This window comes from Agrobacterium genomosp. 13 str. CFBP 6927 (assembly GCA_900012615.1).
Lineage (GTDB): Bacteria > Pseudomonadota > Alphaproteobacteria > Rhizobiales > Rhizobiaceae > Agrobacterium.
In genome coordinates this window covers 2,549,466-2,607,136 of record LT009756.1, presented here as the reverse complement: position 1 = coordinate 2,607,136, position 57,671 = coordinate 2,549,466, and the positions used below count along the sequence as shown (strand labels likewise).

The 57,671-nt window shown below is 59.1% G+C and carries 48 protein-coding genes and 1 riboswitch (1 of these 49 only partly in view); of the genes, 19 read left to right on the top strand and 29 right to left on the bottom strand.

Going from position 1 to position 57,671, the window contains the following annotated elements; all coding sequences use genetic code 11:
• The first annotated feature begins 5 nt into the window (after nt 1-5).
• From AGR13A_RS12925 to AGR13A_RS12900, 6 genes are all read left to right on the top strand, one after another.
• Nucleotides 6-869 carry a MurR/RpiR family transcriptional regulator gene (locus AGR13A_RS12925; protein WP_035221572.1) on the top strand — a complete coding sequence of 288 codons (864 nt, stop codon included), beginning with the start codon at nt 6-8 and terminating at the stop codon, nt 867-869.
• Nucleotides 870-951: 82 nt separating this feature from the next.
• On the top strand, nt 952-1,734 hold the full coding sequence (locus tag AGR13A_RS12920) for an SDR family oxidoreductase (RefSeq protein WP_080836053.1): 783 nt from the start codon (nt 952-954) through the stop codon (nt 1,732-1,734).
• A gap of 44 nt (nt 1,735-1,778) precedes the next feature.
• Entirely contained in the window at nt 1,779-3,698 is a 1,920-nt protein-coding gene (locus AGR13A_RS12915; protein WP_080836051.1) for a beta-N-acetylhexosaminidase, read from the top strand.
• 12 nt (nt 3,699-3,710) lie between these two features.
• Nucleotides 3,711-5,144, top strand: coding sequence for a M81 family metallopeptidase (locus AGR13A_RS12910; RefSeq protein ID WP_080836049.1), 1,434 nt, complete (start codon nt 3,711-3,713; stop codon nt 5,142-5,144).
• Nucleotides 5,145-5,206: 62 nt separating this feature from the next.
• Nucleotides 5,207-6,412 (top strand): MFS transporter, encoded by a 1,206-nt coding sequence (locus AGR13A_RS12905; protein WP_035221560.1) that lies wholly within the window; start codon nt 5,207-5,209, stop codon nt 6,410-6,412.
• A gap of 79 nt (nt 6,413-6,491) precedes the next feature.
• Nucleotides 6,492-7,232: a copper homeostasis protein CutC gene (locus AGR13A_RS12900; protein ID WP_035221558.1), complete on the top strand. Its 741-nt coding sequence runs from the start codon at nt 6,492-6,494 to the stop codon at nt 7,230-7,232.
• Here the strand turns inward: AGR13A_RS12900 and AGR13A_RS12895 are convergent.
• The 7 genes from AGR13A_RS12895 to AGR13A_RS12865 all read right to left on the bottom strand — a co-directional run bounded on the left by AGR13A_RS12895 (nt 7,198) and on the right by AGR13A_RS12865 (nt 16,880).
• Nucleotides 7,198-8,349, bottom strand: coding sequence for a glycosyltransferase family protein (locus AGR13A_RS12895; RefSeq protein ID WP_080836047.1), 1,152 nt, complete (start codon nt 8,347-8,349; stop codon nt 7,198-7,200). The two genes, AGR13A_RS12900 and AGR13A_RS12895, sit on opposite strands and share 35 nt — an antisense overlap.
• Nucleotides 8,346-9,593, bottom strand: a complete 1,248-nt coding sequence (locus AGR13A_RS12890) for a glycosyltransferase (protein ID WP_167377494.1) — start codon at nt 9,591-9,593, stop codon at nt 8,346-8,348. Before AGR13A_RS12890 ends, AGR13A_RS12895 begins: the two co-directional genes overlap by 4 nt.
• 43 nt (nt 9,594-9,636) lie before the next feature.
• Complete coding sequence (locus AGR13A_RS12885) at nt 9,637-10,845, bottom strand: glycosyltransferase family protein (RefSeq protein WP_035222072.1); 1,209 nt, start codon at nt 10,843-10,845, stop codon at nt 9,637-9,639.
• Nucleotides 10,846-10,917: 72 nt separating this feature from the next.
• Nucleotides 10,918-12,093: an ABC transporter permease gene (locus tag AGR13A_RS12880; RefSeq protein ID WP_003492297.1), complete on the bottom strand. Its 1,176-nt coding sequence runs from the start codon at nt 12,091-12,093 to the stop codon at nt 10,918-10,920.
• Nucleotides 12,090-13,088 (bottom strand): ABC transporter permease, encoded by a 999-nt coding sequence (locus AGR13A_RS12875; protein WP_035221552.1) that lies wholly within the window; start codon nt 13,086-13,088, stop codon nt 12,090-12,092. Before AGR13A_RS12875 ends, AGR13A_RS12880 begins: the two co-directional genes overlap by 4 nt.
• 1 nt (nt 13,089) lies before the next feature.
• Nucleotides 13,090-14,991, bottom strand: a complete 1,902-nt coding sequence (locus AGR13A_RS12870) for an ABC transporter substrate-binding protein (protein WP_080836044.1) — start codon at nt 14,989-14,991, stop codon at nt 13,090-13,092.
• Entirely contained in the window at nt 14,988-16,880 is a 1,893-nt protein-coding gene (locus AGR13A_RS12865; RefSeq protein ID WP_080836041.1) for an ABC transporter ATP-binding protein, read from the bottom strand. The genes AGR13A_RS12870 and AGR13A_RS12865 overlap by 4 nt, the downstream gene beginning before the upstream one ends.
• A gap of 211 nt (nt 16,881-17,091) precedes the next feature.
• Between AGR13A_RS12865 and AGR13A_RS12860 the strand changes: the two genes are divergently transcribed.
• Entirely contained in the window at nt 17,092-18,054 is a 963-nt protein-coding gene (locus AGR13A_RS12860) for a glycosyltransferase family 32 protein (RefSeq protein WP_167377493.1), read from the top strand.
• Here AGR13A_RS12860 and AGR13A_RS12855 read toward each other — a convergent pair.
• Both AGR13A_RS12855 and AGR13A_RS12850 read right to left on the bottom strand, forming a co-directional pair.
• Complete coding sequence (locus AGR13A_RS12855; protein WP_080836038.1) at nt 18,046-18,789, bottom strand: polysaccharide deacetylase family protein; 744 nt, start codon at nt 18,787-18,789, stop codon at nt 18,046-18,048. The genes AGR13A_RS12860 and AGR13A_RS12855 overlap by 9 nt on opposite strands.
• Nucleotides 18,786-19,883 carry a glycosyltransferase family 4 protein gene (locus AGR13A_RS12850; protein ID WP_080836035.1) on the bottom strand — a complete coding sequence of 366 codons (1,098 nt, stop codon included), beginning with the start codon at nt 19,881-19,883 and terminating at the stop codon, nt 18,786-18,788. The genes AGR13A_RS12855 and AGR13A_RS12850 overlap by 4 nt, the downstream gene beginning before the upstream one ends.
• A gap of 127 nt (nt 19,884-20,010) precedes the next feature.
• Here AGR13A_RS12850 and AGR13A_RS12845 point away from each other — a divergent pair, with 127 nt between their 5' ends.
• Nucleotides 20,011-21,351 carry a nucleotide sugar dehydrogenase gene (locus AGR13A_RS12845; RefSeq protein WP_167377492.1) on the top strand — a complete coding sequence of 447 codons (1,341 nt, stop codon included), beginning with the start codon at nt 20,011-20,013 and terminating at the stop codon, nt 21,349-21,351.
• A gap of 78 nt (nt 21,352-21,429) precedes the next feature.
• Complete coding sequence (locus tag AGR13A_RS12840) at nt 21,430-21,912, top strand: class I SAM-dependent methyltransferase (RefSeq protein WP_080836033.1); 483 nt, start codon at nt 21,430-21,432, stop codon at nt 21,910-21,912.
• A 36-nt stretch (nt 21,913-21,948) separates the two neighbouring features.
• Here the strand turns inward: AGR13A_RS12840 and AGR13A_RS12835 are convergent, their stop codons facing one another.
• The 4 genes from AGR13A_RS12835 to AGR13A_RS12820 form a co-directional block, all read right to left on the bottom strand.
• Nucleotides 21,949-23,643: an adenylate/guanylate cyclase domain-containing protein gene (locus AGR13A_RS12835; protein ID WP_080836031.1), complete on the bottom strand. Its 1,695-nt coding sequence runs from the start codon at nt 23,641-23,643 to the stop codon at nt 21,949-21,951.
• Nucleotides 23,644-23,858: 215 nt separating this feature from the next.
• Complete coding sequence (locus AGR13A_RS12830) at nt 23,859-24,719, bottom strand: MBL fold metallo-hydrolase (protein WP_051796084.1); 861 nt, start codon at nt 24,717-24,719, stop codon at nt 23,859-23,861.
• 190 nt (nt 24,720-24,909) lie between these two features.
• A complete protein-coding gene (locus tag AGR13A_RS12825; protein WP_035222069.1) occupies nt 24,910-25,365 on the bottom strand; it encodes a cyclic nucleotide-binding domain-containing protein in 456 nt (151 codons plus the stop codon).
• Nucleotides 25,366-25,407: 42 nt separating this feature from the next.
• Nucleotides 25,408-28,125, bottom strand: coding sequence for an ABC transporter ATP-binding protein (locus AGR13A_RS12820; RefSeq protein ID WP_080836029.1), 2,718 nt, complete (start codon nt 28,123-28,125; stop codon nt 25,408-25,410).
• Nucleotides 28,126-28,468: 343 nt separating this feature from the next.
• On the opposite strand from AGR13A_RS12820, the gene AGR13A_RS12815 reads away from it, so the two are divergent.
• Nucleotides 28,469-30,280, top strand: a complete 1,812-nt coding sequence (locus AGR13A_RS12815) for a serine aminopeptidase domain-containing protein (RefSeq protein ID WP_208612396.1) — start codon at nt 28,469-28,471, stop codon at nt 30,278-30,280.
• Here AGR13A_RS12815 and AGR13A_RS12810 read toward each other — a convergent pair.
• The 5 genes from AGR13A_RS12810 to AGR13A_RS12790 are packed head-to-tail and all read right to left on the bottom strand — an operon-like array spanning nt 30,257 to nt 36,045.
• Nucleotides 30,257-32,713 (bottom strand): glycoside hydrolase family 2 protein, encoded by a 2,457-nt coding sequence (locus tag AGR13A_RS12810; protein ID WP_080836025.1) that lies wholly within the window; start codon nt 32,711-32,713, stop codon nt 30,257-30,259. The two genes, AGR13A_RS12815 and AGR13A_RS12810, sit on opposite strands and share 24 nt — an antisense overlap.
• Nucleotides 32,710-33,693 carry a DUF1839 family protein gene (locus AGR13A_RS12805; protein ID WP_080836023.1) on the bottom strand — a complete coding sequence of 328 codons (984 nt, stop codon included), beginning with the start codon at nt 33,691-33,693 and terminating at the stop codon, nt 32,710-32,712. Before AGR13A_RS12805 ends, AGR13A_RS12810 begins: the two co-directional genes overlap by 4 nt.
• 6 nt (nt 33,694-33,699) lie before the next feature.
• The gene (locus tag AGR13A_RS12800) at nt 33,700-34,608 is read right to left on the bottom strand and encodes an amino acid--[acyl-carrier-protein] ligase (RefSeq protein WP_035221510.1); all 909 of its coding nucleotides are present in this window, start codon (nt 34,606-34,608) and stop codon (nt 33,700-33,702) included.
• Between the two features lie 4 nt (nt 34,609-34,612).
• Entirely contained in the window at nt 34,613-35,794 is a 1,182-nt protein-coding gene (locus AGR13A_RS12795; protein WP_035221507.1) for an acyl-CoA dehydrogenase family protein, read from the bottom strand.
• Nucleotides 35,794-36,045 carry an acyl carrier protein gene (locus AGR13A_RS12790; protein WP_035221504.1) on the bottom strand — a complete coding sequence of 84 codons (252 nt, stop codon included), beginning with the start codon at nt 36,043-36,045 and terminating at the stop codon, nt 35,794-35,796. The genes AGR13A_RS12795 and AGR13A_RS12790 overlap by 1 nt, the downstream gene beginning before the upstream one ends.
• Nucleotides 36,046-36,228: 183 nt before the next feature.
• Nucleotides 36,229-36,340, top strand: a riboswitch (TPP riboswitch).
• 95 nt (nt 36,341-36,435) lie between these two features.
• Here AGR13A_RS12790 and thiC point away from each other — a divergent pair.
• The 6 genes from thiC (at nt 36,436) to AGR13A_RS12760 (ending at nt 41,701) form a co-directional block, all read left to right on the top strand.
• A complete protein-coding gene (thiC, locus tag AGR13A_RS12785; RefSeq protein ID WP_080836845.1) occupies nt 36,436-38,259 on the top strand; it encodes a phosphomethylpyrimidine synthase ThiC in 1,824 nt (607 codons plus the stop codon).
• Nucleotide 38,260: 1 nt separating this feature from the next.
• Nucleotides 38,261-39,265, top strand: coding sequence for a glycine oxidase ThiO (gene thiO / locus AGR13A_RS12780; RefSeq protein WP_080836021.1), 1,005 nt, complete (start codon nt 38,261-38,263; stop codon nt 39,263-39,265).
• Nucleotides 39,234-39,431 carry a sulfur carrier protein ThiS gene (gene thiS / locus AGR13A_RS12775; protein WP_080836019.1) on the top strand — a complete coding sequence of 66 codons (198 nt, stop codon included), beginning with the start codon at nt 39,234-39,236 and terminating at the stop codon, nt 39,429-39,431. The genes thiO and thiS overlap by 32 nt, the downstream gene beginning before the upstream one ends.
• Before the next feature lie 4 nt (nt 39,432-39,435).
• Complete coding sequence (locus AGR13A_RS12770; RefSeq protein ID WP_080836017.1) at nt 39,436-40,209, top strand: thiazole synthase; 774 nt, start codon at nt 39,436-39,438, stop codon at nt 40,207-40,209.
• Between the two features lie 88 nt (nt 40,210-40,297).
• Nucleotides 40,298-41,302 (top strand): P1 family peptidase, encoded by a 1,005-nt coding sequence (locus tag AGR13A_RS12765; RefSeq protein WP_080836015.1) that lies wholly within the window; start codon nt 40,298-40,300, stop codon nt 41,300-41,302.
• 3 nt (nt 41,303-41,305) lie between these two features.
• Nucleotides 41,306-41,701, top strand: a complete 396-nt coding sequence (locus tag AGR13A_RS12760; RefSeq protein ID WP_080836013.1) for a winged helix-turn-helix domain-containing protein — start codon at nt 41,306-41,308, stop codon at nt 41,699-41,701.
• On the opposite strand, the gene modC is transcribed toward AGR13A_RS12760, so the two are convergent.
• From modC to AGR13A_RS12740, 4 genes are all read right to left on the bottom strand, one after another.
• Nucleotides 41,670-42,746, bottom strand: coding sequence for a molybdenum ABC transporter ATP-binding protein (gene modC / locus AGR13A_RS12755; RefSeq protein ID WP_080836011.1), 1,077 nt, complete (start codon nt 42,744-42,746; stop codon nt 41,670-41,672). The two genes, AGR13A_RS12760 and modC, sit on opposite strands and share 32 nt — an antisense overlap.
• Nucleotides 42,743-43,450, bottom strand: coding sequence for a molybdate ABC transporter permease subunit (gene modB / locus AGR13A_RS12750; RefSeq protein WP_080836009.1), 708 nt, complete (start codon nt 43,448-43,450; stop codon nt 42,743-42,745). The genes modC and modB overlap by 4 nt, the downstream gene beginning before the upstream one ends.
• 53 nt (nt 43,451-43,503) lie before the next feature.
• The gene (gene modA, locus AGR13A_RS12745; protein ID WP_080836007.1) at nt 43,504-44,295 is read right to left on the bottom strand and encodes a molybdate ABC transporter substrate-binding protein; all 792 of its coding nucleotides are present in this window, start codon (nt 44,293-44,295) and stop codon (nt 43,504-43,506) included.
• A 130-nt stretch (nt 44,296-44,425) separates the two neighbouring features.
• Nucleotides 44,426-45,709: an NAD(P)/FAD-dependent oxidoreductase gene (locus tag AGR13A_RS12740; protein WP_080836005.1), complete on the bottom strand. Its 1,284-nt coding sequence runs from the start codon at nt 45,707-45,709 to the stop codon at nt 44,426-44,428.
• A gap of 130 nt (nt 45,710-45,839) precedes the next feature.
• Here AGR13A_RS12740 and AGR13A_RS12735 point away from each other — a divergent pair, with 130 nt between their 5' ends.
• Entirely contained in the window at nt 45,840-46,751 is a 912-nt protein-coding gene (locus AGR13A_RS12735) for a LysR family transcriptional regulator (RefSeq protein ID WP_080836003.1), read from the top strand.
• Between the two features lie 118 nt (nt 46,752-46,869).
• On the top strand, nt 46,870-47,106 hold the full coding sequence (locus AGR13A_RS12730; protein ID WP_035222062.1) for an Lrp/AsnC ligand binding domain-containing protein: 237 nt from the start codon (nt 46,870-46,872) through the stop codon (nt 47,104-47,106).
• 374 nt (nt 47,107-47,480) lie between these two features.
• On the opposite strand, the gene AGR13A_RS12725 is transcribed toward AGR13A_RS12730, so the two are convergent.
• The 3 genes from AGR13A_RS12725 to epmA all read right to left on the bottom strand — a co-directional run bounded on the left by AGR13A_RS12725 (nt 47,481) and on the right by epmA (nt 50,176).
• Nucleotides 47,481-47,672, bottom strand: coding sequence for a hypothetical protein (locus AGR13A_RS12725; protein ID WP_003492264.1), 192 nt, complete (start codon nt 47,670-47,672; stop codon nt 47,481-47,483).
• Between the two features lie 378 nt (nt 47,673-48,050).
• Nucleotides 48,051-49,115, bottom strand: a complete 1,065-nt coding sequence (locus AGR13A_RS12720; protein WP_080836000.1) for a lysine-2,3-aminomutase-like protein — start codon at nt 49,113-49,115, stop codon at nt 48,051-48,053.
• Nucleotides 49,112-50,176 carry an EF-P lysine aminoacylase EpmA gene (gene epmA, locus AGR13A_RS12715; protein WP_080835996.1) on the bottom strand — a complete coding sequence of 355 codons (1,065 nt, stop codon included), beginning with the start codon at nt 50,174-50,176 and terminating at the stop codon, nt 49,112-49,114. The genes AGR13A_RS12720 and epmA overlap by 4 nt, the downstream gene beginning before the upstream one ends.
• A 251-nt stretch (nt 50,177-50,427) precedes the next feature.
• On the opposite strand from epmA, the gene efp reads away from it, so the two are divergent.
• The gene (efp, locus tag AGR13A_RS12710) at nt 50,428-50,997 is read left to right on the top strand and encodes an elongation factor P (protein WP_003492258.1); all 570 of its coding nucleotides are present in this window, start codon (nt 50,428-50,430) and stop codon (nt 50,995-50,997) included.
• A 116-nt stretch (nt 50,998-51,113) separates the two neighbouring features.
• On the opposite strand, the gene AGR13A_RS12705 is transcribed toward efp, so the two are convergent.
• The 4 genes from AGR13A_RS12705 to AGR13A_RS12690 form a co-directional block, all read right to left on the bottom strand.
• Entirely contained in the window at nt 51,114-52,556 is a 1,443-nt protein-coding gene (locus AGR13A_RS12705; protein ID WP_080835994.1) for an efflux transporter outer membrane subunit, read from the bottom strand.
• 149 nt (nt 52,557-52,705) lie between these two features.
• Complete coding sequence (locus AGR13A_RS12700; protein WP_035221469.1) at nt 52,706-55,795, bottom strand: efflux RND transporter permease subunit; 3,090 nt, start codon at nt 55,793-55,795, stop codon at nt 52,706-52,708.
• 53 nt (nt 55,796-55,848) lie between these two features.
• Nucleotides 55,849-57,051, bottom strand: coding sequence for an efflux RND transporter periplasmic adaptor subunit (locus AGR13A_RS12695; RefSeq protein WP_080835992.1), 1,203 nt, complete (start codon nt 57,049-57,051; stop codon nt 55,849-55,851).
• A 199-nt stretch (nt 57,052-57,250) separates the two neighbouring features.
• Nucleotides 57,251-57,671 carry the 3' portion of a TetR family transcriptional regulator gene (locus tag AGR13A_RS12690; protein ID WP_080835991.1) on the bottom strand. It continues 239 nt past the right edge of the window, so 421 of the gene's 660 nt are visible here — the last part of the coding sequence; its start codon lies beyond the right edge, outside the window — the gene reads right to left on this strand; it ends in the stop codon at nt 57,251-57,253.

Genomic DNA, 57,671 nt, shown 5'->3' with positions numbered 1-57,671 from the left:
TGAGCATGGATATTTTCGCAAGGATTCAGGAAGACAAGGGGCAGTTCTCGCAATCGGAGCGACGGATCGCCGAGATTCTGGTTTCGGACTTCGAATTCGCCGTCAATGCGTCGATCATCGAGCTGGCCGCGCGTGCAGAAGTTTCCCCGCCAACGGTGACGCGTTTCTGCCGCCGTCTCGGCTGCCAGAGCTTTTCGGATTTCAAGGTCAGCCTTGCCAAGACCGCCTATGTGGGCATTCGCTATCTCACTTCCGAGCCCACCAGCACCGGCCCGTCGGATGTCGCCGAGGAGGTGCTTGCCAAGGCGCAGGAGGCACTCTTCCTGTTGCACAAGACGCTTGATCCCGCCCTTGCCGGTGAAGCGGCGATCAAGATCGCCAATAGCGGCATGATCTACGCCTTCGGTGCGGGCGGGAACTCTTCGATGATCGCGTCAGAAATCCAGAACCGGCTGTTTCGCCTGGGCCTGCGTGTTTCGACCAGCGCCGACCACAGCATGCAATTGATGATGACGGCTGCCGCGCGAAAGGAGGACGTCATCATCGGCTCCTCCTTTTCCGGCCGCAACATGGAGCTGGTAAAATGCTTCAGGCTGGCACGGGAAATGGGTGTGGCCACCATCGCGCTGACCCAGAGCGACACGCCCGTCGCCATGGCCGCCGATATGGTGGTGGCCGTCAACGTACCTGAGGGAAACAATATCTTCCGCCCGACCTCGTCGCGTTACGCCTATCTGGCTGCCGTCGATATTCTGGCGACCCTTGCTGCCTATCACCATCGGCAAAGGTCGATGGTGACCCTGCGTCACATCAAGCAGCAACTCGTGGAACATCGCGATCCGGATGACCGGCAATTGCTGGGTGACTGAAAGCGGGATGGGAAAAGTGTGAGCGGTTTACCTGAAATTCCGCTCTGGAACTGGTCGGAAAGCTTTAAAGGAGTGGCATGAGATGCAGGACAGGAAAGACCGGGTCGCCGTCGTAACGGGGGCGGCAGGTGACATAGGCCGGGCAATTGCCGTGGCGCTTTCTGAAAGCCATGAAAAGGTGGTGTTGGTTGATATCGATGCCGACGCCCTTTCCAATGCGCTTTTCCTGCTTTCCGGTTCCGCCTTCGTTTCGAAAACCTGCGATGTGACCGATCCGCAGGACCTCGCGAGACTGGCCCTGGAGGTCGCGGAGTTGGGTGATGTCGCGACCCTGGTCAACAATGCGGGCGCTGCAAGGGCGGTCAGCCTGCACGACACGACCGCCGAGATATGGCGCAAGGACAATACCCTCAACCTGGAAGCACCGTTTCTCTGCTTCAGGGCTTTCGAAGAGGCGCTGAAACGGACGCAGGGATCTGTCACCAATATCACCTCCGTCAACGGCATGTCGGTGTTTGGCCATCCGGCCTATAGCGCCGCGAAGGCGGGGCTGATCCATCTGACGAAGCTGATCGCCGTCGAATACGGTAAATTCGGCATCCGTTCCAATGCCGTTGCGCCGGGAACCGTGCGCACGCAGGCGTGGGAGGCGCGGGCGGCGGTCAATCCTCAGGTCTTTGAGGAAGCCAAGCACTGGTATCCGTTGCAACGCATCGTGAGACCCGAAGATGTGGCCAACGCCGTCGCCTTTCTGGCCGGCCCACAGGCGGCCGCCATCAGCGGCGTGTGCCTGCCCGTGGACTGCGGGCTGACGGCGGGGCAGGCGCCGCTTGCCCGTACTTTCTCGCAATCCGAACACTACTGACCGAGACCCTCTTACGGGTTCAATGCGCAATAAAGGGGAGCATTATGGCGCTCGCACATTATCGTCTTGAAAATTCATGGCATCCGCTCGCAGAGTCCGCATCCGGCGGCTTTACGTTCACGCTGGTCAATCTTTCCCGCGAGCCGCTGAAGGACTTTCGCATCGTCTACACATCCCTTACCCGGACGGTGGACAAGCCGGTTTGCGGCAATGCCGTTTATCTGCGCCGCAATGCCAATTTCCACGAATTTGCGCCGCCGCCCGGTTTCGTGCTCGAGGCCGGTAAATCCTGGCGTTTCACCGTCGATGGCTTGCTGAGGCCAGCCCGCCACCGCACGGATGGTGCGAAATCCGCCTATATCAGTCTTGCCGACGGCACGCATCGTGCGGTCGATGTCGGTGACCTGATGCTGGATGGGCGTCACAGCGAGCCGGCACCGGTTCTGCTTCCGGAAGGAAAGCTCGACCTGCCCTTCGCCATCCAGCCCTGGCCTGCTGAAATTGATGCCGAACCGGGCGAGGGCTTTCCCGTCGCGCTTTACCCGGCGGATAATGCGAAGGCTGAGGAAGTGCTTGCGGTGGAAACCGTGCTTTCGCTGTTCCGCAGGCTTTTTGCCGTGGGACACGTGCCTTTCAGCCTTGCGCCGGTTCATGAGGGAAAACCGCTTCGTTTCAAGCAGCATAGCGGGCTGGAAGCGGAAGGCTATCGCCTGTCTTTCTCGGATGAGGCCGTCGTCGTGGAATATTCGGCCGCTGCCGGTCTGCAATATGGCCTGACGGTTCTGGCGCAATTGCTGCATGGTGCGCGTGTCGATCCCAAATTCCGTTTCCCGGCTTCCGGCAGCATCAGCGATGCGCCGCGTTACAGCTGGCGCGGCTGCCATCTGGATGTCTCGCGTCAATTCTATCCGACTGGCGATGTCGTACGGCTTATCGATATACTCGCATGGCTGCGCATGAACCGGTTCCATTGGCACCTCACGGATGACGAGGCGTGGCGGCTTGAAATCAAGGCCTATCCGCTGCTGACCACCGTGGGCGCGACACGCGGGCCGGATGGGCCGCTCCTGCCGCAGCTCGGCAACGGCGCCGAACCGGTATCCGGTTATTACAGCCAGGAGGATGTACGCAAGGTCGTTGCCCATGCGGCGGCTTTGAATGTCGAAATCGTTCCGGAGGTCGATATACCCGGCCACAGCACGGCGGCTCTCGTCGCCTATCCGGATCTGACGGACGGGCAGGAAGCGCCGGACAGCTACCGCTCGGTGCAGGGCTATCCCAATAATGCACTCAATCCTGCCATCGAGCCGACCTATGAGTTCCTCGGCAAGATATTCGACGAGATGGTGGAGCTGTTCCCCTCGCGGCTGATCCACATCGGTGGCGACGAGGTCGCGGATGGCTCCTGGCTTGCCTCGCCGCTTGCCAAAACGTTGATTGAAAAGGAAGGGCTCGACGGCACCTTCGGCATCCAGTCCTATTTCATGAAGCGCATCCAGGGGATGCTGCATGAGCGTGGCCGCCAGCTTGCCGGCTGGGACGAGGTTTCGCATGGCGGCGGTGTGGATCCGTCGGGAACATTGCTGATGGCCTGGCAGAAGCCGGAAGTTGGCCTTGAGCTTGCAAAGCAGGGTTATGACGTGGTGATGACGCCGGGACAGGCATACTATCTCGACATGGTGCAGGATGAGGCCTGGCAGGAGCCTGGCGCAAGCTGGGCCGGCACCGTTCCGCCTTCGCACACCTATGCCTATGAGGCGGTCGGCGATTTTCCAGAGGAATTGAAGGAGCGGATGAAGGGCGTTCAGGCCTGCATCTGGTCTGAACATTTCCTCAACCGCGCCTATTTCAACCATCTTGTTTTCCCAAGATTGCCGGCCATCGCCGAGGCGGCATGGACGCCGAAAGCGCAGAAAGACTGGCTGAGGTTTTCCGCCATCGTTCCCCTCAATCCGGTTTATTGAGGAGAAGGTGTGATGCGTATTGCCGTTGGTGGTGTTCATACCGAATGCAGCACCTACTCGCCGGTGCTGATGCGCCAGGAGGACTTTCGCGTTTTTCGCGGCGCGGAGCTGCTGGAAGCCGAGTATTTCAATTTTCTGGGCGGGAGCGGGGCGGAGGTATTGCCGCTTCTGCATGCGCGGGCGGTGCCGGGCGGCCCCGTGTCGCGTGTGGCCTATGAGGCGTTCAAGGCGGAGTTTCTCGAACGCTTGAAGGCCTCGTTGCCGCTTGACGGGCTTTATCTCGCGATGCACGGTGCGATGAATGTCGAAGGTATGGACGATGCCGAGGGCGACTGGATTTCCAGCGCCCGCGCCGTGGTCGGGCCGGATGTGATTATTTCCGCGAGCTACGACCTGCATGGCAATGTCAGCCAGACGATCATCGACCAGCTCGATATTTTCGCCGGCTACCGAACTGCGCCGCATATCGATGTGCGCGAGACGATGGTGCGGGCGTGGACGATGCTGCTCAAGGCGCTGAAAACGGGCGAGAAGCCTGGTGTGGCCTGGGCGAAAATCCCCGTTCTGCTGCCGGGTGAAAAGACATCCACGGAAGATGAACCCACAAAAAGCCTCTATGCCGTTCTGCCGGATCATGATGCCCGGCCCGGCATATGGGATGCGAATTTCATGATCGGCTACGTCTGGGCCGACGAACCAAGGGCGACGTCCTGTGCGGTGGTGACGGGGACGGACAGGGAGGCCGCGCAGGCGGTTGCCAGTGAGATCGCGCAATCCTACTGGAATGCCCGGCAGGATTTCCGTTTCGGGCCGGTGACTGAGCCGCTCGACGCCATTCTCGATATTGCGGCAAAAACGACCACCGGTCCGATCATTCTCGCGGATTCGGGCGACAATCCGACCGGAGGCGGGGTGGGCGATCGCGCCGATGTTCTGGCGGCGCTGATTGCGCGCAACTGGCAGGGCGCGTTGCTGGGCGGCATCACCGACGGGCCAGCGGTCGAAGCCTGTTTTGCGGCGGGCGAGGATGCGACGCTTTCCCTGAAAATCGGCGGCAGTCTCGATCCCGAGAGCCCATCCGTCACCGCCGAAGCCAGGGTCCTGAAACTGGACGATCCAGGTGCTGCGGATCAGCGGCAGGCGGTGGTCGGCATCGGTGGCATTACCGTTATTCTGGCCGCCAGGCGCAGGCCCTATCACATGATTTCGGATTTCACCCGTCTGGGCTTCGATCCGAAGACGGTGAGGCTGCTGGTCGTCAAGTCAGGTTATCTTTCGCCGGAGCTTGCGCCGATCGCCAATCCCAATCTGATGGCGCTGACGGAGGGGGTTATCAATCAGGATATCGAAAATCTTCCCAATCGCCGCCGGGACGGCGATTTTTACCCATGGAAGCCGCATTTCGACTATATCCCGAAACCCATCCTTTCTGCCCGCTGGCGATGACGGCGGTTCGATAGGTTTTATCAAGCGATCCGGCGATGCCGGATCATCTCAGGCGAATATCCATGCCGTCGGCTCTTTCCATCGTTATCAATAATCCGTCGATCCGCATCGGGGCGCTCGCTATTCTGTTTTTCGGGTTTTCGAATGCGGCGACCGCTCCCTATCAGGCGGTCATCGGCATTCGCGAAATCGGGCTCAGCAACACCGTCTATTCCCTGCTGATGCTGTTTGCTGCTGTCATCAATGTCAGCGCCAGCGTGCTGATGGGCATCGTCGCCGACAGGCTGGGCGAATATCGCAAGCCCATGCTGTTCATCGCACTCTTCGGCGTCAGCGGCTATATGCTGGTCTATCTCGTCGGCAACGCCACGGCTTTCGTGAGCGCCAAGCTCGTTCTTCTGCCGATCTTCGGGGCGATGAATTCGCTGATTTTTGCGCATGTGCGTGCCGATGCACGTAATCTTTCCACGGGCGACATGATCGCCGTGAATTCGATCATGCGGGCAACGATTTCTCTCTCCTGGGTATTGGTGCCGGGCATCGTCGGTATCTTTCTGGTGAATTCCGGCAATATGCTGCTGGCTTTCCTTTTCTCGGGTATTTGTGCGCTTATCTGCTTTCTGCTCGTGGCCTTTTGCCTGCCGCGCGCCGCCACGCCGGCGACCGTGAACACCGAGGCGCGGTTCGGTTTCCGCGCTTCGCTTGCGGAAGTCGGGTCGCGGCGGGTGCTGCTGCGGATCATCGCCATAGCCCTGATCTGCTCGATGCTGCATCTCAATGATTCCATACGTTCGCTGATCATAACGGGTCAGGCGCAGGGCACGGTCGCGGATATCGGCATCGTGGCGGGCATCGTCGCGGCGCTGGAAATCGTTTTCATTCTCCTGTGGGGCTGGATCGAAAAAAAGGTGCCGCAAACGCTGACGCTGGCGGCGGGAGCGGTGCTTTATGCCATCTATCTCATCCTGCAGGGGCTCGCTTCCGCGCCATGGCACATTTACGCACAAACCGTCATCAGCGCGCTGGGCGCGGCGGCCATCATCAGTATCCCGATTACCTATCTGCAGGAACTGATCGCGGATCGGCCAGGGCTTGGAAGCTCGCTGATCGCCGTCAATATCTTCCTTGGTGCCGGTCTGGGTGCGCTGATTTTCGCCCTGGGCACATTTGTCACAAGCTATTCGGGAACCTCCATTCTGGGAGCAGTTGTGGGTCTCGGCGGCGTTTACATGCTCTATGCGCTTGATGGGACGGGGCGCCGCAGGTAGAGCGTCGGGCCGAAAAGTGTGGGCGGCTTTCGGATAACCCGGTGCGTGAACAGAGCACGTTCGAATGAAAGAGGTTACGATGATTCTCGAGATTTGCGTGGACGATGTGGCCGGGCTGGAAGCGGCGGTCAGGGGCGGTGCCGATCGTATCGAGCTCTGCGCGGCATTGTCCGGTGGCGGCGTTACACCGTCTGCGGGTTTCATGCAGCGGGCGGCGGCCTATGGATTGCCGGTCAGTGTGATGATCAGACCGCGCGCCGGTGATTTCGTGTTCACGCGTGACGAAGCCGATGTGATGAAACGCGATATTGATGCGGCGCGTGCTGCGGGGCTTTCCGGCGTGGTGCTCGGCGCGTCGCTTGGCGACGGATCGCTTGATATTCCATTGCTCGAGGAATTGCGCCGCCACGCCGATGGGCTGGATTTGACGCTGCACCGGGCGATCGATGTCGTTCCCGACATGGATGAGGCTTTGGAGGCCGCCATCGCGCTCGGTTTCCCGAGAATTCTGACCTCCGGCGGCGCACGTTCGGCGCTTGAGGGCATGGAGACGCTGGCGCGATTATCCGAGAAGGCCGCTGGCCGGATCGTCATCATGCCAGGTGCGGGCGTGCGTCCGCAGATCGTGCAGACATTGCTGGACCGCTTTCCGATCACGGAAATCCACGCATCCTGTTCCGCCGTTCCGTTTTATGATCCGGAAAGCAAGGTGGCGAAGCTCGGTTTTACCGGCGATGGGCGCAAGGGAACGGACGAAGCGGCGGTTCGCGAGTTAAAGGCGATCCTCACCGCTCATCAAAAAGGCGGCGCAAGGCTCTAGCCGTTCCGGCAGCGCCGTCGAGATCGAGTTTGATCTTATCCGGGGCCGGCAGAGCCAATGCGGCCCTGATGGCATCGGCCATGGAGTGCGCAGAGATATCTTTCTCCTCCAGAACCTGCGCCAGTCCCAGCCGCGCCAGTCGTTCGGCGCGGGCGCTCTGTTCCGTTTCGCCACCGGCTGCGAAGGGGATCAGGAGCGAACGGCATTTTGCCTGAAGAATATCGCAGACGGTGTTGTAACCGGCCTGTGAAACGGAAAGCCGCGCGCCGGCAAGAAGGCTTGCGAAATCCTTGCGGAAACGAAAGACGGATACATTGTCCGCCGCCTCAGCCGAGATCGCATCGAAATCCGCTTGAGGCATATTGGGGCCGGTGACGAGGCACCAGCTTTTGATGCCGTCCAGCAGCGGGGCGGCCTCAAGTGCCGCTCGCACGAGCGTTGCTCCCACCGCGCCACCGCCTGCGGAAACGACGATATCGAATTTCTCCACCGGTTCGGGGGGCGGTAGCGGTGCAACAAGGCCCGTATAGATGATGCGCTGGCTGATTTCGCCGGCAAGAGGAAAGGTATCCTCCAGTCGCACAAATTCCGGATCGCCATGGACCAGCACCGCATCGAAATGTTTCTTCACCAGCGACACGGTTTCTTCGTCCCGGCCGGGTTTGGTTTTTTCCTGCAGAATGTCACGCAGCGACGTCATGACGAGCGGGCGCGGTTCGCTATCCTCGATCTCATCCAGAAGCGGCAGCAATTCGAAACGCACCTGCCTGCGGCCGAAGGGGAAAGCCTCGATGATGACGATGTCCGGTTTTGCGCCATGGTAAGCGCCGATCAGCATGTCTGTTCGAAGCTTTTTGAAGTCGTCATCCACCGGTTTGCCGGAACTGTCGACAAGGCCGGAAAAGCTGCCGTCGCTGACGGCGATGGGCGGCAATTCGACGTGACGGATACCATCGCCCGGAAAGCCCGGAACCGGAGTGCCGCCTGTGACCAGAACGACATCGAAACCATCCGCCTGCAGGGCATTGGCAATGCGACTGGCACGGGCGATATGGCCGATGCCCAGAAGATGCTGGACATAAAAGAAGACTGAAGGGCGCTTTTCCGTATCACTCATGGCGTCTTTTCCCACTCGGTTTCGAACAGGGCCTTCAGTTCGGCAATGCTGGTGCGATGATCGAAAGCGGTTCGAACGCGGTTTTCGGCGGCAGCACCCAGACGCTGGCGCAATTGCGGATCGGTGATGGCCGCACGCAGTGCTTCAGTGAAAGCGGCCGGATTTTCCGGCTCGGTCAGCAGTCCGTTTTCACCGTCGACGAAGAATTCCGGAATGCCTGAGATTTTGGTGGAGATGCAGGTCAGCGCCTGGCTCGCGGCCTCGACCAGCACATTGGGAAGGCCGTCACGATCGCCATCGCTGGTAATGCGGCAGGCAAGGGCGAAGAGATCCGCCTCCCGGTAATTCTCCAGCACCTGCTTCTGGTCCATGGCCCCGGTCCAGACGATCCTGTCGGCGAGGCCAAGCTCGTCCGCGAGTTTTTTCAGCGCGACCAGTTCATCACCGCCGCCGATATGGGTGAAACGCCAATGGATATCCTGCGGGAGTGAAGCCAGCGCGCGCAGGAGAATATCGATGCCCTTTTTCTTGACCGCCCGGCCGACGCTTAAAATCCTGACCGGGTCACCGGCATCTGAACCGTCTCTCGCCGGGCGTGGCGTTTCGAAATGCGGGAAGCGGGTGAGATCGAGGCCATGATAACTCAGATGCACATTCTGCCTGGCCCCGGAAAGGGTCTGCAGATGCTGGAAGCCGCCGGCAGTGCAGGTCACGGCCCAGCGGGCGCTTTGCAGCTTGGCGGCAAGGTCACGGTCGTTTGAGGTCCAGATGTCCTTCGCGTGCGCCGAAATCGTCCACGGTGTGCCAGTAATGAGATGGGTATAGGCAGCGACCGAGGCGGGTGTGTGGATGAAATGGACATGCAGCCATTCGGCATCCGCCGGCCATTCATGCGAAAGGACGGCGGCCTGCCCGAAACGGCGGAACCGGTTGCGGCTGAGATCATGCGGCAGATCGCTGAAAAAACGGCGGAGCGCCCTGGTGAAGCCCGGCTTTTTGCGGCACGCCCACAATGCCTTTAGAACGCGCAGCGGTTCTTCATGCAGATATTCCGGCAGGTAGGTGACGGGTGCGCGAATTTCATCATGAACGGGGTGGCGTTTTTTATCCGTCGGCCGGCGCATGGACATGAGTTCGAGTTGCAGCCCGGCTTTCTCCAGCCCCAGAAGTTCCTGGGCGATGAAAGTCTCCGACAGGCGCGGATAGCCCTTGAGGAGCACCACGATTTTTTTTGTATCGGTCACGTTGCGCGTGTCTCTTTTAAAGTGGTGGTTATCGGGGAGCAAGTCACGCGGTCAGCGGGATTGGCGCCTTTTCGCCCTCGGGCGGCAGCCACTCGGCGATCCGTTTCGATATGTTTTCCAGACCGTCGAGTTTCAACTCCCGCGAATTGACGGAGGGCGGTGCACGGTTCGGCAGCGCCTTGAGAGCCGCCGCCATCTTGGCGGGGTTCTCGGCATCTTCCGGCAGAAGCATGTCGAAAAGACCGAGTTCGGACGCGCGACTGGCGCGGATAAGCTGCTCTTCCCGCGGCACCGTGCGCGGCACGACAAGGGCGGGCTTGTCGAAGGACAATATCTCGCAGACGGTATTATAACCGCCCATCGATACAACGGCCTGTGCACCGGCGACGAGATCTTCCATGCGATTGTCGAATTCGATGATCTCTATATGCGGAATATCGGCAACGCTGCTCATGAAGCGCTGGCGCTGATCGGCCGGCATATAGGGGCCGAGCACCACAAGTGCCTTGTGCGTCAGTTCGCTGTCATGGCGGTAGGCGTTGATGACGTCGTCGATCAATTCGCTGCCATCGCCGCCGCCGCCGGTGGTGATGAGAAGATAGTCCCCCTCCGGACGATGCGCCACGGTTTCCGCCTGGGTTTTCGAGCGCTGCAGGAAGCCGACGAAATCCATCTTGTCGCGCACGGTCTCGGGAACATCCAGTCCCGTCAGCGGGTCGTGGAAATCCGGCGGGCCATAGACCCAGACATGGTCATAAAACTGGCCGATCTTGGTCATAACGTTATTGCGCTTCCACTCCGCTTCAAGCAGTTGCGGCGCATCCATGACATCGCGCAGGCCGATGACGAGCTTGGTTCCCTGACCCTTGAGATAGGCAAGCGTTTCCTCCACCTCACCGCGAAGGCCCATGGGCTCCTTGTCGACGATGAAGATATCCGGCTGAAAGCTTTCGGCGGTATGATAGATGATGGAACGGCGCATCTTCAGCGTTTCCTGAAGATCGATATGCCTGTCCATCGAGGTATATTCGCCATTGCGCAGCTTGATGACGCTCGGGATTTTCACGAAATCCACGCGGGCGCGATAATCGAAGGCGCCGGCAATCGTCGCGCCGGAAATGATGAGAACGTTGAGGCCGCGATAATCCTCCACCAGCGCATGTGCAATCGTGCGACACCGCCGCAGATGCCCGAGGCCGAAGGAATCGTGGCTGTACATGAGGATACGCGCGTCGTTCAAACGGGAGGTCAAAGGCCACACCTCTTTTTGCCTTTCAGAAAAAAGGCGATGGCGGAAGAGCAGTTTATCAAAGGGTGTTCCATTTTATCTGAAGGGATCCGCAGCATCACGTAGTCCGTCACCGAAGAAATTAAAGGCCAGAATGACGAGAACGACCGGGATCGTCGGTAGCAGAAGCCACGGATATAGCGCAATGACGCTGACGCTGCGCGCCTCCGTGAGCAGAATTCCCCAACTTGTGATCGGTGGCCTGAGGCCGAGACCGAGGAAGCTCAGCGCGGTTTCGCCAAGAATCATGCCCGGTATCGTCAGTGTGGCCGAGGCTATGAGGTGCGACATGAAACCGGGAATAAGGTGCCTGCCAATGATGCGCGGCGTGCCTGCACCCATCAATTGCGCAGCCAAAACATAGTCTTCCTCGCGAAGCGCCAGCAATTTAGAGCGCACGGCGCGCGCCAGTCCCGTCCAGTCCAGCATCCCGAGAATGATGGTGATACCGAGATAAACGAGAATAGGGCTCCAGGTCACGGGCATGATCGCCGCAAGCGCCAGCCACAGCGGAATGCTTGGGATGGATTGCAGGACCTCGATGATGCGCTGAACGATCAGATCAAAGGTGCCGCCGCGATAGCCAGCTAAACCGCCGATCACAATGCCGAGAACAAAGCTCATGGCGACGCCAAGAAGGCCGATGGTCAGCGAGATGCGTGCGCCATAGATGATGCGCGACAGCACATCGCGTCCCAGCCGGTCGGTGCCGAGCAGGAACATTTCGCCGCCTTCGGCGGGGCATACGAGGTGGGTTCTGCCTTCGAACATGCCCCAGAAACGGTAGGTATCGCCCTTGCAGAAGAAGCGCAGCGGCTGGATATCCGTCGGTACATCACGGTAGACGCGCCTCAGATTGTCCATGTCGAGCGTCATCTCCCGGCCATAGACAAAAGGGCCGACAAATTTGCCGTCATTGAAGAGATGAATAGCCTGCGGCGGAGCGTAGATATGCTCGATATTGCGGGTGTGGAGATTATACGGCGCCAGGAACTCGCTAATCAGGATCGAGAGATAAAGCACCACGAGAAAAGCGCCGGACCACACCGCGATCTTGTGCTGGCGGAACTGCCACCACATGAGCCGCAATTGCGATGCCTTGCTGAAGGCCGCCATTCCGGACGTGTTGGGTTCGATGAGCGACGGGTCGAATGGCGCTGTCGAGACGTAATGGGGCAGCGCTTCGCCCGAGTTCGGGATGGATGAAGTCATTTGACGTTACCACCTCCAAAGCGAATTCTCGGGTCGAGTACGGCAAGGGCGATATCCGAGACCAGAACGCCGATCACCGTCAGGAAGGCAAGGAACATCAGGAACGAACCGGCCAGATACATGTCCTGGCTCTGCAAAGCCCTGATGAGCATCGGACCGGTGGTTTCGAGCGACAGCACGACGGCGGTAATTTCCGCGCCGGAAATAATGGCAGGCAGGATCGAGCCGATGTCCGAAATGAAGAAATTCAACGCCATGCGCAGAGGATATTTGATCAGCACCTTGAAGGGGTGAAGCCCCTTCGCACGCGCCGTTACGACATATTGCTTCTGCAATTCGTCCAGGAGGTTGGCGCGCAGGCGGCGGATCATGCCGGCCGTGCCTGCCGTTCCGATAATGAGGACGGGTATCCAGATATGTTCGAGGATCGACTTGAACTTCGCCCAGCTCATTGCCTGGTTCAGATATTCCCGGTCCATCAGATGGCCGATGGAGATTCCGAACCAGATATTGGCAAAATACATCAGGATCAGCGCCAGCATGAAATTGGGAATGGCGATGCCGAGCAGGCCGAGGAAGGTGAGCCCGTAATCACCCCAGCTATATTTATGCGTGGCGGAATAGATGCCGATCGGGAAGGCGAGGAGCCATGTGACGATGATGGTGACGAAGGATACCAGCACCGTCAGCCACAGGCGGTCTCCCACCACGTCGCTGACGGGCAGCTGATATTCGAAGGAATAACCGAAATCGCCGACCAGCATGCCGGTTGCCCAGCGGAAGTAGCGGATCGGTGCAGGCTGATCGAAGCCATAGCGGGTACGCAGCTCCTCGATTTCGGCAAGGTTCGCCGTCTCGCCCATGGCGCGCAGTTCGGCGACATAACTTTCGAAATAATCGCCCGGCGGCAGTTCGATGATGGTGAAAACCAGCATCGAGATCAGAATCAGCGTGGGGATCATGACGAGGATGCGCTTCAAAATATACCGCAGCATATCAGGCGTCTCCGTCGTACCAGAAGGCATCCGGCAGGTAGACGCCGAGATACGATGTGGGTTCATAACCGAAAAGCGCCTTTTCCGGCACATTTCGCATGCGTTTGACATGGACGACGGGCTGAAGTGCGCCGTTGACGATGCCGATGGAAAAGACCTGCTGTGTATATATTCCCAGCATCTCCAGCCAGATGGCTTCGCGTTCTTCCTCGGTGACGCTTCGGCGCCATTTCTTCAGGAGATCGAGCAGATGCGCCGCCTCTGGCAGATCGGGTTCCTTGCCTTCACGTCCGCCGGACAGATAATGGATGCCCCAGACCGGCCATTGCAACTGGTCGTCGCCGGTGGGGGCAAGGCCGGATGGCAGCATATCCGGGGTCGGTACGCCATTGTCCATGCCCATCCATACCGACATCAGCACCTCGCCGCCCATGGCGCGCTTGCGGAAGACATCGCGTTGGGTGGGGCGAACGGAAACCGCAATACCGATATGCCGCCAGTGATCCGTCACCAGTTCCATCACGTCGGTCTCGAGCGTGCTTTCGCCTGTTGTTTCGACGATAATATAGGCCGGGCGTCCATCCGGCAGGAGCCTTATGCCGGCGTTGTCGCGCTTGTCGAGACCCACTTCATCGAGCAGCCTGTTGGCTGCCGCACGGTCGAAGGCGCTCCAGGCTTCGGCGAATTCGGGTCGGTAAAGCGGGCTTTCCGGCAGAACCGTGTCGGCGCTTTCCTTCGCCAGCCCGTAGAAGCAGACCATGTTGATTTCATGCCGGTTGATCGCGAGCGACAAGGCCCGGCGCACGCGCACATCCTGGAAATAGCCACGCCAGACAGGATCGGCGCAATTCAGATTGGGCAGAAGCGCGATGCGTGATCCCTGGGAGCGCTTGTAGAGGTTCACCTTCAGGGGAAAGCGCTTTTCGGCATCTTTCAGAAAGGTGTAATCGGCGAAGTCGAGGCCGAAATATTGCAGGTCGCTGTCGCCTGACGCGGTCTTCGCCGAGATGATATCGGACGAGGTGACGTTCAGCAGGAACCGGTCGAGATAAGGCAGCTGCAGGCCATTTTCGTCGACGCGGTGATAATAGGGATTGCGTTCGAACACGAATTGTTCGGCCGGCGGCGAAGTCGTGTTTCGCCATGCGTCGAGCGTCGGCAAAGCGGGATTTTCCGGCCGGACCTGTCTCGACATCTTGATATGCAGCCCGCTCCAGTCATCCGCCTTGTTCTTCTTGATGAGCTTGGCGAGATTTTCCGCCGTCTGATATTTGACGTGGAACTGCTTCATATAAGCGGCGGGGAGGAACAGCCGCGCTGGCGAGGCGGCCGCGAGCTTCGCCAGAAAATCCGGATTGGGGCCTTCCCAGGTATAACGCACGGTTAACCGATCGATGACCTCGATCAGGGGTGGCTTATTGTTGACCAGAAGTTCGATCGGCGGACCGCCCTTGTGGATTTCCTTGTTGAGGGCGACATCCTCCCAGAAATAACGGAAATCCTCGGAGGTTAAATCGCTGCCATCGGACCATTTGTGGCCCTCGCGCAGCTTGAAGGTGAAGATGCGTTCTTCCTCGACATCGTAGCTTTCCAGAATGTCCGGGTGCAGCTCGAATTTTTCGTCATAACCGACAAGGCGGGCATAGTTGCTGATCGGCATAAGCCTGATATCGCGCTGGCCGCCAATCAGCATCCGCACGGAGCCACCGTGTTTTCCAGGCTCGCGGCCAAGCGCTTTCATATCGATGACGCGCGGGTTCTTCGGCAGACGTTCCGCCACATCAGGCAATTCGCCCTTCTCCCGCTTTTCCTTGAAGTAGTCGGGATCGGTATATGCGGCGCGTGCGTAGGTCGGCAAAAAGACGGATGCGAGCAGGGCAAGGGTGGTGCGGCGCGTGATCAAGGGCGAAGCTCCCGGATGTCGGCATTGCCGTTGGCAAGAACGAAATGGCCTTCGCCCAGATCGGCGGAGATCATCGCACCATCACCCTCGTCGCGGAATTGCCTGCCCCAGTCGAACTTGCCCGTCGCGCTGATCTTGCCGATGGTGCGGAAATCGAGTGGACGATCGAGATCGGGAAAGGGCACAGCCGCCAGCAGCGATTTGGTATAGGGATGTACGGGGGAGCGCATCAGGACTTCCCGTGGTGCCAACTCGACGATGCGGCCCTCGCACATCACTGCCACGCGGTCGGCCATATAATCCACGACCGCCAGATTATGCGAGATGAAGAGGTAAGTGAGGCCGAGGTCCTTTTGCAAATCCTTGAGCAGGTTGAGAATTTGCGCCTGCACGGAGACATCGAGGGCGGAAACGGGTTCATCACAGATCAGCAATTCAGGACCGAGCGCCAGCGCTCTCGCAATGCCAATGCGCTGCCGCTGGCCGCCGGAGAAACTGTGCGGGTAGCGGTTCAGGGCGCTTTCGCCAAGACCGATGGCCTTCAGGAGATTGCGGACTTTTTCAGCGCGATATTTCGCGTCGCCGCGTCCATGGATTTCAAGCGGTTCACTCAGGATGTTGCCCACGGTCATGCGCGGAGAAAGCGACGAGATAGGGTCCTGAAAGACCATCTGTATCTTCGAACGCAATTCCTTGAGATCGCCGTCCCTGGCATTGAGGACGTCGATATCGCCCTGCGGCCGGTGGAAGGTTACAGAACCTTCGTCGGGGCGGACGGCGCGCATGAGGATCTTGCTGACGGTGGTTTTGCCGCTGCCGCTTTCTCCCACCAGCCCAAGGCATTCGCCCCGGCGGATTTCAAAACTGACGCTGTTGACCGCCTTGGTGGCGTGTGCGTCGCCTTTGCGGAACCAGCTGGATTTGCGGGTGGTGAAGGTCTTGCTGATGTTGTCCACGGTCAGAAGCGGTCCGGGCGTCTTGTTCACCGCGGCGGTTTTTTTGCCGACAAGGCTTTCATGATCAACCGTGATTTCGCGCAGTGCCTTCAGTCTCTCGCCGGGCTTCATATCGAAATGCGGCACGGCGGCCATCAGGCCCTTGAGATAGGGATGGCCCGGCGACTTGAAGATGTCGTCGACGGTGCCTGCCTCCATGATCTCGCCCTGATAGATCACGGCAACCTCATCGGCGATGTTCGCCACCACGCCGAGATCGTGGGTGATGAGCAGCATGCTCATGTTCAGCCGGCTCTGCAGATCGCGCAGGAGCTTGAGGATCTGCGCCTGTATGGTCACATCAAGCGCCGTCGTCGGTTCGTCAGCGATCAGAAGGGCCGGGCGACAGATCAGCGCCATGGCGATCATGGCGCGCTGGCGCATGCCGCCCGATAATTCGAAGGGATACATGTTCACGACCTTCTTCGGGTTGGAAAACCCTACAAGATCGAGCGTTTCATGCATTTTTTCCGCGCGCTCGGCCGGCGACAGGATGCTGTGGATTCGCAGCGCCTCGTCGATCTGGTTGCCGATGGTGTGCAGCGGTGAAAAAGATGTCATCGGCTCCTGAAAAATCAGCCCGATGCGATTTCCGCGGATGGCCCGTATTTCCCGGCCGTCCTTCGGCAGTTGCAGCAGATTGACGGGGCCGGCGGCGGTATTTTGGGGATCGGTGAAGAGCACGCGGCCATTCACGCGCGCCGTCTTGGGATGGATGCCCATGATCGTCTGGCCGATGACGGATTTTCCCGAGCCGGACTCTCCGACCAGCGCGGTTACTTTTCCCGGAAGAATGCGAAGGCTGGCGCCCCTCACGGCATCAATCGTACCACCCATAAGAGAAAACGAGACCCGCAGGTTTTCAATACGGAGCAAATCTGCGCCTGCGCTCATGCCAAAGGGTTCCTTGCCGTCTCTTTATCGTTGCCTTGTGACAACTTGCTCAGGAGGGCTTAAATTCACGTTATCGCAGGGTTTGTTGTCTGTCTATGCTTCTGAAACATCGAATTGTTTAGCAAATTCAAAGCCGGCTTCTGAAACCTGACGGCTTGCGCGACGGCTTCTGTTTGACGATATGTTAACGAGCGTTTCTGGATGAGGATCCATGTCCGACAAGAAATATTACGATGCCCAGCTGGACAGAGCCCGGCAGTTGCAAAATGAAGGGCAATATGCGGAAGCGAATGCGCTTCTCTTATCGCTGGTTGCAGTAAAAGACAGGCATCTCATGGGCGAGGAAACAGTGCTCGGCCTGCCGCGTCGGCTGCACGCGGCGCGGCTGCGTCTCGCCAAGGCTGAAGGCGATTTGGTCGCGAAAATCGGCTATCAATATACGCTGGTTCCGCCACCACGGGCGCTGGCAAAATATGCACAATTTTCTCCGGACGAACGCCGCACGATCAACCTGAAAAACAGGGAGGAGGTGCCGAGGCTCGTTCACCAGATATGGATCGGGGGAAAAGCCCCGCCGGTATCGATTGAGGCCTGGGCTTCCCATGCCGCCTCACACCGTTACGAGTATCGCCTCTGGCGCGAGGCCGATCTTGAGCGGGAAGGCGTGCTTGCAAACGATGTCTTCAGAACGATGTTGGACCAGGGCGATTATCCGGGCGCGGTGGATGTGGCCCGTTACATTCTGCTGGAACGTTTCGGCGGTATCTATCTCGATTGTGACTGGTATCCGGCCAGGGACGATCTGAGTTTCGACGCTTTCCTGCCCTTGACGGGGCTGACGGCGTTCGATGAAAAAACGCCGCGTGATACCGGGCAGGGCAGCATGCTTCTCGCCAATTCCTTCATTGCCGCTCCGGCCGGCCATCCCGTCTTTCGAAGAATGCTGGAGGCTTTTCCCGGGATCATGGCCGATATGCCGCGCGCGCCGGCCTGGTGGTCGACGGGCCCGCTGATCTTCACCGTCATCGCCCGGGCGGGAAGCATCAGCCTTGCGCCTGCATCCTTTGTTGCCGCCTCTCTTCCCGATCGTGCGCCGTTTGAGGCGGTGGAGGCACTCAGGCGCGAACAAGCTGCCGGGGTGGACGGATTGCTGATTGCCTGGAAGTCATGGTGAGATTTCGTTGACGAGGTCTGCCGAGGAACGCCAGCGGGCGGCGGGATGGTTGGCGGTTACCTCGAAAAGCCGTCTCAGGAAGCGCCAGACATTGTCGTCATGAACGAGATGATGGGTGAGGATGCCTGTAGAGCCGCCATGGTCCGCGGCCCAGAGCATACGGGTGGCCGTTTCGGCGAAAAGACTGTCGTCTTCGCGGCCGCCACGGCTGCCGTGCCAGTCTATCACGTCGACATGGGTATTCAGGCAGGGCGGGACGGTGTTTTTCTCCGGGCCAAAAACGGACAATGCACGATAACCGAGGCCGGTCAGTCCCTCCACGACACCGGCATCGATACGGTTCCACGGTGGCACCAGCATCGGTACCAGACGCTCGCCATGCAGATCGTGCAGTTTTTCCAGCCCGGATTGCAACTCGTCGAGAACGATGGACAGATCGCGGTGCAATCCGAGTTCCCGTTTCTTTTCTTTCTCACCGGCATAATTGGTGTGCGACCAGCCATGGACGGCGACATGGGCAATGTCGGCTTTGTCCAGATATTGCGCGAGCCTGCCCGTCGTCATCTCGGGTATAACCGCAAGGGTGACCGGAACGGAAAAGCTGCCACAAAGAGCGAGCAGCGTGTCGAGCGCCGGCGTCGGCTCCACCGCGTCGTCGTCTCTCAGCCAGAGATCGGCGGTTATGCCGCGCTGCGCGCATTCGTCCAATGCCGTTACGAGTTTTTCCAGACTCATGGTGTTCGTGCCTTTGCTCGCAACAGAATATGGTTCAGCTCTTTCGCGGCGTTTTGCAGAGACCGTTCATCCTTGACGAATTGCCGGGCCGCCTTTGCCAGTTCTTCACGCCGCCTGTCATTGCCGAGCAGGGTTTCAATTGCACCGGCATAGGCGGCTGTATCATTTTCCGGTGTCAGTAATCCGGTGGTGCCGGATTTTACCACTTCGGGAACGCCTGCCACCTCTTCGGCCACCACGGGCAGCCCGGCGGCCTGTGCTTCGAGATAGGCAAGACCATAGGCCTCGCCATGCCCCGGCCAGACATAAAGGGATGCGCGGGACAGAAGAGCGGCGATCTTGGCTGCGGTTTTTTCCCCGTGCCAGACGAGGCGGTTTCCGGGAAAAGAGCCGAACATGGCTTGAACGGTCGCGCGTTCCGGCCCGTCGCCGACGATATCCAATGTCCAGTCCAGATCTTGCGGCAGGAGGGCAAGTGCCTGGGAAAGCGCGCGATAGCTGCCAAGCTTGTCGCCCGCCCGCATCATGGCGACGGTGATCAGCCTTGCCGGCGTCGGGCGAGGCTCGTTTTCGAGAAAGGCGCCGGCGTCGATAAAGGGCTGCAAGGTCGCATGGCGGATGGCGGGAGAGGCACGCAGAAGCCCATCGCGATCCCGCGCGGTGAAGCAGATATTGACCGCGGCGGCCGTCAATGAGGCCAGCAGGTCGTCCTGAACGGCCTGCCAGCCCATGCCGTTGCGCTTGGGTGAATAGGAGGCCTCGGCGGTGACATAGGGGATATCGAAACGCCTGCTGAGTTCCGGCCCGAGCAGATCCGGGGCCTTGTAGTAGGGGTGGTAGCAAAACCAGAGGTCCGGCACGCCCTGCCGCCGCCAAAGCTCTGCAATTGTTTCGGTCTCGTGTTCGGCGGCATCGGTGAGAGAGGCGCGCGCCGGATCATCCGCCTGTTTCAGAAAGCTGCGCAACTCGGAGGCGACGCAAACCTCATGGCCGCCCATGGTCATCGCCGTCATCAGCAGACGGGCCATCAGCCGATCGCCGGAGGGAACGGGATGGTTGGGCGATTTGAGCGGCGAATAAAAGGCGATCTTCATGCCGATGGTTGTGCGTTGGTCGCGGCTGCGGCGTCAACCGGAATTTGAAAGGGCGCAGTCTTGACAGCCCGGCCATTCTTGCCCAACTGAAAGGCATCTTTTGCACATGCGCGGAGCGTGACACGCTTTGACTTCCCCAGACATTTCCCAAAACCTGCTTTCCAGCATCGAAAACAAAAGCGCCAAAGCGGGCGTGATCGGCCTTGGCTACGTGGGCCTGCCGCTTGCCATGACGATCGCCAGGGCCGGTTTCAAGGTTGTCGGTTTCGATATAGACCCCGGCAAAATTACCGCGATCGAAGTGGGCCGCAGCTATATTGAGGCTGTGTCGGATGAGGTGCTTTCAGACGTCAGGCGTGATGACGGCTTTGTTGCCACCTGCGATTTTTCCCGACTGGCAGAATGCGATGTGATCGCCATCTGCGTGCCGACGCCCTTGACGAAATATCGCGAGCCGGACCTTTCCTATGTCGAAAAGACCTGCCGGGATATTGCCGCCCATCTTCGCAAGGGGCAGCTCGTCGTTCTGGAATCGACTACCTATCCCGGTACGACCGATGGGGTGGTAAAGACCATTCTGGAAAGCACCGGGCTTGTCTCCGGCGTTGATTTCTTCATCGGCTTTTCGCCCGAGCGGGAAGATCCAGGCAATCGCGATTTCGAGACCTCGACCATTCCAAAGGTTGTTGCCGGTGATGGCGAGGCTGCCGGAAAACTGATGGCCGCCTTCTACGGTGCGGTGGTGAAGAAGATCGTTCCGGTCTCGACAAACGCCACGGCCGAGGCTGTGAAGATCACCGAAAACGTCTTTCGTGCGGTCAATATCGCGCTCGTCAATGAACTCAAGGTCGTCTACGAGGCCATGGGCATCGACATATGGGAGGTGATCGACGCGGCGAAAACCAAGCCTTTCGGTTTCATGCCGTTTTATCCCGGCCCGGGCCTCGGCGGCCATTGCATACCGATCGACCCTTTCTACCTCACCTGGAAATCGCGGGAATATGAGTTGCCGACGCGGTTCATCGAGCTTGCCGGCGAAATCAACACCGGCATGCCGCGCCATGTCATCGGGCGCGTCGCGGAAGCGCTCGACATTCATTCCGGCAAGGCGCTGAGCCGCTCGAAGGTGCTAGTCGTTGGTCTCGCCTATAAGAAAAATGTGCCCGATATTCGCGAAAGCCCCTCGCTGAAGCTCATCGAGCTCATCCAGGAGCGCGGCGGTGAAGCGGCCTATTTCGATCCTCATGTGGCGGAAATCCCCAAAACCCGGGAATATAGCCACTTGATGGGCATGAAATCCGTTGCATGGGACAAGCAGACGGTCGGCACCTTCGATGCCGTTCTCGTGGCGACCGATCACGACAATGTGGACTACGCCGCTCTCTGCGAATGGGCACCGCTGATCATCGACACGCGAAATGTCTTTGCACGCCGGGATATAGCCGCAAAACACATCATCAAGGCCTGATCGGCTTCATCAGGCATTTCCAGCAAAATCGCTGCATGCTTTTACTGGAAATGCCCGGCATTCATGAATGGACGGACTATGAGCAGATTGGACAGTTTCATTCGCCGGTTGACCGCGCAGCGGGATATCCTCAACCATGTCGAGGCCGATCTCGATCTCCCGAATGAAGGCGCGATTATGGAAATCGGGCTTGGAAACGGCCGCACGTTCAATCATTTGCGGGAACTGTTTCCGGAACGCCGTATCGTCGCCTTTGACAGGGCCATGGGCGCACATGCCTCGTCCGTCCCGCCGGAAGAAGATCTCGTAATCGGCGAAATATCGCAAACCGCTCCCGCCTTCATCGGCGCCGAAGCGGCTCTGGTCCATGCCGATATCGGTACCGGCTACCCTGAGAAGGATGCGATCACCTTGACGTGGCTGCCTGATCTTGCCGCGGCTATGCTGGCGAAAGGCGGCGTTGCGGTCAGTGGTCTGCCACTGGATCATCCCATGCTGAAACCGTTGCCGGTGCCGGAAAGCGTGCCGACCGACCGCTATTTTCTCTATCGCAAGATTTGAGGCCGCGCCGCCCGGCAGCGAGCGCGCCCGATTGTCCTATAGATAGCGCTCGCTCTCTTCCTTCGACAGCAGGAAGACCCTCATTTGCGAGTTTCGCCCGCGAATGGCGATTTTTTCGCTTCGCAGATCGGCAATCTCCTGCCCCGCCTGGAGAATGGCGGGCTCGGAAACGACAATGGCGGCGCCAAATTCCTTGGCCTTGGACTCCAGCCTGCTTGCCACGTTCACGGTGTCGCCGATAGCCGTCAGGGTTTTTGCGGCGCCATAGCCCATGACGCCGACGATGGTTGGGCCGGCATGGATGCCGACCACCACATCCAGCCGGACGGCAAACTGCTTTTCCAGACCCTCGTTCAGGATCGAAAGTTCCCGCAGGATGATCGCGGCCGCCTTCATGGCATTGCGGCAGGCATTTTCCGCGTTATCGCCAAGTCCGAAGAGAGCCATGGCACCGTCGCCGATAAATTTGTCGAGATGGCCGCCAGCCTGTTCGACGGCCTGACCGACGATGGTGAAGTAGCGGTTCAGGAGAAATACGACGTCATAGGGCAGCTTGGCTTCGGAAAGCGTGGTGAAATTGCGCAGATCGCAAAAGAGGATGGCGATCTCCTCTTCCGTGCCGGGTCGGGCGGGTTGGGCATCCGGCGGCAGGTCGCTTTGCTGCGGCGGCGATACGAGAAGCGCCACCCCAAGATCGTGGGTGGGCCGCAACTGGCAGCCGAGGCGCACATCCGAATCGGCGTGGATACGTCTCAACGTGGTTTGCTCAATATCTCCGGGAGGCGGAAGCGGGCCCTTGCTGCCGACAACTCTGACACGGCAGGTCGAGCAGCGTCCTTTGCCGCCGCAAACGGAATAATGCGGGATGCCCGCAAGCCGGCTGGCTTCCAGAATGCTGAGCCCTGCCGGCACACGCGCCTGTGCGCCATGTTCGTAGCGGATTTCGATGGCCGTCAGCCGTTGCCGGAAGCTGCGCACACCGCGCAACACGAATACCAGCATCACCGCGCCGGCGAACAGGGTCTCCGTCGCGCCGGTGATGAAGCGGATCCGCGTCTCCATTTCCCGTTGCAGCGGCAGTTCGTCTTTCTGAATTGTATTGTCGGTCAGCCCGGGAGGAAGGGCGTATTTTTCATCAATCTCCGCCAGCCAGCGACCGGCATCGCTAAAGCCCAGGAGTGCCAGAAGCGGCAGCATCACCGCTACCGTCATGAACAGACCGGCTATGCGTGGATACCAGTCCCGGTATCGCAGCCAGAAATAGAGGCCGATGCATCCGTGGACCCAGATCACGATCAGTGCGAGGCTCTGCCACATGCCCTGTATAGGGTTGTTGATCCATAGCCGGCGGATGACCGAGTAGTAGCCGACATCAATGCCATAAAGCATATGCGATACACGGATATTGACGGCATGGCCGATGATCAGAAATGGGATGGACAGGCCGAATATGACCTGGAGCGCTTCACGAAGCGGCATGCGCAGGGTTCGACGCTGATAAAGCGAGCGCAGAACAAGACAGACATGCACCACAACCGAGCCATAAAAAAGCAGGCTGCTGACGGGATTGAGCCAGATCAGGCTGAACCATTTTCGCGCCCGCTCGGCGGTATCGATGGAGATGAGTGCAAGGGAATGGTTGAAAAGATGGGAAAAGACGAAAGCAAATATGATGAGGCCGGATAAAATCCGGGCGCGTCTCAAATTGGTCTCCGAAAAGAAACGGATCATGCAAATCCCATCAGATGGTCATTCGGCGTAGAATCATCATGTAATATGTGGTGGCAATCCCCTTAGTGCAGGCCGTCTCGTGGCAATATCGTGGAGCAATTGATCCGGACCGGTCAATTGTGCGTGTTCGAATGCCCGCCGCATGGCGAAGGATGTTGATCAGGATTTCGAAAAACCGTCGGGCAGATCAGGCCGCAGGCGACGTCAAATCATGCTCAAAGCTGGATGATCTGGCCGTCCATGGCCGCGAACGCGCCGCTGAACAGGGCTTTTGCCTGTTTTTCGATATCGTCCAGCTCCTCGTCGCTGCGGCTTGGGGCATGGTGGATGAAGCCGACATTCTTTGCGCCCGCGAGCTTCGCGAGGCGGATCGCCTCCTGCCAGGATGAGTGACCATAGCCGCGATAAAGGCCCATTTCCTCATCGGTGAACATGGCGTCGTAGAGAAATAGATCGACGTCCCTGATAAGGTCGAGGACATTGTTGTCGGTGCTGCCCGGCTCATGTTCGGTGTCGGTGATGATGGCGAAGGATTTTCCTTCCCAATCCAGGCGGTAGCCGATGGCGTTGCCGGGATGATTGAGCATTCCGGTTCTGATCGAGAGTCCCGGATGCACATCCAGAGCGTCGCCCGGCATGAAGTCCCGCGTCGCCATTTTTGCACAGCAAACCTCCAGCGGCACGGGAAACCACGGCGGACTCATGAATTCCCTGAGCATTTGCCGTGTTGTCATGGCACCTGCGAGGTGGCCAGACCAGATGGCGACATCGTTGCAGCTGTTATAAAACGGCTTGAAATAGGGAAAGCCGACAATATGGTCGTAATGACAGTGTGAGAAGAACAGGTTGACGTCGGTCACACCTTCCGCCCGCAAGGCCAGACCGGCGGGATGCAGCCCCGATCCTGCGTCGAACAAAAGAACGTGATCTCCGCATCGTACCTCGATGCAGATGGTATTTCCGCCGTATTTTCGGAAGTTTTCACCTGAAACAGGAAGCGTTCCCCGCGCACCCCAGATCTTTACCCGAAAATTTCTATTACTTTCCCGACTTGCTGTGTCGGAATCGAACGCCATGACACACCCCAATAACAACGGAATCTTGCACGCTTTCCTCCCATGAAGCCCGTTGTCTCTAAAGATTCTTATATCCGCCCTTTTTTGGCGGATGCCTTTACCCCTTATTCAGTCAGCATTTCATTTATATTGCAATGGTGCGACATTTATTTTTCCAATATCGCCCGTCACGGTAGCAAGGAATTGCTGCTCATGTTCTGGCGTTTGCGCGCGCTTTGCTCAGTTCCGTCGTCGTCTGGGTGAGGCGTTCGGCAAGAACGCGCATGACCTTGATGGTAATGTCAGGGAAATCCGACATGAGCTTGAAGAACTGCTCCTTGCCGATCCGCAGGGCTTCCACATCGGTCGAAGCGCGGATGGTTGCCGTTCTGACGCTGTCGCAGAGGATGGCGATTTCGCCGACGATGGCATTGCCCGTCATTTCGGCCACTTTCAGCGTGCCCGATGGAGAATCGACCAGAACATCGACTTTTCCGGTCAAAAGAACATAGGCGGCATCTCCAACATCGCCCTGCCGGAACAACACGTCGCCAGTGTGATAGGACACCCGATCGGATGCGAATGCGAGTAGTTTAAGCTTCGACGGTTCCATTTCCGAGAAAAATGGTACGCGTTTCAGCATTTGAATTTCGTCTTTGAATAGCATCGTCTTACCCTGTTCCTGTTCCACCTCGGCCACTTCTTGGATTTATGTTGCGACCATTTCCTTGAATGTACCGTTTTCCTCAGCGAGAGTCTCGTAACTTCCGTCGGCGGTGATCAGGCCCTGGTGGACAACGATAACCCGGCCAAACATGCGCGAAAGCGTTGCATTCGACAGAACCCATACGATCGAGGGGTTATTGTTGTTCTGTTTCAGGAATGTGATGACCCGTTCGACGATTTCCTCCTGCTGTCGGGGATCAAGGCCGGGAAGAGGGCGGTTGAAGACATAATAATCGGACTTGCGGATCAGCGCCCTTGCAAGGTTGAGTTTCTGGCGCTGGAGCGGCCCGAGCCGCTTGCCGCCGGCGCCGAGGTTGAAATCCAGACCCACTGCCAGAACACGCTCGTAAACGCCCTGCTTGCGCATGACATCCGCGACAATGCGGGTGATGCGCCGCGATGCGTCCGTATAGCGGTGGCTGACCTTGCCGAAGAGAATATTGTCCAGGAGGCTGGTGGCGCTCATGTATTTTGTCGGATCGTAGATTTCGATCACGTTCTTCAGGCTGTCGGGCAGGTTTTCATGGAACATGTGCCGGACTTCGACGATCCGGTTCATGATTTCCGGTGACAGAAGGCCGAAACGCTGCCTGGGCTCGATGTAAAAGAAGCTCAGCCGCAGCATCGCGCGCTTTTCGCTTTCATTGGCGTCGTCGAAACCCCGGCCCTGAAGGCGTTGCAGCATTTGCTGATAGACCGGAATATCGTCAGGCGTCATGAATGTGAGCTGCTGGAAGAACGGGTGGTCCCCCGGCAGGTCGGCGAAGATTTCCACGATGTTTTCGGCAATCGTGTAACCCATCTCGAACAGGATTTTGACAAGGCCGGTCTCGCGCATCAAGGATCGGAAATAGTCGCTTTCGATGATGGTCCTGATCGTCTGGGTGGAGTCGCGCATGGTGCCGAACAGCAGGTTTTCGCCAACCGTCGCCTCGCTGTTGTAGCTCTCCAGTTCGAAGGGCGCGATGAGGCCGCTGAGATTCTCCTTTTCCAGTTCGGCGCGCAGGACATGCCGCAGTTCCACGATGCGGGCGGCAAGGTGCAGGTCGGTCAGAGGGTCGATCGACGAACGCAGCGCAAATTCCAGAATATCCTGCGAGAGCTCGACGCTATCGAGAACGGCAAGAATGGCCTTGATGAGGTTTTCCGGTCTGCCGTCACCCGCAGGGCTGGCGGCATAGTCGATCCATTCGCTGTTGATGTCGATCAGCGGATTGCCGGCCATCTTGGCTTCCCGGATCTCCCATTTGCGATGTTCGAGCGCCGCACCCTGATAGTCCTTATCCGCAAGCGGGGCGTGTTTGAGGCCGTAAAGCAGGTTATCCATCAGGCTGGCATGGAAAAAATAGCTGTCGGAGGACACATAGGAGATGCGTCGTCCCGTCAGCGATTCCGGCAGTTCCAATATGTCGACATCGTTGATGCTGATCTTGCCGGAGGTCGGCCACAGCGTGCGGCCAATCGCATCCGCCAGCGCCTCTGCCCCGGAGCCGCCGACGATGGCGATTACCTCGCCCGGTTCGATTTTCAGCGATGCCTGCTCCAGAAGCCGGCTGCCGCTATCGTCTTCGAGCGTCAGATTGGTGACCACGATCGGCGCGGTGATTGCCGCCACCGTTCCCGGCGACAGTTTCTGCACTTTTTCGTCGATCATGTTCGGGGCGTCGAACTGTTCGAAGACCTGTTCGTATTTAACCTGGACATCCTGACGCGCCTGATCCCAGTCAATCAGTTCCTTGAGCGGTCCGGGCAGTTCCTTGTAGGCGTTGATGACCGCGACCAGCTGGCCGACATCGAGGCTGCCCTTGAGAGTGAGATAACCGCCGAGCGCATAAAAGAAGAAGGGGGTGAGCTGTGCGAGGAAGTTGTTGATGAATTTGACCAGGAACTTCCACTGGTAGAGATCGTAGCGGATCTTGAAGATGTCGCCCAGCCGGTGGGAGGCGTCGGCTCGCTCGAAATTGGAGGTGTCATAGGCGTGGATGGTGCCGATGCCGTCGACCATTTCGCCGATGCGTCCGGCAAGCTGGCGCGCGCTCAGCTGCCGCTGCCGACCGAGTTCGATGAGGCGGCGGCGCATCTTGGGGATGATGCCCACCTGAATGGCGGCCATGAAAGCCGCAATCAGGCCCAGCCAGAAATTCTGCACGAGAATGAAGAAGAGCGCGGAAAGCGCCTGACCACCGAGAAGCGCCGGCTGTACGAAGGCGTCGCCGGTAAACCCGCCCAGCGGCTCGACCTCATCCTTTACCATGCTGGATATTTCGGCGCCCTTGACCCGCTTGAAGTGGGTGGGCGGAAACCGCAGGATCTTGTCGATAAGCTCGAAGCGGATGCGCCGGAGCAGCCGTTCACCGAGGCGGCCCTTGTAGGTATTGATGTAATATTTGAAAAGGCCGTTGATGATGACAAGCGCAAGGAAGGTAAGGCTGAGCGCCATCAGCATCGACATGCGGTTGAGTTCGAGTCCCGGAAACAGTGTCACGGTTCCCCAATAGGGAATATCCACCGTGAGATGCATGAAAAGCTGCGTCGCGTTTGCCCCTTCGAAGCCGTCCCCCTGAATAGGGCCGTTGACAATCTGCTTGGGCAGATCGAAAGCCAGGAAATAGGGGATCATGGACAGGGCGACGATCAGCAGGATGAAAAGCTGCTGCCGCCTCGTATGCGACCAGATGTAACGCGTAAGGCTTTGTTCCATATAAAACTTCTATGACCTGTCGGGCCGGGCCCGGCGTGTTGGTTTGCGCGGTGTCAAGACGGTCAGGCTGCCGGGCGGCGGAACCTCCTCCTGCAAATAGGTACGGGACTCGCTATTTATCAGTATATTCAAGCGGTTTCGAGCAAAATAGCGTTCGTGTCGAGCGCTTGCCGGCCTTTGCCGTGATCATGTTGCCGCGCGTCTTTTGATAGTTGTAAAGGCCGCGATATGTTTAGATTTTTCTAATGTTACTATTTTTATTGTAGAACAGGCGTTAAGACGCTTCGGTATAGTGATCCCGTAAATGGTTGAGCCAGACACTGGCGCAATGATGGCAAGGTCAATGGCAATAGATATTTCTGAGCGTGCAGGCAGTGAACCTTCCCTTGATACGTTGTCGCTTTTCGGCATTGCATCGGATGGGTCGATGGCACACCCGGTTTCTTTTCAAGGGTGTACGGGTATTTTCCATCCGGCACGCAAAGACGTCAAACAGGGTCACGCGGTTCTTTTCGTCAGCCCCTGGGGTATGGAAGAGCTGTGCAGCCGCAAGTTTCAGCGCGTTATCGCCGAGCGGCTGGCCGCCTCCGGCGTCGCCAGCCTTCGCTTTGACTATCATGGTGCAGGCGATGCGCTCGATCCGGAAGATACCGGCCGCGCGGCGGACTGGCTTTCCGATACGCGGGCGGCGCTCGATTATCTGAAGCGTCTTTCCGGCTGTTCCGGGGTGGTGGTCATCGCTCAGGGCCTCGGTTGTCTAATCGCAATACAGGCACTTGCCGATGCGGCGGCCGTCGGTTCTATGGCGCTTTTGGCGCCTGTCGTTTCCGGACGCGCCTATCTTCGCGAACTGGCCATGTGGTCGTCCATGATCGACGATGGCCTTGGCCTTCTCCCCGCGCAGCGCATGGCGCAGCCGGGGTCCATTGCCGGCATGGCCATGCCGGCAGGCATTGCGGACAGCATCAAGAAGGTCAATCTTTCAAATATGGATGCCGCCCCGGCACATACGGTTCTGCTCCTGTCGAGACCGGGCCGGGTGACCGACAGCGATTTTGCCAGACACCTTGCCACGATTGGGAGCGAGGTGGAGGAGGCGGAATTTTCAGGCTATGACGATCTCGTCTCCAGTCCCACGCTTTCGAAAATATCCGACGATGTGGTGAACCGGCTGGTGGGCTGGGTCCTGTCGCAGATCCGCGCCGGGAACGCGGTGGGGCCGCAGGAGGATTTTGCCGTCAACGCCTCGCATCGCGGTCGCGACTTTTACGAACAGCCGGTGCAATTTGGCGAAAGCGGGCGGCTTTTCGGCGTCCTTTGTGAGCCGGACGACCGGGAGAGTGTTTCATCGGTTCTTCTTCTCGGTGCGGCCTATGACCGGCACGCGGGTTGGGGCAGGCTATCCGTCCAGACGGCCCGCGCGCTTGCACGCGAAGGCATCGCCTCGCTCCGCTTCGACGCGGCCAATATTGCCGACAGCCCTCCAGTCAAGGACGTGCCGGATCAGGTTCTCTACGATCTTGCGCAGAATGATGACGTGTCCGCCGCGCTCGATTTCCTTGACCGGCGTGGCAATGGACCTTTGATTGCGGCGGGCCGTTGCAGCGGCGCCTATCTTGCCTTTAACGGTGCGCTTGCCGATAGCCGGATCAGCGCCGTGGTTGCGGTCAATCCGGTTGTCTTCCATTGGCAGAAAGGGCGCTCGGTGGATGAGGCGCTGCACAAGCGGCCGCGTTCCTTCGGTGAGTACAGCCAGCGTTTTCGCCAGGGCGCGACATTCAGGCGCCTCATCAGCGGTGATGTCGATGTGATGAGCGCCGGACTGAACATCGGCAAGGCGACACTCAAGAAGCTTTCGACAAAAACGGCGAGGCTTTTCCGCAAGGGGAGCGAGGAAGGGCGTGCCGTCTATGGCGCTTTTGAGAAGTTGAAGGCGCAGAACACCGCCATCAGCCTGCTTTACAGCGACAATGACGACGGTCTTGAGCATTTCCGGTATTATTTCGATGCCGATGGCAAGGGGTTATCGGATTACAGGAATGTGTCGCTGACCATTATTCCCGATGCGGATCACAATCTTTCTACGCCCGAAGCGAAAAAAATCTATATCGATACGGTGAAGCGGCTGGCCCTAAAAGGAAAAACGCCGGCTTGACCCGAGTGACATCACCTCGCCCGTCGGTGGCGTTTCGGGTGTCGCGGTATCCGGCAGAAGGGTGACTTTTTTGCTCTCGCCGGGGGCGAGGTGGAACCAGTTTTCCGAGGCGCGGTACCCTTCCGTCGTGATATGGACGGATTGCGCCAACCGGTCGGTGCCGATCTCGAGCGACCACACCCCTTTTTCCTCACTTGCTCCCAGCTGAAGATTGGCAGCATGCAGCGCCTTTTTCCGACCGAGCGGAAAATGGAATGCGTCGGCGATGACAAGCCCGGTCGCGACATCACGAAGCCGCGCCACCGTGACATCATGGGATGGCGGGCCGAAACGATAGGCATAGGTCGTATCGAAAAAGGCGCCGAACAAATCGGTTGCGGCGATCGTCTGGCCCTGTCGTGGCAGGAGCTTAAGCGGCCGTTTGGCGTGGACAACGGGTTGCGTGCCGTCGCGCAGGCAGGTCAGTTCCAGCATGGCTTCGAGGCCATTGCCGGTTTCATTGATCAGATGAATGTCCAGCCCGTTGGTGCCTTCATCGGAAAGACTGACCTGCATCGGGCGAAACGCTCTCTTCAGCGCATGCCAGACGGATTTTGGCCTGCCGGTGGCGTCAATGACACCCCAGCCCGCGCCGGGAACCAGATCCTGCAAGGTCCAGACAAGCGCGCCCCGGCAGGAGGAGGCGTCGCGTCGCCATTCGGCGAAGGTTGCTTCCATGACCTCGGCGGTGGCGGCGCGGGACATGTCGAGATAAAGGCCGCCATCCTCGCGGCGCAACACATCCGGTTCGACCTCGTAAAGCAGTTTTAGATAGTGGTCGCGGACATCCTCGAAATCCCAGGAGGCGCCGCGATCGCGTGGCGCGCGGGCCTTCCATCGCGGATCATGCACCGCCAGTGCGGGAAGATGTCTGTCGAGCGTTTCCTGTTCGGGAATATTGGCGAAGGCGAGGCATTCGGCGGCAAAGCGCACATCGGCACGGCGGGCGTCTTCAAGCGGGCGGCAATAGGCGCCGACGCCATAATAATGGCCGATCCCGGCATTGGGGAAAAACGGCAATGCGCCGCCTGAGGGTGAATTGGCGACATAGACCGCGTCCGGCCGTTTCTCGGCCACCACGTCCGGCAGAATTTCTTCGGTGAGCATTCCCTTCCAGATCTGCTCCGGCAGACCGAGCATTGCGCCCTGCTGGTACATTTCGCTGCCACCGCAAAAAACGGTGAGCGAGGGAGAAAGGGCAATCGCCTCAAGGAACTGCGAGATTTCCGTGACGATATGCTGGTGGAGGGCCTCATCTTTTGCCGGGTAATCGAAGTTGGCGAGCATGGCGTCCTGCCAGACCATGATGCCGAGTTCGTCGCAAAGCGCGAAGAATTCCGGCGTCTCATAGGCCATGGTTCCGCCGACACGGATCATGTTCATGCCGGCTTCGGCCGCTTTTTTGAGCCACGGCTTGTAATCCGCCCTCGATCCCGGCAGGCGTACAATATCTGCCGTTGTCCAGACCGCGCCGCGGCAGAAGACGGATTGTCCGTTTATCCTGAGCCCGAAACCGTCGCCGTCTTCGCCTTGATCGATCTCCAGCTTTCGGAAGCCGGTGCGGCCAAGCCGGTGTTGCTCGCCGTCCAGCTCCAGAAAGATTTCGTGGAGCGCCGGTCGGCCGTGCGTGTGGGGCCACCAGGTTTCGATGCCGGGTATCTGGAGTTCACCGAAGAATTTGCCGTTTTCGGCGCTCGAAAGATCGGTGCTGTAACCGGCGCAGGTCAGCCGCGCCGTTACCACGGTACGGCCTATTTCCACGGCAATAGCGACGGTTCCCGTGCCGGTTTCATCCAGCGAGGACCGGACCGTGCAGAGTACACCCTCCTGCCTTATCAGGCTGATGGGTCGCCATGGGCCGGCGGCATGGATTTCCGGGCACCAGCCGGGCATATAGCCAAGCGCCGTGGTGCGGATCAGCCGCAGCCCTTGCGTGTTCATCATCTGCGGCCGCCAGCGGGCACGGGGTCCGGTTTTCTCCAGCCTCGGCGCAAGCGCCCGGAAGCAGATCGACAGCTCGTCCGCACCGGTCAGCTTGACTGGGACCTCCAGCCTTTCGAACATGCTCTGGCTGGCTGCAATCAACTCCCCGTTGAAGAAAATTTCGGCAATTGTGGAAAGACCATCGAAGCGCAGGATCGCCCGCTCTCGCGCATCGGAAATCATGGTCAGGCGATACCAGGCGTCCTTGTCGTTCAGGGTCACCGGGGCAAGGCGGTCGAATTTTCCGGCCATTTCCAACGCCTGCGCCACCGTGCCGGGAACGGATACGTTGAGGCTTTCAAGGGTTGCGGAAATATCGGACGGTGTCTCAAAGGCATTGGCCGGCGTCAGCGTCAGCGTCCAGCCTTCGCTCAGCAATTCCACGCTTTCACCCGGAAGATAAGTCCTCACGCGGCCTCGCTGGCGTTCGACAGTTCTGCGGCCAGGCTCTCCATCAGGCCTTCCCATGCTTCCGCAGCCGGATCGAGCACGGAGGCGAGCGCATCGAACTTGCGGCGCGTCACGGCGCGGGCAAGCTGGAACTGTACGGTCTTGGCGACCTCGGAAATGCGCAATGCATGGTCTCTGGCTTCAGAAAAGCCGTCCTTGTCCAGCCATTCGAGATGGCTTGCCGCCAGTTCGAAATTGGCGCCGAGCTGGCGCAGCGTGTTGAAGGCATATTTATGGAAAAAGCCGAAAGGCCTGTCGGCGACCTTCTCCACCTGGGCCGGGAACACGGCCGCGAAAGCCTTGACCGGGTTGGCGGAAGGGCGTCTTGAAAAATGAAACTTCAGCAGCCGTTCGGCTGTCTTGCGGATATGGGCCGGTGAAGGATTGGTGTCCGCGAATTTTGCAAATTCCGTATAGGGCAGGAATGGCGGGTCGGTTTCCTGCAGATGGTGCTGGAACAGGCCGTCAAAGTCTTCGCCCGATAAATGGAAAAAACCGGCATTGTGGAAATAGTCGAGTTCCCGCTTCGCCAGATCGAGCCGGTTGATGGCGATGGTGGTCTTGCCGTGCTCCTTCTGGTAGCCCACCCCGTGGGTATCGGGCATATAGAAGCTATCCATCTCGATCAGGCAGATGCGGCCGCGCTCCAGCTGCGCCTCGATGTGGTTTTCCACCCGGTCGAAGATCGCAAGCTCGGTGGCACGAACGCCATAAAGCGCTTCGAGATCTTCCAGCGGCACCTTGAAGAAGGTGAACTGGTCGCCTTCGAAATCCTGCGTCAGGGTGAAACCGAACATGGCTTCCGGCGGCAGGCCCCTGGCGGCCAGCACCTCGATCCACAGATCAATGTAGCAATTGGTTTCCGGCCACATTCTCTCTGAGGAATGAAGCGGATGCTGCACATAATTTTGAGGACCGAGACCGGGGAAAATCTGCCGCATGGATGATCAGCCCCAGAGCGTTTCCACGACCTTCGAAGGCCATTGCTTCACATTGAGACCGTGATGGGCAAAAAGCGCCAGCGCAATACGCTCAAGGCCGAAACCGACACAGGCGGTGTGAGCCACGGCGCCATTGTCGAGGTTCAAGTCCCATTTCTGGCCAAAGGCGTCCTGATGGTAATTGAAGCTCATGCAGGCCGTCGGATTGGTGGCGGATGTAACGGGGATCAGCAATTCGAATTTCAGGTTCTGGTCGCGCTGGTTGTTGGCCAGCATCTTGCCCGCACGGCCGAAGAAGGGATCGTTGGCCACATCGATGGTCACATCAAGCCCGACAGCTTCCATCATCGCCACGCCACGATCCATCCAGATCTGGCGGAATTCGGTCACATCGGCCTCCGTGCCCATGCGCACATATTCACGCATGCGGAAAAGCTGCTGGCGCGCGGGGTCCTTGGATGGTTCATGGCGGAAGCAATAGGACTGGATGTCGTAAAGACCGCCGCCGGAAGGCAAGGCGCCGCGTTTGGCAATGGTCGGATAAAGCGGATAGCAGGCTGCCGGCGTCAGCACGATGTCGGTGGCTTTCTGATCCTTGGTCCAGTCGCCGCCCTCATCCATGGTTTTCAGCAGGCTGACATGGTCGAGCTCGCAGCCGCAGAAGGAGTGGACCGTGCCGGCAAGCTGCGGGAAGCTCTTCATATAGCCGCTTTTTTCGAAATAAGCGCGGTTGATGCCCGGCGGAAAACGGATCGCTTCTGCGCCGTCGGCACCACCCGTGCGGTCGATCAGCCGTTCGAATGCGGCAATGACGTCCTCGAACTGGCCGCTGCGACCGTAAAGACCGTCTACACCCGTTTCAATCAGCAGGCCTTCTTCGAACAGGCGATCGAGAAAGGATGTTTGCATGTCCATGGTCTTATCCCAAGAGGCTGGTGTCCTGCCTGTGAACCAGGAGGAGATTGGCGGAATTACCGAGAATGCGGTCGTTGGATATCATCAGGCGGGCGGAATGCGCATCGCGAAGGTGACGGCCGAGGCTGTAGGGTGTGCCGTTTTTGTAACCCATGATACCGCAGACCAGCATGGCATGATCGATGATCTCCAGAATGGTTTCCGAAGAGCAGATTTTCACATTGTTCATAGCGACTGCAAAGGCCATCGACATCAGCTTTTCGGCATCGCTCTTGGTGTCTTCATAAGCCTTGATGCCGGCAATGATGTTGGACTTGACCACCTGCAGCTTGGTGGAAACCTCGGCAAGGCGGATCGCGCCCGGAGGTGCGGTGCCGGGCGATTTCCGCGCCGCGGCTCTGACGAAAGACTGGGCGCGCAGCACCGCATCGGACGCAATGCCGTACCAGACGGCGCTCCACAGCAGGTGAGAGCTTGCAAGCATGGATTGGGCGGCGATTTCCGCAAATGGTTTCGGGAAGATCTGCACCGCCGGCGCCTCGCCGCGGAACAGGAACCCGTCCGAGCAGGTGCCACGCATGCCGAGCGTGTCCCAGACATGGGTTTTTTCGAGCGTGTACTGGTTTTTCAGAAAGACGGTCATCACCTGATCGGCGGGCGCGGCATCCTTGTGCGCACGCGAGGTAATGAGAATGGCATCGGCATTGCTGCCATAGGAAATGACGGTGGCGTCCTTCTCCAGCCGGCAGAAGTCGCCTTCGACCTCGATGGCGCAGATGGAGTTGCGCAGATTGCCGCCGATGCCGCCTTCGGTCGTTGCCGAGCCGAGCAGAAGCTGTTCGCTGGCGATGCGGCTCATGAAGCCCGCATGCCATGCGCTTGTCTCGCCGTGTTCCACAAGGCTCGATGCCTTGATGTGGTGCATGGCGAAAATCATTGCCGTTGCCGAACAGGCCTGGCCAAGTCGGGCGCAGATATCGGCGATTTCTTGCAACGAGGCGCCTTCGCCGCCAAGGGAAGAAGGAACCTGAATGCCGAGCAGGCGCTCTCGCTTCAAGGCGTCGACGGCTTCCCCGGGAAAGCGGCCGGTGACATCCACCTCGTCTGCGTGTTTAGCTGCAATTGTCGCAACACGGCCCGCGCGCGCGGACAGCGTTTCATCCTGCGGCGCTACGGTAACGTTCATCAGGCAGCCTCTTTGCCGTCCAGAATGAGCTTAACGGTATCCTCGATCGCCTTGATGCTGGCAAAGGACTTGCGGTTCAGCAGGTTGTCGGGAAACTCGATATCGAAAGCTTCCTCAATACCCAGCATCAATTGCACCGATGCAAAGGAAGAAAGGCCTGCTGCATAAAGATCCGCTTCATTCGCGATCGTATCGACGGGGGTGGGAAGCTGGCCGAATTTCGCCAGTATTTCACGAATAGTCGCATTCATTCCGACGTATCTCCCATGAATTTCATATCAGGACGGTTTGTGCTTATCGTTACGTTGCAAACGATAATATTCGCCTAAACCGTTAGGTTAATTACAACTAACGGCAGCATGCGACATTCCCGCACCGTTGCCAAGCGTTGATCCGCGCCCTTGACAAATCCCGGGCGGTGTCTTTTGCTATCTTCCATTCACCAGGGGTGTCCCGCCAAGGGGCTGAGATTCTGCTGTTATGCGCAGTGACCCGTTGAACCTGATCCAGTTCATACTGGCGTAGGGACGGTGCAAAGACCGAAGGCCGGCTGGCGTCAAGGCGCCTGGTGTCGGCACTTCGGTATTTTCCATCATTCCGGCTCGAACTGGGTCTCCACTGTCAAACTTTGGAGCCTCATGATGAATATCGCTGCCAAGACTATCCCGCTTTCGGTCACAACCGGGCCGCATGCCGCTTCTACCAAAATCCACAAAGCCGGCATTTTACATCCCCATATCCGCGTGCCGATGCGCGAGATCGCCGTTCATCCGACGGCGGGCGAACCGCCGGTAACGGTTTACGATTCCTCCGGTCCCTATACCGATCCATCACATCCCGTTCTGATCGAAAAGGGCCTGCCGCGCCTTCGCCATGACTGGGTCGTGGCCCGTGGCGATGTTGCGGCTTATGATGGGCGGCACGTCAAGCCGGAGGATAACGGCTTTGCCACCGGCGAGCGCCTGACGCCTGAATTTTCCGTGCGCCACCAGCCGCTCAGGGCAACAGCCGGCAAGGCGGTAACCCAGCTTGCCTATGCGCGGGCCGGCATCATCACACCGGAAATGGAATTCATCGCTATCCGCGAAAATCTCGGGCGCGAAGCGGCCAAGGAGAAACTGATCCGCGACGGCGAGAGTTTTGGTGCGCAAATCCCCGATTTCGTCACGGCGGAATTCGTTCGTCAGGAAGTGGCGGCTGGCCGCGCCATCATCCCCGCCAACATCAATCACCCGGAACTTGAGCCGATGATCATCGGCCGCAATTTTCTGGTGAAGATCAACGCCAATATCGGCAATTCCGCCGTCACTTCCTCCATGGCGGAGGAGGTGGAGAAGATGGTCTGGGCGATCCGCTGGGGCGCGGATACCGTCATGGACCTTTCGACCGGCCGCAACATCCACAATATCCGCGAATGGATCATCCGCAATTCGCCGGTGCCGATCGGCACGGTGCCGCTCTATCAGGCGCTAGAGAAGGTCAACGGCATTGCCGAAGACCTCAACTGGGAAGTGTTCCGCGATACGCTGATTGAACAGGCCGAGCAGGGTGTGGATTACTTCACCATCCATGCCGGCGTTCGGCTGCATTACATTCCGCTCACCGTCAACCGCGTCACCGGCATCGTTTCGCGTGGCGGGTCGATCATGGCCAAGTGGTGTCTGCATCACCACAAGGAAAGTTTCCTCTATGAGCATTTCGAGGAGATCTGCGATATCTGCCGCGCTTATGACGTTTCCTTCTCGCTGGGTGACGGCCTGCGGCCCGGCTCGATTGCCGACGCCAATGACGCCGCGCAGTTCGCTGAACTGGAAACGCTGGGTGAGCTGACGCAGATCGCCTGGGCGAAGGATTGCCAGGTGATGATCGAAGGCCCCGGCCATGTGCCGATGCACAAGATCAAGGAAAATATGGACAAGCAGTTGAAGACCTGCGGCGAGGCGCCTTTCTATACGCTCGGACCGCTGACCACCGATATTGCGCCCGGTTACGACCATATCACTTCGGGTATTGGCGCTGCCATGATCGGCTGGTTCGGCACGGCGATGCTCTGCTATGTCACGCCCAAGGAACATCTCGGCCTGCCTGATCGTAACGACGTGAAGGTCGGCGTCATCACCTACAAGATCGCCGCCCATGCCGCCGATCTCGCCAAGGGCCATCCGGCCGCGCAGGTGCGGGATGATGCACTGTCGCGTGCAAGGTTCGAGTTCCGCTGGGAAGACCAGTTCAATCTGTCGCTCGACCCGGATACGGCGCGGTCCTTCCATGACGAGACCCTGCCGAAAGAGGCGCATAAGGTCGCGCATTTCTGCTCCATGTGCGGGCCGAAATTCTGCTCCATGCGGATTTCCCACGATATCCGCGCCGAGGCGCAGAAGGAGGGGCTGGAAGCCATGGCGGCGCGTTTCAAGGAGGGTGGCGAGCTTTACATGCCGCTCGCAACGCCCGCGAATGCCGAATAAAATGCGCGTCCTTGTCAAGGGAACGGGGGTCGCCGGTTTAACGGCGGCCTTCGAACTGGCGCGGAGCGGTGTCTCCGTCGAGGTTTCGGAGCGCAATGCCGAACCTTCTCGCGGCGCATCCTTTTATGCCGGCGGCATGCTGGCACCATGGTGCGAGCGTGAAAATGCGGCGGAGGCGGTCTTATCGCTCGGTCAGGCGGCGCTTGACTGGTGGGACGAGGCGACCCCCGGCCTTGTCGTCCGCAATGGCACGCTGGTTGTCGCAACCGCCCGCGACAAAGCGGAGCTTTCACGTTTCGCATCCAGGACCAGCGGATATCGTTGGGTGGATGAGGGGGAAATCGCTGCCCTGGAGCCTGATCTTGCAGGGCGGTTTCGCTCCGGGCTTTATTTTCCGGGCGAGGGGCATCTGGATCCGCGCCTGGCGCTGAAATCGCTGCACGAACGGCTTTGCGGCCTGGGCGTGCGGTTTCACATGGGCGTTCCGGTGAATGAACAGTCTTTCGACCGGGTGGTGGATTGCACCGGCCCTGCGGCGGTGGGCGCGATTTCCGGACTTCGCGGTGTGCGGGGAGAGATGCTTTATCTCGCCACGTCAGAAATTTCCCTGTCCCGTCCCGTCCGGCTGCTGCATCCGCGTATTCCGCTCTACATCGTGCCGCGCGAGCCCGGCCGCTTCATGGTGGGTGCGACGATGATCGAAACAGAGGATACGGGCGCGATTTCCGCCCGCTCGATGATGGAGTTCCTGAACGCCGCCTATGCCGTTCATCCGGCCTTTCTGGAAGCTGAAATCATCGAAACCGGCACAGGCATACGCCCGGCCTACCCGGACAATCTGCCGAAAGTCATTGAAGACGGTCGGACAATTTTCATCAACGGCGCGCATCGGCACGGCTTTTTGCTGTCGCCGGCGATGGCGCGGCAGACGGCTGAAATCCTCTGCCAAACTCTCTCTCAAAAGGAACAGGATCATGAAACTTCTGGTGAATGGCGACGAGCTTGATCTCGCCGCTGAAACGCTGGCCGGCCTGCTCGCCAGCCTCGATTATGAAGGCGGCTGGCTGGCGACAGCGGTGAACGGTGATCTGGTGCATTCGGAAGAGCGCGCCAATTATCAGCTGAAGGCGTTCGACCGTGTCGAAATCCTCTCGCCGATGCAAGGAGGCTGAGATCATGCTGACGCTTTATGGCCGCGAGGTCTCCTCCCGCCTTCTCCTCGGCACGGCGCGGTATCCCTCTCCGGCGGTGCTTGCCGATGCTGTGCGGGCCAGCAAGACGGATATTCTGACGATTTCACTGCGCCGGGAGACGGCGGGCGGCAAGAAGGGCGGCCAGTTTTTTGAGCTGATCCGTGAGCTGGATCGCAGCATCCTGCCCAACACGGCCGGTTGCCACACGGTCAAGGAAGCGGTGCTGACGGCGAAGATGGCCCGGGAGGTTTTTCAGACCAACTGGATCAAGCTGGAGGTCATCGGCCATCACGACACGTTGCAGCCCGATGTCTTTGCGCTGGTCGAAGCGGCAAAAATTCTCTGTGACGATGGTTTCGAGGTATTTCCCTATACGACGGACGATCTTGTCGTGGCTGAGAAGCTGCTGGATGCTGGCTGCAGGGTGCTGATGCCCTGGTGCGCGCCGATCGGCAGCGCCATGGGGCCGCTCAATCTGACGGCGCTGAAATCGATGCGGGCGCGATTTGCGGATGTGCCGCTGATCGTCGATGCCGGTATCGGCCGGCCGTCCCATGCGGTGACGGTGATGGAACTTGGCTACGATGCCGTTCTGCTCAATACGGCGGTTGCGGGCGCGGGTGATCCGGTTGGTATGGCGGAGGCTTTCGCGCGCGCCATAGAGGCTGGCCATCAGGCATTCCTGTCCGGTCCGCTGGAGCCGAGAGACATGGCCATTCCCTCGACACCCGTTATCGGGACGGCGGTTTTCTCCTGATCGCGGTCTGCCGCCGTCATCGGACATGTCACCTTTTGCGTTGACAGTGTCCCGTGGCGGCGGGATACCGGGAGAAAAGGGGAACGGCATGGCGGCACGCAACAATCTTCTGACGGATATCGATGGCGTTTCGGTTGGTAATGTGACCGATCTTTCCCTCGGCTCCGGCGTCACCGCCATTGTTTTTGAAAAGCCCGCTATCGCTTCCGGTTCGGTTCTCGGCGGTGCGCCCGGCGGGCGCGATACCGGCCTGCTCGACCCGGCGATGACGGTTGAAGCCGTGGATGCCTTCGTTCTTTCGGGCGGCTCAGCCTTCGGGCTGGATGCGGCGGGCGGCGTTCAGGCCGGGCTGCGCGAGATCGGCCGTGGCCTGCAGGTTGGGTCCACCCGCGTTCCCATCGTGCCGCAGGCGATCCTGATGGATCTGCTGAATGGCGGCGACAAGGATTGGGGGCTGCATTCGCCCTATCGCGAGATGGGATATGCGGCGTTCAAGGCGGCGCGTGCGGAGCCCTTCGAATTTGGAACGGCCGGTGCGGGAACGGGGGCGACGACCGCCACCTTCAAGGGCGGTCTTGGTTCGGCAAGCGCTGTCAGTTCCGGCGGTTATAAGGTGGCGGCCATCGTCGCCGTCAATGCGCTCGGTTCTGCAACTGTTGGAACCAGCCGCCATTTCTGGTCTGCGCCTTTTGAAGTGCAGGGTGAGTTCGGCGATTGCCGTTTTCCGGACCGTTTCGAGCCGGATCATACTGCCTTGCGCCTGAAGGGCGTGAACCTGACCGCGACGACGATCGGTGCGGTGGTGACAGACGCCGTTCTTACGAAGTCGCAGGCGCACCGCCTTTCCATCATGGCCCATGACGGGCTGGCGCGGGCCGTTCTGCCCGCCCATCTGCCGAGCGATGGCGACACCATGTTCGCGGCCGCGACTGGCGAGAAGCCGCTCGAGGGCGGCGCCCATTTTGCCGAGCTTTGCCATCTGGCCACCATTGTCATGGCGCGGGCTGTGGCACGTGGTGTCTATAAGGCGACGGCTTTGCCGCAGCACGGTGCGCAGAAAGCCTATCGCGATCTGCATGGCGGGGGTCTTTGAACGATGAGTGAGATACTCCCACCGCTGAAACCGGTTCTCCGTGTCGATTTTCCGCCCGGCGAGCGTCTCGGGCACGGCAAGATCGAGTTGATGGAACTGATTGTCGAAACCGGCTCGATCTCGGCCGCCGGGCGGGCGATGGATATGTCCTATCGCCGCGCATGGCTGCTTGTCGACGCGCTGAACCATATGTTCAAACAGCCGGTCATCGAATCACAGCGGGGCGGCAAGCAGGGGGGTGGTGCTGCCCTGACTGCATTCGGCACCGAACTGCTTGGGCGCTATCGCGGCATGGAAAAGCGGATGAACGAGGCTTTGCGCCCGGATATCGACTGGCTCGAGGCCAACCGCAATCCGGATGCCGCCTTTAATACGGATCGAGAGCCGCCGACTTTATGATCGCATGCACGGGTTTTCCGACGTCCAGCTGAAGGCGTTCGCGTGACAGATCGGTGATGCGCGACTGGATGATATCGCCGCCGCAATCCACCTGAACGGTCACCATGCCGTCTTCGCTGGCAGAGATGCCGGCAATCTGGCCTTCAAGAATGTTGAGCGCGCTCAGTCCTTCCGGTTTTACCAAAGCCAGCATCACATCGCGTGCTGGTATCAGCACCCTGGCCGCCATTCCCGGTTTTCCGCTTTTTGCCGGAACCTGCAGGAGTGAGGAGGTGAGCCTTACGGCGGCAAGCCCATGTCTTTCATCGAAACTTTCGATGCGCCCGGAAAGGATGCTGCCCGCTTCACGCCTTTCGAGGTGAGTACTGAAATCCGGTCTCGACAGCACGTCTGCGGCTTTTCCCTGTGCTTCCACCTTGCCATCCTTCATCACCACGATGCGGTCTGCGAGGCGGGCGACCTCCTGGATGGAGTGACTGACGTAGACGATCGGGATTTTCGTCTCATCGCGCAGCCGTTCGAGATAGGGGATGATCTCCGCCTTTCGTTCCTCGTCCAGCGAGGCGAGAGGTTCATCCATCAAGAGCAATCGGGGCGATGACAGAAGGGCGCGGCCGATGGCGACGCGCTGTTTTTCGCCGCCGGAAAGTTTGTCCGGGCGACGTTGCAAAAGATGGCCGATGCCCAGCATCTCGACAATGCGGTTTTCATTCGCGTCCTTCGCCTTTTCCGTGGCGAACCATTTGCCGTAATGCAGGTTCTGGACAACGCTGAGATGGGGAAACAGCCGTGCTTCCTGAAAGACATAGCCGAAACGACGCTTATGCGCCGGCAGAAACAGCCGTTTCTGGTTGTCGGCCAGCAATTCGCCATCCAGCGAGACCTGCCCTTCATCGGGCCGCAGCAGACCCGCGATGATGCGGATCATCGAGGTCTTGCCGGAACCGGAACGCCCGAACAGGGCCGTGACGCCGCCTTCAGAGCTAAACGATGCGTCCAGCAAAAAGGAACCGAGGTGATGGCGGGTGGTGACCGAGAGCGTCATTCCATGCTTACCCGTTTTCCGATGATACGGGCCAGAAACTCCGAGACGAGCAAAGCCAGCATGGAAATCACCACCGAAACGATGGTCAGCCGCAATGCGCCTGCATCGCCGCCAGGAACCTGCGTGAAGGTGTAGATGGCGGCAGACAGCGTCTGGGTTTCTCCGGGAATGTTGGAAACGAAGGTAATGGTCGCGCCGAATTCGCCCATGGCCTTGGCAAAAGCGAGGATCATGCCCGCGATGATGCCCGGTAGTGTCAGGGGCAGGGTGACAGTGAGAAACACCCAGAACGGGCTCGCCCCCAATGTTCCCGCGGCCTCCTCCAGCTTGCGGTCCACCGCTTCGATGGAGAGGCGAATGGAGCGGACCATCAGCGGAAAGGCCATGACGGCGCAGGCAAGGGCCGCCCCTGTCCAGCGGAATGAAAAGACGATGCCGAACCAGCTATCGAGAAATTGGCCGATTGCGCCCCTGCGGCCGAAGAGGACCAGGAGCAGAAAGCCGGTAACGACGGGTGGCAGAATGAGCGGCAGGTGGACGATGCCGTTGAGCAGCGACTTGCCCCAGAAGCGGCCGCGGGCCAGCGCCACGGCAACCGCGATGCCGAAGGGCAGGCTGGCGAACATGGCGATGGAGGACACCCACAGGCTGAGCCTGATCGCCGTCCATTCTTCAGGGCTGAGTGTCCACCAATGCAATGCCATATCCTGCAATCGTCATGTTTCATGGCCCGCTGGGAAGCGGGCCTGAAAGGAGCTTATTTCAAAACGGTAAAGCCTTGCTTTTCGAAGAAAGGCGTCGCTTTCGCGGACTTCAGGAAGTCCAGATAGGATTTTGCCGCCGGCGATTTCGCCTCGGAAAGAACGGCAACCGGATAGATGATCGGCGGATGGCTGTCTTCCGGGAAGGTGCCGACAATCTTCACGCCCGGATCGGCGGCAGCATCGGTCTGATAAACAATGCCATAGGGCGCTTCACCGCGCGATACGAGCAGGAGCGCTGCGCGCACGCTTTCTGCGCCGGCCACTTTGCTCTCCACCGAGGACCAGACGCCGAGTTTTTCCAGTGCCGCCTTGCCGTATTTGCCGGCTGGAACGGAGTCGACCGCGCCCATGGCGAGGCGACCATCGCCGACCAGTCCGGCGAGATCGAAACCCTGCTTGATGTCGACTGTCTTTGCCTTGTCGGCAGGAGCGACGAGAACGATGCGGTTGCCGAGCAGATTGGAGCGGCTTGCACTATCGATCAATTTCTTGTCGGCGACATAGTCCATCCATGCAAGGTCGGCGGAAATGAAGATGTCCGCCGGCGCACCCTGCTCGATCTGCTTGGCGAGGGCGGAGCTTGCGGCGTAGGACACGGTCGCTTCGTTGCCGCTTTCCTTTGCCCATTCGGCATTGATGGCATCAAGCGCGTTTTTCATGCTCGCGGCTGCAAAAACCGTGACTTTTTCGGCGGCGTGGGCGGGAACGACCGCAAAGGATGCCGCCATCCAGAAAGATGTCGCCGCGGCGATGGTTTTGAAGAAGTTGCGACGCAAGAGTGTCATGGTGTGTCCCCCCGGGTTCGAGATATCCTGATGAATATATCGATAGGCCTATAGGGCAATCATTATATTTTCAAGAATATATCGATGCCGAAGAAAAAGCCGCCTTCACTGGCGGCTTTCGGCTTGTGAATCAGAAGCGTTCACCAGCGAAATGAGCGATCTGCGCGCCCGCCTCGTAATAGGCTTCCTTCACCGCACGGAAGGCCTGCGCTTTCGGCTCCGTCAGGGGCAGGGGTAACTCGTTCTCAGGGATGTCGCCAAGAATGTGGTGGGCAATCACCTTGCCAAAGGCCGTGCCGGGTGCGATGCCCCGGCCGTTATAGCCTGAAAAACCGACGACATTTTCCGCGAATTTATGGAAGCGCGGCACGGCATTGTCGGTCATGCCGATCTGGCCGTACCATTCGCACTCGAATTGCGCCTCGCCGAGCTGCGGGAAAAGCCGCTTAAGCGACCGTTTTGCCCAGGCTCGGTGAATGGCGGCACCCGTGCCACGCAGGGCGCCGACGCTGCCGAAGACCAGCCGGCCGGCCTTGTCCATGCGGAACGATGACAGGATTTCCTTCGTATCCCAGCAGCCTTCACGGCCGGGCAGAATGCTCTTTCGCACATTGTCGCTGAGCGGTCTGGTCGCGAAGTTGAAATAGGGCAGGTAGGTCTGCTCGTCACGGACGATCTGCCATGGCCCGGTACTATAGGCCTCCGTGGCGACGACGATCCAGTTTGCGGTCACCGACCCTCTAGGCGTCCTGACCACCCATTTTCCGCCGCTGCGCTCGGTCGCCACAACGGGGCTTGCGGTGTGCAGCCGCGCGCCGGCTTTCTGTGCGGCGGTAGCCAGTCCGCGTACATAGGCAAGCGGCTGAAGCGTGCCGGCGCGCGTATCGAAAAGCGCGCCGGAATAGGCGGTGCTGCCGGTGCGCCTTGCCGTTTCGTCAGCATTTAGGACGCGGACGGGCGCGCCCCTCGCTGCCCATTGTTCGCAGCGCTCGCGAATTTCGCTGAGCCCTTTCTCACCGACGGCGCAATGGAGCGTGCCGTTCTTTTCGATCTCGCAGGGGATCTCGTGTTTTTCCACCAGTTCACGCACAAGCAATGGCGCATCGCCGAGAAGACCGAGAAGCCGTTCCCCATAGGTCTCACCCAGTACGCCGGGGAGCTCCTTTGGCATGACCCACATGCCGCCATTGATGAGGCCGACATTGCGGCCCGCGCCACCAAAACCAATTTCTTTTGCTTCGAGAAGAACGACGTCCACGCCCTTTTCCGCAAGATGAAGGGCGGCGGATTGTCCGGTGAAGCCGCCGCCGACAATCACGACATCGGCAACCGCAGCGCCTTCCAATGCGGGCGTTATCGGCGGCTGCGGCGCGGTCTTTTCCCAGAGACCGTGCGAGCGGGTATCATTATACATCGTTCCACCATTTCCCGGGCGAGCTCATTTGTTTTTCGTATGAGTGGCAAGCCCTTGTTTATGAGACTTTACAAGCTGCAACTCCTGTTGAATATCGACATATCGTCAAGAGTTCATTCCGTGAGGGAATATGGTTCTTCCGCCGCGCCGCTTTTTGCCGTCGCTTTCGCTTCTGGCGGCTTTTGAAGCCGCTTCGCGCACCGGCAGCGTAACCGCCGCCGCAAGGGAACTTGGCCTGACGCAAGGGGCGGTCAGCCGGCAAATCCTGGCACTTGAAGAGCAGCTCGGTGTGGCGCTGTTTCTGCGCGAACGGCAGACAATCCGGCTCACCCGGGCGGGAGAAGGTTATGCGCGGGAAATCCGCGAGGCGCTGCGGCGCATTTCAACGGCCTCGCTTAATCTGCGTGCCAATCCGGATGGCGGCACGCTCAATCTCGGGGTTCTGCCAAGTTTTGGTACGCGCTGGCTGGTGCCGCGCCTGCCCGATTTCATCGCCAGTCATCCGGGTGTTTCGGTCAATCTTCTGACGCGGTCATCGCTATTTGATTTCCGAACCGATACCGTCGATGCCGCGATCCATTTCGGGTTGCCGCATTGGCCGGGAACCGAGCTTGTGTTTCTAATGCATGAAAAAGTCGTTCCGGTATGCAGCCCGGCTTTCAGGCAGCGCCACGGGCTTTCACAGCCGGCTGATCTGCTGCATGTGCCGCTCTTACACATGACGACCCGGCCGGATGCCTGGGAGCAATGGTTTCGCAGCCATGATGTGCGTTTCGACAATGTGCATGGCATGCTTTTCGATCAGTTCACGACGATTGCCGAGGCAGCGAGCGTCGGCGTTGGGGTATCGCTCATTCCTTCCTTCATGATCGAGGAGGAATTGCGAAGCGGCCGGCTTGTCGCGGCGGTTGCGGGGGAAGTGCAGAGCGAAGAGGCCTATTATCTCGCCTGCATGCCGGATCGCGCCGGGTATGCTCCGCTTGAGAGTTTCCGAAGCTGGATCGTTGCGCAGGCCGCTGTCGGGACAGGCGGCGGCGGATGAGACTTTTCGGCCTAAACCGGTAGGCGGTATTGCAAGACCGGCGCGGCTAAGCCAATAGTGCGCCATGACGTGTGGCCGACAGCGCCATGCACCGCAAGTTCCAATACGGGAGATGTCCGTGAAGCCCATTTTTGTTCAGCTTCAATGCGAGCCCGGCAAGACCTACGATGTCGCCGATGCCATCTATAAAACGGAACTGGTTTCCGAGCTTTATTCCACCAGCGGCGAATATGATCTGTTGCTGAAAATCTATCTTCCGCAGGAAGAGGATATCGGTAAGTTCATCAACCAGCACATCGTCAATATTCCGGGGATCGTTCGTTCGCTGACGACGCTGACCTTCACCGCGTTCTGACGCGCGTTTCGAAATCACACGCTCGGCACTGATTCTGCGCCTGTCACGGAAATCCAGCCTAAGCGCGTCTGCATGGTGGAGAGACCTTTCCAGCCAAGGACTTGTGCTGGCTAGATTCCTTGTTGACGAGCACAGGAATGGGAGAGGTGGGAGCTTCGAGAGCGCGCGCTTGGCGTTTGGCACTCTAATTCGGATTTGGAAAAGCTATTTCAACTCAGCGCCGGGCGTATTGATACACCCCAGGTGGCCTATGACAGACCAGTAGACGGATTGTCAGGCAAGATAAAAGCGCGCCATCGACCCGATATTCGGGATCTGATATGTGGCGCGCTTTGGTTTTGACGGGGCTGCGAGCGGGCGAGATTTTTCCCGCATCAGGCGACTGCAGCCAGGTTCCGGTTGCGCACGAGATCGCGAATTGCAATCCGCACGTCGTCTGCGCTGTCGAACTTCTGTTCGTCCAGATCGTGAACGTGGAACTTCACCGCGATGAACTTCAGCCGGTCGTTGTCCGGTATGACGATGCCGACGGGTTCGCCAGCGAATTCAATAACTTGCTTTTGCATAGATATACTCCCGCTGTGGCTCATTAACACAGCATGTTGTCGAACTGATTTTCAGGAAATTGAGACCGTCAGGTCACATTCGACAGCAGCGGGAACACGTGGATTTAAATCCAGCATTCCAGGACTCAAGACCAAGGATTGCGTTGATGTTGATATGTTTTGACATGACACACTCCCTGTATTGGTGTTGGCCCAGAATCAGGAGACTCGTTCTCCAGTTCCACACTGATAATCCAGACCACCACTAAAATCAATGCTGATTGTTATAGGTAGAATATTTTTCTTTATGATGACAGGAGAGGGGCGGAAATGTGAAATTTTTGTTTTCGCTAGAGGCCGCCGCAAAAAGCCCGGCGCGGCGGGCTTTTTATGCCTGTTTTAATCGCCGCGAGATGCAGGCGGTGGGTAAATATGATCGTTTCCGTTGAAATCAGAGACGGAATAACAGCCATCGCGGGTTTTTTCGGCCGCATTTCGGCCGATCGTGGCCTTGCCGTGGCCGCCCGGTATGTCGAGAACATAGGTCGGCTGGCATAGACCGGAGACATGTCCGCGCAGGGCGGAAACGATTCGCTGACCCTCCTCGATCGTCAGCCGGAAATGGCTGGTTCCGGGCGCAAGATCGGGATGGTGCAGGTAATAGGGTTTGATCCGGGTTTCGACAAAGGCGCGCATCAGATCGGCCAGAACTGCCGGATCGTCGTTGACGTCCTTCAGAAGCACGGTCTGGCTGACCATCGCGATGCCGGCATCGATCAACCGCGCGCAGGCGCTTCGGGCTTCCTGACCGAGTTCGCGCGCGTGATTGGCGTGCAGGGCGACATAGGTGGTCTTGCCGCTGGCCTTCAGCGCCTCGATCAGCGGCCCGTCGATGCGGTCGGGATCGACGACCGGCACACGGGTGTGGAAGCGGACGATTTTGACATGCTGTATGTCTTTCAGCCGCTTCATCAGATCGGAAAGGCGTCGCGGGGAGAGCACCAGCGGATCGCCGCCGGTGAGGATGACCTCCCAGATGGCCGGGTTGGCTTTTATGTAGTCGAATGCGGCGTCCAGCTCTTCCGGGCTCATCATGCCGTTGCCCTGCGGCCCAACCATCTCGCGACGGAAACAGAAACGGCAATAGACGGGGCAGACATGCACTGCCTTTAAAAGGACCCGGTCGGGATAACGGTGAACGATGCCATGGACGGGACTATGGGCATCATCGCCAATCGGATCGTCCCGCTCCTCGGGGAGATGGACGAGTTCCGCGGCATCCGGCACGAATTGCCGGGCAATGGGGTCCTGCGGGTCCCGGCTGTCCACCAGTCCGGCCATTGTTGGCGTGATGGCGAGCGCGTAACGCTGCGTGACAGCACGAAGGCTCTCGAGCGCCTCGGCCTCGATCAGCCCGGCCTCGAGAAGCGCTTCAGGTGTCTTGATGGTTTCAAGTCTTGTCATCGACCATATTCCGCGACGGGAGCCCACATGACGAGATCGATGCGTGGCGCGCCGGTTGCCAGCATGACCAGCCGGTCGAAGCCGAGCGCTATGCCGCTTGCCGGCGGCATGATCGCCAGTGCTGCGAGAAAATCCTCGTCCAGCGGATATGTCTCGCCGTAAACCCGCTGCTTCTCGGCCATTTCCATTTCGAAACGCCGCCTCTGCTCGGCGGCGTCGGTCAATTCGCCAAAGGCATTGGCAAGTTCCACGCCGCAGGCATAAAGCTCGAAACGTTCCGCCACCCGCGCATCATCAGGCGATTTGCGGGCAAGAGCCGCTTCGCAGGTCGGATATTCGTCAAGAATGGTTGCACGGCCAAAGCCCAGTTCCGGCTCCACCCGCTCGACAATCACGCGGCTGAACATATCCGCCCAGGTGTCGTCATCGGCGACGCGAATGCCGGCATTGGTGAGGCTTGCGGCGAGATGCCGTTCGTCCGTTTCACCGTTTCGGCCGATGGTCGCGAGGAGGTCAATTGCCGCGTAACGCTCGAAGGCTTCGGCAACGCTCAGGCGTTCCGGCTCGAGGAAGGGATCGACGCTGCGGCCACGATAGGTAAAGTTTTTCGTCTTGGCGGTCTCGGCGGCCAGTGCCAGAAGGTCGGCGCTATCCTTCATCAGGGTCTCGTAGGTCTCACCGACCCGATACCATTCCAGCATGGTGAATTCCGGGTGGTGCAGGGGGCCTCTCTCCCGGTTTCGGTAAACATGGGCGAAACAGAGGATGCGTTCTTCACCGGCCGCGAGCAGCTTCTTGCAGGCAAATTCCGGCGAGGTATGAAGATAGAGCGGGGCGGCCTCGCCGCCTGATGTCAGGCCCTGGGTGGCGAAGGCGTGCAGATGTGCCTCGTTGCCGGGGGAAATCTGCAGCGTGGCGGTGTCGACTTCGAGAAAATCGGCGCGCGCGAAATGGCTGCGAAACGCCGACTGGATCGCATTGCGTCCAAGCAGGAAAGCGCGGCGGTCTGCGTGAACATCGGGCGTCCACCATGGCGACATTGTCTCGTTGTTCGAGCCCATTTCTCTTTTCTTTTCCGTCTTCCCTGCGGGCCCTGTTGCGGATAAACGGCCCGCAAAACGCCTGATCGCATCATTTAAAGCAATTCCGGGCGGAAAACCGCTAGGCACTCTTTCGCGAATTGCTGTAGAAGGCTGGCAATTCGCGCGGATTTAAGGTAGTTGCGCCCCAGAAAAAAGACAAAACGTCTGCCGGGGCCGGTGCTGCCGCGCAGTCCTTTACGACGCATTTCATCGAGTTACAAGGAAGTCATATGGTCAAGGTTATCGCCTCATCCGTCCGCAAGGGCAATGTTCTCGACGTGGACGGCAAGCTTTACGTCGTTCTTACCGCGCAGAACTTTCACCCCGGCAAGGGCACGCCGGTCACGCAGGTAGACATGCGCCGCATCGTTGACGGCGTGAAGGTCTCCGAGCGCTGGCGCACCACCGAGCAGGTCGAGCGCGCTTTCGTCGAAGACCTGAACTTCCAGTTCCTTTATGAAGATGGCGAAGGCTTCCACTTCATGAACCCGGAAAACTACGATCAGGTTGTTGTCGACGTCGACACGATGGGCGACCAGAAGGCCTATCTGCAGGAAGGCATGACCTGCGTTCTTTCCATCCACGAAGGCAATCCGCTGGCTGTCGAACTGCCGCGCCACGTGACGCTGGAAATCATGGAAACGGAACCGGTCGTTAAGGGCCAGACGGCTTCTTCTTCCTACAAGCCGGCAATCCTTTCCAACGGCATCCGCACCATGGTTCCGCCGCATATCGATGCCGGCATTCGCGTGGTCATCGCGACGGAAGACAATTCCTACGTCGAGCGCGCCAAGAGCTGAGCCTGATGGCTGGTTAAACAAAAAGCACCGGGTCACCGGTGCTTTTTTTATGCCCTGAATAGCAAAAAGCCCGCGTCGAAAGACGCGGGCTTTTTGTTTGCCTTTTTGGGCCGTTCTTACATGCCCTTCGCGGCGGCCACGGTCGGGCCGGCTGACTTCTTCGGGGCTGGCTGGCCAACGGCATAACCGCCACCGAGAGCCACGTTGAGCGAGACATAGTCCTGCGCGGTCGTCTGGATCGCCGTGGCAAGGTTTGCCTGCGCATCCGAGACCGAGCGCTGGGCATCCAGAACGTCGAGCAGAGACGATGCGCCATCGCGATAGCTGGCGGTCGAGAGCTGCAGTGCTTCCTGGTAGGAGGCGACGGTCTTTCTCAGAGCGTCGACGGTACGCTGGTCGCGATTGATGGCGGCCAGAGCGTTTTCGACTTCTTCCACCGCGTTGAGAACGGTCGCCTTCCAGACGAGATATTGCTCGCGTGCCTGTGAGTTGGCGATGTCAACATTGGCGCGGAGTCTGCCACCGTCGAGGATCGGAAGGGTGAGGCTCGGACCGAAGGACCAGCTATTGGCCGTTCCCCTGCCGCCGCCACTCAGGAAATTGTAGCTCGGGGTGATCGCGCCACCAAGCTCGATGCTCGGATAAAGCTGCGCCTCGGTTACACCGATCGTGGCGACCGCAGCGGCGAGATTACGTTCGGCGACGCGGATGTCCGGACGGTTGCGGATCAGGTCAGCCGGGATGCCGGTGCGGGGAACTGCGCGGGCAACAGGCTGGCGTGCACCCTTCTGAAGTTCAGCGATGAGCGACGAGGCCGGCATGCCGAGCAGGGTCGCGATGCGATGCGCGGCCTTGCGGAAGCTGGTTTCGAGGCCGGGGATCTGTGACAGCGTGGAATTGACCAGACCTTCGGACTGGACGACATCGAGGCGCGAGGCGGCACCCGCTTCGAGCTGCAGCTTGGTCAGATCGAGCGTTTCACGGCGTGAGCCCAGGTTCTGGCGGGCAATCGCCAGACGTTCCTGATAATAGCGCACGTCGATATAGGCAGCGGCGACGGATGAAATCAGCGTCAGGCGCTGAACGTCGACGGTGGAGTAAGCGGCATCGAGCGATGCATTGGCGCTTTCCGTTGCCCGGCGATAGCGGCCGAAGAGGTCGAGGAACCAGGAAACGCTGAGGCCGCCGGAAGACACGTTGGTGACGGGAACGTCACGATAGCTGCCCTTGGTCTCGCTGGTCGTGTGGCTGCCACTGCCCGTCAGGCTCGGCAGGCCGCCGGCGCCGTCCACGATCACCTGGGCCTGCGCCTGATTGATGCGCTCGATAGCCTGCATCACGGTGAGGTTCTGTGCGAGGCCGGTGGAAACGTAACCGTTCAGACGGCTGTCGTTGAAAGCAGTCCACCATGCAACGCTGCTGATGTCGCCATTACTGGTTTTTCCGGCTTCCGCAAACTTTCCCGGCAATTGGATTTCCGGCGTCTTGTGGTCGGGTCCAACAACACAGCCTGAAAGCAGCAGCATTGTCAGGGGAAGAGTAGCGCGAATAGACAGCATATAGTTTTCCCAATTCTCTGGTTGGCTTACCGAGCGCGGCTTGCTGACAAATGGGCTGCGCGGTCGATATGCCGTAGAAACGTGCATTTGCCAAATCGGCAACATTTCTAGCAGCGTATTAACGGTTGGCACAGCCCATTTTTGTTTTGTTAACGCCTTGAAAGGCGACGAATGATGACGAAAAAGGACGGAACGAAGAAAATTCCGAGCAGTGTTGCAGAAAGCATACCACCCAGCACCCCAATGCCGATTGCATTTTGTGCAGCAGAACCCGCTCCGGTTGCAATCGCCAGAGGTACGACGCCGAGGATGAAGGCGAGCGATGTCATGATGATCGGACGCAGGCGAAGCTTCGCCGCTTCCAGCGTCGCTTCCAGCAGACTCAAGCCGTGCTCCTGCCGTTCCTTGGCGAATTCGACGATCAGGATCGCGTTTTTCGCGGCAAGGCCGATTGTCGTGAGCAGGCCCACCTTGAAGTAGACGTCGTTCGACTGGCCGAAGAAATGGGCCGCGGTCAGAGCGCCGAGGACGCCCACCGGCACGGCCATGATGACCGAGAAGGGGATCGACCAGCTTTCATAAAGGGCTGCAAGGCAAAGGAACACGATCAGAACCGACAGCGCGTAGAGCATCGGAGCCTGTGAACCCGAAAGCCGCTCCTGATAGGAGATGCCCTGCCATGCCACGGTGTAACCGCCCGGCAGGCTCGCCGTCAGGCGTTCCATCTCGTCCATAGCATCACCGGACGCGACGCCCGCGCCGGCGGTGCCTTCAAGCGAGATCGCACCCGTGCCGTTGAAACGGGCGAGAGACGGCGGCGCATTGACCCATTTCACCTCGCTGAAGGAGGAGAAGGGCACCATTTCGCCGCTGGTATTGCGGGCATACCAGAACTTCAGGTCGTCCGGCTGCATGCGATAAGGCGCATCACCCTGGACATAGACCGGCTTGAGTTCACCGTTGAGGGTGAAGTCGTTGACATCCCGGCCGGCAAAGATCGTCGACAGCATGAGGTTCACGGAGGAAAGATCGACCCCCATGGCTCCCATCTTTTCCTGATCGAGAATGATCTTCATCTGCGTTTCGTTGTCCTGGCTGTCGCTTCTGAGCGAGCTGACCTTCGGATTGCTGGTCGCAAGCGCAATCAGCTCCTTGGACGTGGCCGTCAGTGCCTCTGTGCCATTACGGCCGCTATCCACGAGATACATCGAGAAACCGCTCGATGTGCCCATACCCTGAATGGCCGGCGGCAGAAGCGGGAACACCTGCGCATCGCGGAAACCGAAGAATGTGCCCATCGCACGCTGCACAATGGCGCCTGCGTGTTGATCGGGCGCGGTTCTCTCGGCGAAATCCTTGAGCTTGGTGAAGACGATGGCGTTGTTCTGGCCGGAACCGCTGAAGCTGAAGCCCAGAACACCGAAAACCGATTCGACATTGTTGGCTTCCTTTTCGCGGAAGTAGTTTTCGACCTGCTTCACCACCTCGTTTGTGCGTTCGATATTCGAACCCGTCGGGGTCTGGATGATCGTCAGCAGCACGCCCTGGTCTTCCTGCGGCAGGAATGAGCTGGGCAGCTTGCTGAAGAACCAGGCGCAGCCGCCGATCACGATCGCGAAAATAATCATCACGCGCAGAGGCCGCTTCAGCAGGTAGCCGATGGAGGAAACATAACCGTCCGTCGTCTTGCCGAAGCCGCGGTTGAACCAAGCGCCCGGTCCGCGCTGCTTCTTGTGATGATCGATCGGCTTCAGCATCGTGGCGCAAAGCGCCGGCGTCAGAACGATGGCGACCACTGCCGAAAGCAGCATGGCCGAAACGATGGTGATCGAGAACTGGCGATAAATGATGCCCGTCGATCCGCCGAAGAATGCCATCGGGATGAACACGGCCGTCAGCACGAGCGCGATGCCGATGATCGCGCCAGTGATTTCACCCATCGACTTTTCGGTTGCCTCGACCGGCGACAGGCCCTCTTCCGACATGATGCGCTCGACGTTTTCGACAACAACGATGGCGTCGTCGACGAGAAGGCCGATGGCCAGAACCATGGCGAACATGGTGAGCGTGTTGATGGAATATCCTGTCAGTGCAAGGACACCGAAAGTGCCGAGAAGCACGACGGGAACCGCGATCATCGGAATGAAGGTGGCTCTGAGATTCTGCAGGAACACCAGAAGCACGACGAAGACGAGAATGATCGCTTCAATCAGCGTATGCACCACTTTCTCGATCGACAGCTTCACGAAGGGTGTCGTGTCATAGGGATATTCGATCGAAACCCCCTCGGGCAGCGAACCCTCGACGGCGGAAAGCGCCGACTTTACACGCGCTGCCGTATCGAGCGCGTTCGCGCCCGTGGCGAGGTTGACCGCGAAACCGGCAGAGGGACGGCCGTTCGAACGGGAATCGCCACCATAGGTTTCCTGGCCGATTTCGATGCGCGCCACGTCGCTCAGGCGAACGGTTGCGCCGTCCTTCTCGACTTTCAGGATGACCGATTCGAAATCGGCCACGGTGGTGAGCTGGCTCTGCGCCGTCACCGTCACGTTCAGCTGCTGGCCCTTGACGGCGGGCACGGCGCCAAGAGAACCGACCGAAACCTGGGTATTCTGGCTTTCGATGGCGCTTGTCACGTCGGCCGTGGTCAGCTGGTACTTGTTGAGCTTGAACGGATCCAGCCAGATGCGCATCGCATATTCGGAACCGAAGACGTTGATGCTGCCCACGCCTTCGAGGCGCTTGATCTGGTCTTCGACACGCGAGGAGAAGACGTCGCCGAGATCGGCCGAATTGCGTTTGCCGTCGGTCGAGATCAGCGCACCCACCATCAGAATGCTCGATGTGGAGCGGCTGACCTGGATACCCTGCTGCTGCACGGTATCGGGCAATTGCGACTGGACGAGCTGCAGCTTGTTCTGCACCTGAACCTGCGCGATGTCAGGCATGATGCTGTTGCCGAAGGTCAGTGTCACTTCGGCGCTGCCGGTGGAGGATGACGAGGTCATATAGGTGAGGTCGTCAAGGCCGGTCATGCCGTCCTCGATGATCGTCGTCACCGATTTCTCGACGGTCTCGGCGCTCGCGCCATTATAGGTCGCGCTGACGCGTACCGTCGTCGGGGCAATATCGGGATATTGCGAAATGGAAAGCGTCCAGATCGCAAGGGCGCCACCCAGCATGATGACGATGGCGATAACCCATGCAAACACGGGGCGCCGGATGAAGAAATGGGCCATGGCAGTCCTGCCTTACCTTTTACGAGCTTCGACCTGGGGTTTCGTGCTCATGCTTATTTCGTGGGGGCGGCGGCAGGCTGAGCTTGCTGCGGCAGAACGACGATACCGCGATCGTCGATGGTCACTTCAACCGGTGCGACCGTCGCACCGTCGGCAATCCACTGGAAACCGTCGACGATGAGCTTGTCGCCATCCTTGACGTTCTCCGTTACCAGCCAGGCATTGCCCGACTGCTGGCTGGACGGGAAGGTGCGGGTTTCCACCTTGTTTTCCGCCGAGACGAATTTTGCGGTCAGTTCGCCGTTGGCGTTGCGGCTTGCCGCGCGCTGGGGAATGCGGAAACCCTTTTCCTTGCCGATGGTCAGCGTGGCGCGGACATAGGTGCCGGGAAGCAGGAGATCGTCCGGGTTCTCGAAGAGAGCGCGGATGGAGAAGGTGCCGGTGGTTTCGCTCACGGCCATGTCGGACATGTCGATCTTGCCGTCATGTTTGTATTCGGTGCCGTCTTCCAGGGTCAGGTGAATACCTGTTTCTTTCGTATCGCCGCCAAGCTGGCCCGACGAGATCGCCTTTTTCAGACGCAGGAGATTGATGCTGGATTCCATCAGATCGATATAGATCGGATCGATGCGGCGCAGCGTCGTCAAGGCGGTCGTCTGGTTTGCCGTCACGACGTTGCCGATGCTGAAGGCGGTCGCGCTGGTAATGCCGTCAAAGGGCGCGCGGACCTTGGTGAGATCGAGGTTGATTTCAGCCGTTTCCAGCGCCGCCTTGGTCTGGGCCACATCGGCCTGAGCCTGCAGCAGCGTCACCTTGGCGTTTTCATATTCGATCTGCGTTGCGCCGCTGTTGACCAGCCGCTCGTAGCGGGCAAGGTTCGCCTCGGCGCTTGGAACGCTTGCTTCGGCCTTCGCCACGCTTGCCTTGGCCTGCGCCACTTCCGCCAGATAGGTGTTGTCCTCGATCTGGTACAGAACATCGCCCTGCTTGACCTCGCTGCCTTCCTTGAAGGGAATTTCGCGGATGATGCCGGTGACGCGCGGACGGATTTCCGCCGTCTGGAACGCGCTGGCACGGCCGGGAAGAACGGTGGTCAGGGGATATTCGCTGGTCTTCATCAGGATGATGCTGACCGGAGAAGGTGGGCGCTCGGCGCCCTGGCCAGCGGCCTGGCCGCTCTCGCCGCCATCGCTGCATCCCGCCAGAACCGCGGTTACACACAGAGAAGCAAATAGGGGTAAAATACGTCGGCTCATTGTTCTTCCCTGCGTATGGGTCGCATTCAACTTTAAGCGCAATGTCGCTCGGCGGATGCGCGTCCCGGAAACAGACACGACAGGCGAAGGTCTTACAGGGACCCGATTCGCTCATTCTGTCCGGACCGCCAAGCGCATAGAAGCGCAGGCTTTAGCGCTTCGCAAGCAATTGCGAGAAGGTGACGTAAATTGGGAATCGTCACTTAGCAAGCGGATTGCGCAATCCCGCATCGATTAAATCGACGAGTTGATCGCAACGTGTTGCTAAATTGCCGATGTCTTCCCGTGCCAGGAGGACGGGATGGATTACGCTTGTAAGCGCGTGGAGCACGGTGTTCGACAGAGGCGGAATATCGGCGGGGGCATAGATTCCCGCATCGATACCGTCACGGATAATGTCGGCCAGAAGGTTTGCAATGACGGATTTGTAATAGTCGCCGCACTTCATGTCCTGCTTTGCCGTCATCAGGATCATTTCGAAGATGTAAGGATTGTCGTTGAGATCCTGATGGTGCTGTTCCATCAGGGTGTGGGTGAGATGGCGCAGCCTTGAAATCGGTGCATGGCTTTTGTCGAGCGGCCGAATGTCCCGCTCGAACACGCCGATCTGTTCGAAGACG

Bases quoted from the DNA above. Each gene is read 5' to 3' on its own strand.
- AGR13A_RS12925 (WP_035221572.1), top strand. From the start codon at position 6: ATGGATATTTTCGCAAGGATTCAGGAAGACAAGGGGCAGTTCTCGCAA.
- AGR13A_RS12920 (WP_080836053.1), top strand. From the start codon at position 952: ATGCAGGACAGGAAAGACCGGGTCGCCGTCGTAACGGGGGCGGCAGGT.
- AGR13A_RS12915 (WP_080836051.1), top strand. From the start codon at position 1,779: ATGGCGCTCGCACATTATCGTCTTGAAAATTCATGGCATCCGCTCGCA.
- AGR13A_RS12910 (WP_080836049.1), top strand. From the start codon at position 3,711: ATGCGTATTGCCGTTGGTGGTGTTCATACCGAATGCAGCACCTACTCG.
- AGR13A_RS12905 (WP_035221560.1), top strand. From the start codon at position 5,207: ATGCCGTCGGCTCTTTCCATCGTTATCAATAATCCGTCGATCCGCATC.
- AGR13A_RS12900 (WP_035221558.1), top strand. From the start codon at position 6,492: ATGATTCTCGAGATTTGCGTGGACGATGTGGCCGGGCTGGAAGCGGCG.
- AGR13A_RS12895 (WP_080836047.1), bottom strand. From the start codon at position 8,349: ATGAGTGATACGGAAAAGCGCCCTTCAGTCTTCTTTTATGTCCAGCAT.
- AGR13A_RS12880 (WP_003492297.1), bottom strand. From the start codon at position 12,093: ATGACTTCATCCATCCCGAACTCGGGCGAAGCGCTGCCCCATTACGTC.
- AGR13A_RS12875 (WP_035221552.1), bottom strand. From the start codon at position 13,088: ATGCTGCGGTATATTTTGAAGCGCATCCTCGTCATGATCCCCACGCTG.
- AGR13A_RS12865 (WP_080836041.1), bottom strand. From the start codon at position 16,880: ATGAGCGCAGGCGCAGATTTGCTCCGTATTGAAAACCTGCGGGTCTCG.
- AGR13A_RS12860 (WP_167377493.1), top strand. From the start codon at position 17,092: ATGTCCGACAAGAAATATTACGATGCCCAGCTGGACAGAGCCCGGCAG.
- AGR13A_RS12855 (WP_080836038.1), bottom strand. From the start codon at position 18,789: ATGAGTCTGGAAAAACTCGTAACGGCATTGGACGAATGCGCGCAGCGC.
- AGR13A_RS12850 (WP_080836035.1), bottom strand. From the start codon at position 19,883: ATGAAGATCGCCTTTTATTCGCCGCTCAAATCGCCCAACCATCCCGTT.
- AGR13A_RS12840 (WP_080836033.1), top strand. From the start codon at position 21,430: ATGAGCAGATTGGACAGTTTCATTCGCCGGTTGACCGCGCAGCGGGAT.
- AGR13A_RS12835 (WP_080836031.1), bottom strand. From the start codon at position 23,643: ATGATCCGTTTCTTTTCGGAGACCAATTTGAGACGCGCCCGGATTTTA.
- AGR13A_RS12830 (WP_051796084.1), bottom strand. From the start codon at position 24,719: ATGGCGTTCGATTCCGACACAGCAAGTCGGGAAAGTAATAGAAATTTT.
- AGR13A_RS12825 (WP_035222069.1), bottom strand. From the start codon at position 25,365: ATGCTATTCAAAGACGAAATTCAAATGCTGAAACGCGTACCATTTTTC.
- AGR13A_RS12820 (WP_080836029.1), bottom strand. From the start codon at position 28,125: ATGGAACAAAGCCTTACGCGTTACATCTGGTCGCATACGAGGCGGCAG.
- AGR13A_RS12815 (WP_208612396.1), top strand. From the start codon at position 28,469: ATGGCAATAGATATTTCTGAGCGTGCAGGCAGTGAACCTTCCCTTGAT.
- AGR13A_RS12805 (WP_080836023.1), bottom strand. From the start codon at position 33,693: ATGCGGCAGATTTTCCCCGGTCTCGGTCCTCAAAATTATGTGCAGCAT.
- AGR13A_RS12800 (WP_035221510.1), bottom strand. From the start codon at position 34,608: ATGGACATGCAAACATCCTTTCTCGATCGCCTGTTCGAAGAAGGCCTG.
- AGR13A_RS12795 (WP_035221507.1), bottom strand. From the start codon at position 35,794: ATGAACGTTACCGTAGCGCCGCAGGATGAAACGCTGTCCGCGCGCGCG.
- AGR13A_RS12790 (WP_035221504.1), bottom strand. From the start codon at position 36,045: ATGAATGCGACTATTCGTGAAATACTGGCGAAATTCGGCCAGCTTCCC.
- thiC (WP_080836845.1), top strand. From the start codon at position 36,436: ATGAATATCGCTGCCAAGACTATCCCGCTTTCGGTCACAACCGGGCCG.
- thiO (WP_080836021.1), top strand. From the start codon at position 38,261: ATGCGCGTCCTTGTCAAGGGAACGGGGGTCGCCGGTTTAACGGCGGCC.
- thiS (WP_080836019.1), top strand. From the start codon at position 39,234: ATGAAACTTCTGGTGAATGGCGACGAGCTTGATCTCGCCGCTGAAACG.
- AGR13A_RS12770 (WP_080836017.1), top strand. From the start codon at position 39,436: ATGCTGACGCTTTATGGCCGCGAGGTCTCCTCCCGCCTTCTCCTCGGC.
- AGR13A_RS12765 (WP_080836015.1), top strand. From the start codon at position 40,298: ATGGCGGCACGCAACAATCTTCTGACGGATATCGATGGCGTTTCGGTT.
- AGR13A_RS12760 (WP_080836013.1), top strand. From the start codon at position 41,306: ATGAGTGAGATACTCCCACCGCTGAAACCGGTTCTCCGTGTCGATTTT.
- modC (WP_080836011.1), bottom strand. From the start codon at position 42,746: ATGACGCTCTCGGTCACCACCCGCCATCACCTCGGTTCCTTTTTGCTG.
- modB (WP_080836009.1), bottom strand. From the start codon at position 43,450: ATGGCATTGCATTGGTGGACACTCAGCCCTGAAGAATGGACGGCGATC.
- modA (WP_080836007.1), bottom strand. From the start codon at position 44,295: ATGACACTCTTGCGTCGCAACTTCTTCAAAACCATCGCCGCGGCGACA.
- AGR13A_RS12740 (WP_080836005.1), bottom strand. From the start codon at position 45,709: ATGTATAATGATACCCGCTCGCACGGTCTCTGGGAAAAGACCGCGCCG.
- AGR13A_RS12735 (WP_080836003.1), top strand. From the start codon at position 45,840: ATGGTTCTTCCGCCGCGCCGCTTTTTGCCGTCGCTTTCGCTTCTGGCG.
- AGR13A_RS12725 (WP_003492264.1), bottom strand. From the start codon at position 47,672: ATGCAAAAGCAAGTTATTGAATTCGCTGGCGAACCCGTCGGCATCGTC.
- AGR13A_RS12720 (WP_080836000.1), bottom strand. From the start codon at position 49,115: ATGACAAGACTTGAAACCATCAAGACACCTGAAGCGCTTCTCGAGGCC.
- epmA (WP_080835996.1), bottom strand. From the start codon at position 50,176: ATGGGCTCGAACAACGAGACAATGTCGCCATGGTGGACGCCCGATGTT.
- efp (WP_003492258.1), top strand. From the start codon at position 50,428: ATGGTCAAGGTTATCGCCTCATCCGTCCGCAAGGGCAATGTTCTCGAC.
- AGR13A_RS12705 (WP_080835994.1), bottom strand. From the start codon at position 52,556: ATGCTGTCTATTCGCGCTACTCTTCCCCTGACAATGCTGCTGCTTTCA.
- AGR13A_RS12700 (WP_035221469.1), bottom strand. From the start codon at position 55,795: ATGGCCCATTTCTTCATCCGGCGCCCCGTGTTTGCATGGGTTATCGCC.
- AGR13A_RS12695 (WP_080835992.1), bottom strand. From the start codon at position 57,051: ATGAGCCGACGTATTTTACCCCTATTTGCTTCTCTGTGTGTAACCGCG.